The sequence below is a fragment of the Crossiella sp. SN42 genome (assembly GCF_023897065.1).
Taxonomy (GTDB): Bacteria; Actinomycetota; Actinomycetes; order Mycobacteriales; family Pseudonocardiaceae; genus Crossiella.
In genome coordinates, this window is record NZ_JAMHIV010000050.1 from 1 (window position 1) to 52,397 (window position 52,397).

49 protein-coding genes are annotated in these 52,397 nt (G+C 73.0%); 30 read left to right on the top strand and 19 right to left on the bottom strand.

Annotated elements, in window-relative coordinates; translation table 11 throughout:
* The first annotated feature begins 542 nt into the window (after positions 1-542).
* The 5 genes from rpsB (at position 543) to M8C13_RS40460 (ending at position 4,700) form a co-directional block, all read left to right on the top strand.
* Positions 543-1,379 carry a 30S ribosomal protein S2 gene (gene rpsB, locus M8C13_RS40440; protein ID WP_252486123.1) on the top strand — a complete coding sequence of 279 codons (837 nt, stop codon included), beginning with the start codon at positions 543-545 and terminating at the stop codon, positions 1,377-1,379.
* 98 nt (positions 1,380-1,477) lie between these two features.
* Positions 1,478-2,293: a translation elongation factor Ts gene (gene tsf / locus M8C13_RS40445; protein ID WP_252486124.1), complete on the top strand. Its 816-nt coding sequence runs from the start codon at positions 1,478-1,480 to the stop codon at positions 2,291-2,293.
* Between the two features lie 132 nt (positions 2,294-2,425).
* The gene (gene pyrH, locus M8C13_RS40450; protein ID WP_252486169.1) at positions 2,426-3,166 is read left to right on the top strand and encodes a UMP kinase; all 741 of its coding nucleotides are present in this window, start codon (positions 2,426-2,428) and stop codon (positions 3,164-3,166) included.
* Positions 3,167-3,238: 72 nt separating this feature from the next.
* Positions 3,239-3,796 (top strand): ribosome recycling factor, encoded by a 558-nt coding sequence (gene frr / locus M8C13_RS40455; protein ID WP_252486125.1) that lies wholly within the window; start codon positions 3,239-3,241, stop codon positions 3,794-3,796.
* Positions 3,797-3,920: 124 nt separating this feature from the next.
* The gene (locus M8C13_RS40460; protein WP_252486170.1) at positions 3,921-4,700 is read left to right on the top strand and encodes a phosphatidate cytidylyltransferase; all 780 of its coding nucleotides are present in this window, start codon (positions 3,921-3,923) and stop codon (positions 4,698-4,700) included.
* Between the two features lie 22 nt (positions 4,701-4,722).
* Here the strand turns inward: M8C13_RS40460 and M8C13_RS40465 are convergent, their stop codons facing one another.
* Positions 4,723-5,541 (bottom strand): VOC family protein, encoded by an 819-nt coding sequence (locus tag M8C13_RS40465; protein ID WP_252486126.1) that lies wholly within the window; start codon positions 5,539-5,541, stop codon positions 4,723-4,725.
* A gap of 104 nt (positions 5,542-5,645) precedes the next feature.
* On the opposite strand from M8C13_RS40465, the gene M8C13_RS40470 reads away from it, so the two are divergent.
* The 8 genes from M8C13_RS40470 (at position 5,646) to M8C13_RS40505 (ending at position 10,905) form a co-directional block, all read left to right on the top strand.
* Positions 5,646-6,371: a class I SAM-dependent methyltransferase gene (locus M8C13_RS40470; RefSeq protein WP_252486127.1), complete on the top strand. Its 726-nt coding sequence runs from the start codon at positions 5,646-5,648 to the stop codon at positions 6,369-6,371.
* An 18-nt stretch (positions 6,372-6,389) separates the two neighbouring features.
* The gene (locus M8C13_RS40475; RefSeq protein WP_252486128.1) at positions 6,390-7,478 is read left to right on the top strand and encodes a low specificity L-threonine aldolase; all 1,089 of its coding nucleotides are present in this window, start codon (positions 6,390-6,392) and stop codon (positions 7,476-7,478) included.
* 36 nt (positions 7,479-7,514) lie between these two features.
* Positions 7,515-8,621 (top strand): 23S rRNA (adenine(2503)-C(2))-methyltransferase RlmN, encoded by a 1,107-nt coding sequence (rlmN, locus tag M8C13_RS40480; protein ID WP_252486129.1) that lies wholly within the window; start codon positions 7,515-7,517, stop codon positions 8,619-8,621.
* Positions 8,622-8,684: 63 nt separating this feature from the next.
* Positions 8,685-8,930, top strand: coding sequence for a plasmid stabilization protein (locus M8C13_RS40485; protein WP_252486130.1), 246 nt, complete (start codon positions 8,685-8,687; stop codon positions 8,928-8,930).
* On the top strand, positions 8,927-9,358 hold the full coding sequence (locus M8C13_RS40490) for a type II toxin-antitoxin system VapC family toxin (protein WP_252486131.1): 432 nt from the start codon (positions 8,927-8,929) through the stop codon (positions 9,356-9,358). The genes M8C13_RS40485 and M8C13_RS40490 overlap by 4 nt, the downstream gene beginning before the upstream one ends.
* 48 nt (positions 9,359-9,406) lie before the next feature.
* Positions 9,407-9,865, top strand: coding sequence for a hypothetical protein (locus M8C13_RS40495; RefSeq protein ID WP_252486132.1), 459 nt, complete (start codon positions 9,407-9,409; stop codon positions 9,863-9,865).
* Between the two features lie 4 nt (positions 9,866-9,869).
* Positions 9,870-10,427, top strand: coding sequence for a hypothetical protein (locus M8C13_RS40500; protein ID WP_252486133.1), 558 nt, complete (start codon positions 9,870-9,872; stop codon positions 10,425-10,427).
* Position 10,428: 1 nt separating this feature from the next.
* The gene (locus tag M8C13_RS40505) at positions 10,429-10,905 is read left to right on the top strand and encodes a hypothetical protein (RefSeq protein ID WP_252486134.1); all 477 of its coding nucleotides are present in this window, start codon (positions 10,429-10,431) and stop codon (positions 10,903-10,905) included.
* Here M8C13_RS40505 and M8C13_RS40510 read toward each other — a convergent pair.
* From M8C13_RS40510 to M8C13_RS40530, 5 genes are read right to left on the bottom strand one after another with little or no spacing between them, the layout of a single operon-like run.
* Positions 10,886-11,596, bottom strand: a complete 711-nt coding sequence (locus M8C13_RS40510) for a PP2C family serine/threonine-protein phosphatase (protein ID WP_252486135.1) — start codon at positions 11,594-11,596, stop codon at positions 10,886-10,888. The genes M8C13_RS40505 and M8C13_RS40510 overlap by 20 nt on opposite strands.
* The gene (locus M8C13_RS40515; protein WP_252486136.1) at positions 11,593-12,246 is read right to left on the bottom strand and encodes a response regulator transcription factor; all 654 of its coding nucleotides are present in this window, start codon (positions 12,244-12,246) and stop codon (positions 11,593-11,595) included. The genes M8C13_RS40510 and M8C13_RS40515 overlap by 4 nt, the downstream gene beginning before the upstream one ends.
* A gap of 33 nt (positions 12,247-12,279) precedes the next feature.
* Entirely contained in the window at positions 12,280-12,963 is a 684-nt protein-coding gene (locus tag M8C13_RS40520) for a helix-turn-helix transcriptional regulator (RefSeq protein WP_252486137.1), read from the bottom strand.
* A complete protein-coding gene (locus tag M8C13_RS40525) occupies positions 12,960-14,471 on the bottom strand; it encodes a type VII secretion protein EccE (RefSeq protein ID WP_252486138.1) in 1,512 nt (503 codons plus the stop codon). The genes M8C13_RS40520 and M8C13_RS40525 overlap by 4 nt, the downstream gene beginning before the upstream one ends.
* Positions 14,472-14,481: 10 nt before the next feature.
* Complete coding sequence (locus M8C13_RS40530; RefSeq protein ID WP_252486139.1) at positions 14,482-16,149, bottom strand: BTAD domain-containing putative transcriptional regulator; 1,668 nt, start codon at positions 16,147-16,149, stop codon at positions 14,482-14,484.
* Positions 16,150-16,204: 55 nt separating this feature from the next.
* Here M8C13_RS40530 and M8C13_RS40535 point away from each other — a divergent pair, with 55 nt between their 5' ends.
* From M8C13_RS40535 to M8C13_RS40545, 3 genes are read left to right on the top strand one after another with little or no spacing between them, the layout of a single operon-like run.
* The gene (locus tag M8C13_RS40535; protein ID WP_252486140.1) at positions 16,205-16,891 is read left to right on the top strand and encodes a response regulator transcription factor; all 687 of its coding nucleotides are present in this window, start codon (positions 16,205-16,207) and stop codon (positions 16,889-16,891) included.
* On the top strand, positions 16,888-18,147 hold the full coding sequence (locus M8C13_RS40540; RefSeq protein WP_252486141.1) for a sensor histidine kinase KdpD: 1,260 nt from the start codon (positions 16,888-16,890) through the stop codon (positions 18,145-18,147). Before M8C13_RS40535 ends, M8C13_RS40540 begins: the two co-directional genes overlap by 4 nt.
* A gap of 36 nt (positions 18,148-18,183) precedes the next feature.
* Positions 18,184-19,143, top strand: a complete 960-nt coding sequence (locus M8C13_RS40545) for a MoxR family ATPase (RefSeq protein ID WP_252486142.1) — start codon at positions 18,184-18,186, stop codon at positions 19,141-19,143.
* A gap of 158 nt (positions 19,144-19,301) precedes the next feature.
* Here M8C13_RS40545 and M8C13_RS45205 read toward each other — a convergent pair whose 3' ends face one another.
* The gene (locus tag M8C13_RS45205; protein ID WP_305884054.1) at positions 19,302-21,047 is read right to left on the bottom strand and encodes a protein kinase; all 1,746 of its coding nucleotides are present in this window, start codon (positions 21,045-21,047) and stop codon (positions 19,302-19,304) included.
* Between the two features lie 168 nt (positions 21,048-21,215).
* On the opposite strand from M8C13_RS45205, the gene eccD reads away from it, so the two are divergent.
* Positions 21,216-22,589, top strand: coding sequence for a type VII secretion integral membrane protein EccD (gene eccD, locus M8C13_RS40560; RefSeq protein ID WP_252486143.1), 1,374 nt, complete (start codon positions 21,216-21,218; stop codon positions 22,587-22,589).
* 1 nt (position 22,590) lies between these two features.
* The gene (gene eccB, locus M8C13_RS40565) at positions 22,591-24,012 is read left to right on the top strand and encodes a type VII secretion protein EccB (protein WP_252486144.1); all 1,422 of its coding nucleotides are present in this window, start codon (positions 22,591-22,593) and stop codon (positions 24,010-24,012) included.
* 158 nt (positions 24,013-24,170) lie between these two features.
* On the opposite strand, the gene M8C13_RS40570 is transcribed toward eccB, so the two are convergent.
* The 3 genes from M8C13_RS40570 to eccCa are packed head-to-tail and all read right to left on the bottom strand — an operon-like array spanning position 24,171 to position 29,898.
* Entirely contained in the window at positions 24,171-25,607 is a 1,437-nt protein-coding gene (locus tag M8C13_RS40570) for a hypothetical protein (protein WP_252486145.1), read from the bottom strand.
* Positions 25,608-25,617: 10 nt separating this feature from the next.
* The gene (locus M8C13_RS40575; RefSeq protein WP_252486146.1) at positions 25,618-25,923 is read right to left on the bottom strand and encodes a hypothetical protein; all 306 of its coding nucleotides are present in this window, start codon (positions 25,921-25,923) and stop codon (positions 25,618-25,620) included.
* A 21-nt stretch (positions 25,924-25,944) separates the two neighbouring features.
* The gene (gene eccCa, locus M8C13_RS40580) at positions 25,945-29,898 is read right to left on the bottom strand and encodes a type VII secretion protein EccCa (RefSeq protein WP_252486147.1); all 3,954 of its coding nucleotides are present in this window, start codon (positions 29,896-29,898) and stop codon (positions 25,945-25,947) included.
* Positions 29,899-30,056: 158 nt separating this feature from the next.
* Between eccCa and M8C13_RS40585 the strand changes: the two genes are divergently transcribed.
* Entirely contained in the window at positions 30,057-30,362 is a 306-nt protein-coding gene (locus tag M8C13_RS40585) for a WXG100 family type VII secretion target (protein WP_252486148.1), read from the top strand.
* Positions 30,363-30,375: 13 nt separating this feature from the next.
* The gene (locus tag M8C13_RS40590; protein ID WP_252486149.1) at positions 30,376-30,681 is read left to right on the top strand and encodes a WXG100 family type VII secretion target; all 306 of its coding nucleotides are present in this window, start codon (positions 30,376-30,378) and stop codon (positions 30,679-30,681) included.
* Positions 30,682-30,735: 54 nt separating this feature from the next.
* On the opposite strand, the gene mycP is transcribed toward M8C13_RS40590, so the two are convergent.
* Positions 30,736-32,028, bottom strand: a complete 1,293-nt coding sequence (mycP, locus tag M8C13_RS40595) for a type VII secretion-associated serine protease mycosin (protein WP_252486150.1) — start codon at positions 32,026-32,028, stop codon at positions 30,736-30,738.
* A gap of 117 nt (positions 32,029-32,145) precedes the next feature.
* On the opposite strand from mycP, the gene M8C13_RS40600 reads away from it, so the two are divergent.
* Complete coding sequence (locus M8C13_RS40600) at positions 32,146-32,484, top strand: YbaB/EbfC family nucleoid-associated protein (RefSeq protein ID WP_252486151.1); 339 nt, start codon at positions 32,146-32,148, stop codon at positions 32,482-32,484.
* On the opposite strand, the gene M8C13_RS40605 is transcribed toward M8C13_RS40600, so the two are convergent.
* The 5 genes from M8C13_RS40605 to M8C13_RS40625 all read right to left on the bottom strand — a co-directional run bounded on the left by M8C13_RS40605 (position 32,481) and on the right by M8C13_RS40625 (position 38,471).
* Positions 32,481-33,020, bottom strand: a complete 540-nt coding sequence (locus M8C13_RS40605; RefSeq protein WP_252486152.1) for a hypothetical protein — start codon at positions 33,018-33,020, stop codon at positions 32,481-32,483. The genes M8C13_RS40600 and M8C13_RS40605 overlap by 4 nt on opposite strands.
* Before the next feature lie 53 nt (positions 33,021-33,073).
* Complete coding sequence (locus M8C13_RS45685; RefSeq protein WP_252486153.1) at positions 33,074-35,212, bottom strand: transglutaminase domain-containing protein; 2,139 nt, start codon at positions 35,210-35,212, stop codon at positions 33,074-33,076.
* A complete protein-coding gene (locus M8C13_RS40615) occupies positions 35,182-36,315 on the bottom strand; it encodes a DUF58 domain-containing protein (RefSeq protein WP_252486154.1) in 1,134 nt (377 codons plus the stop codon). Before M8C13_RS40615 ends, M8C13_RS45685 begins: the two co-directional genes overlap by 31 nt.
* Positions 36,312-38,168: a fibronectin type III domain-containing protein gene (locus M8C13_RS40620; RefSeq protein WP_252486155.1), complete on the bottom strand. Its 1,857-nt coding sequence runs from the start codon at positions 38,166-38,168 to the stop codon at positions 36,312-36,314. The genes M8C13_RS40615 and M8C13_RS40620 overlap by 4 nt, the downstream gene beginning before the upstream one ends.
* Positions 38,169-38,234: 66 nt before the next feature.
* Positions 38,235-38,471, bottom strand: coding sequence for a DUF2631 domain-containing protein (locus tag M8C13_RS40625; RefSeq protein WP_252486156.1), 237 nt, complete (start codon positions 38,469-38,471; stop codon positions 38,235-38,237).
* Positions 38,472-38,666: 195 nt separating this feature from the next.
* Here M8C13_RS40625 and M8C13_RS40630 point away from each other — a divergent pair, with 195 nt between their 5' ends.
* Genes M8C13_RS40630 through M8C13_RS40645 form a run of 4 tightly spaced genes read left to right on the top strand, consistent with a single transcriptional unit; the run spans position 38,667 to position 42,602 of the window.
* Entirely contained in the window at positions 38,667-39,824 is a 1,158-nt protein-coding gene (locus tag M8C13_RS40630) for an ABC transporter ATP-binding protein (protein WP_252486157.1), read from the top strand.
* Positions 39,821-40,969 carry a PotD/PotF family extracellular solute-binding protein gene (locus tag M8C13_RS40635; RefSeq protein WP_252486158.1) on the top strand — a complete coding sequence of 383 codons (1,149 nt, stop codon included), beginning with the start codon at positions 39,821-39,823 and terminating at the stop codon, positions 40,967-40,969. The genes M8C13_RS40630 and M8C13_RS40635 overlap by 4 nt, the downstream gene beginning before the upstream one ends.
* Positions 40,966-41,802, top strand: coding sequence for an ABC transporter permease (locus M8C13_RS40640; protein ID WP_252486159.1), 837 nt, complete (start codon positions 40,966-40,968; stop codon positions 41,800-41,802). The genes M8C13_RS40635 and M8C13_RS40640 overlap by 4 nt, the downstream gene beginning before the upstream one ends.
* Positions 41,799-42,602: an ABC transporter permease gene (locus tag M8C13_RS40645; protein ID WP_252486160.1), complete on the top strand. Its 804-nt coding sequence runs from the start codon at positions 41,799-41,801 to the stop codon at positions 42,600-42,602. The genes M8C13_RS40640 and M8C13_RS40645 overlap by 4 nt, the downstream gene beginning before the upstream one ends.
* Here the strand turns inward: M8C13_RS40645 and M8C13_RS40650 are convergent.
* Entirely contained in the window at positions 42,599-43,177 is a 579-nt protein-coding gene (locus M8C13_RS40650; protein WP_252486161.1) for a TetR/AcrR family transcriptional regulator, read from the bottom strand. The genes M8C13_RS40645 and M8C13_RS40650 overlap by 4 nt on opposite strands.
* 54 nt (positions 43,178-43,231) lie before the next feature.
* On the opposite strand from M8C13_RS40650, the gene M8C13_RS40655 reads away from it, so the two are divergent.
* Entirely contained in the window at positions 43,232-44,746 is a 1,515-nt protein-coding gene (locus M8C13_RS40655; RefSeq protein ID WP_252486162.1) for an MFS transporter, read from the top strand.
* A gap of 84 nt (positions 44,747-44,830) precedes the next feature.
* Here the strand turns inward: M8C13_RS40655 and M8C13_RS40660 are convergent, their stop codons facing one another.
* Positions 44,831-45,151 (bottom strand): hypothetical protein, encoded by a 321-nt coding sequence (locus M8C13_RS40660; protein ID WP_252486163.1) that lies wholly within the window; start codon positions 45,149-45,151, stop codon positions 44,831-44,833.
* 222 nt (positions 45,152-45,373) lie between these two features.
* Between M8C13_RS40660 and M8C13_RS40665 the strand changes: the two genes are divergently transcribed.
* Complete coding sequence (locus tag M8C13_RS40665; protein ID WP_252486164.1) at positions 45,374-47,788, top strand: immune inhibitor A domain-containing protein; 2,415 nt, start codon at positions 45,374-45,376, stop codon at positions 47,786-47,788.
* Positions 47,789-47,931: 143 nt separating this feature from the next.
* Positions 47,932-48,735 (top strand): SDR family oxidoreductase, encoded by an 804-nt coding sequence (locus M8C13_RS40670; protein ID WP_252486165.1) that lies wholly within the window; start codon positions 47,932-47,934, stop codon positions 48,733-48,735.
* Positions 48,736-48,802: 67 nt separating this feature from the next.
* Here the strand turns inward: M8C13_RS40670 and M8C13_RS40675 are convergent, their stop codons facing one another.
* Positions 48,803-49,069 (bottom strand): GlsB/YeaQ/YmgE family stress response membrane protein, encoded by a 267-nt coding sequence (locus M8C13_RS40675; RefSeq protein WP_252486166.1) that lies wholly within the window; start codon positions 49,067-49,069, stop codon positions 48,803-48,805.
* A 201-nt stretch (positions 49,070-49,270) separates the two neighbouring features.
* On the opposite strand from M8C13_RS40675, the gene dxr reads away from it, so the two are divergent.
* Both dxr and M8C13_RS40685 read left to right on the top strand, forming a co-directional pair.
* Positions 49,271-50,494: a 1-deoxy-D-xylulose-5-phosphate reductoisomerase gene (gene dxr, locus M8C13_RS40680; RefSeq protein ID WP_252486167.1), complete on the top strand. Its 1,224-nt coding sequence runs from the start codon at positions 49,271-49,273 to the stop codon at positions 50,492-50,494.
* Between the two features lie 21 nt (positions 50,495-50,515).
* Entirely contained in the window at positions 50,516-51,799 is a 1,284-nt protein-coding gene (locus M8C13_RS40685) for an RIP metalloprotease (protein ID WP_252486168.1), read from the top strand.
* Positions 51,800-52,397: the final 598 nt, after the last annotated feature.

The following is a 52,397-nucleotide window of genomic DNA, read 5'->3' on the forward strand; positions in this document are numbered from 1 at the left end:
GTGGGGCGGCGCTGCGGACCGCGGTCGGGTCTGCCCCGGCCACCGCGCAACCGGCCAGGGCCGCCGTCAGCAGGGCGAGGGCCATCGCCGCTATGACGGGGTGCACCACGAGGGCCGTCCTGACGGGGGCGGGGGTTGACGTCAGGGCGGGGGTGGTGACTGGCGGGGTGGGGGTGGAGTGGGGCATGGGATTGAGAGTGGTGGGGGGCGGGGTGGTGGGCCAGAGGGTGGCGGTGGGGCTGTGGATAGGTGGGGGATTGTGGATAGGTCGCGATCTTGGACAGGGGGGATTCGGAGTTGGGGTGGGTGTGGGCGTATGCTTTGAGCGCGGCCCGTCTGTGTGCGGGTTGACTTCGCGTGTCAGCGCAGGTCTCACCAGATGAGACGCGTGGCCCGGTGGTCCTGGATCTTCCGCAGGTGGGAAGGCCCGGGTTCGGGCGGCGGCCCTGACACCAGGGCGAGGGACCGCCCGGTTCCTTGCGGCAACCATCCCGCGTGCGGGTTTATCCAGCACGCCTGAGAACACGAGGTGTCATCCGGCTATGGCCGTCGTCACCATGAGGCAGCTGCTCGACAGCGGCGTGCACTTCGGGCACCAGACTCGTCGCTGGAACCCGAAGATGAAGCGCTACATCTTCACCGAGCGCAACGGTATCTACATCATTGACCTTCAGCAGACGCTGACCTACATCGACCGGGCCTACGAGTTCGTCAAGGAGACGGTCGCCCACGGCGGCACCATCCTGTTCGTCGGCACGAAGAAGCAGGCGCAGGAGGCCATCGCCTCCCAGGCCCTGCGGGTCGGCATGCCCTTCGTCAACCAGCGCTGGCTGGGGGGCATGCTCACGAACTTCTCCACCGTGCACAAGCGTCTTCAGCGCCTCAAGGAGCTGGAGTCGATGGAGCAGACCGGTGGCTTCCAGGGTCTCACCAAGAAAGAGATCCTGATGCTCACCCGTGAGAAGGACAAGCTGGAGAAGACCCTCGGCGGTATCCGCGACATGGCCAAGGTGCCGAGCGCGGTGTGGATCGTGGACACCAAGAAGGAGCACATCGCCGTCGGCGAGGCCCGCAAGCTGGGCATCCCGGTCGTGGCGATCCTGGACACGAACTGCGACCCCGACGAGGTCGACTTCCCGATCCCGGGCAACGACGACGCGATCCGGTCGGCCGCGCTGCTGACCAAGGTCGTCGCCGAGGCCGCGGCCGCCGGCCTGATGGCCCGTTCCGGCCAGGGCAAGGCTGCCGAGGGCGAGGACAAGCCCGGCACCGCTGAGGAGCCGCTGGCCGAGTGGGAGCAGGAGCTGCTGGTCAACGCGGGCGCTCCGGCGACCGCGGGCGCTCCCGCCGCCGCCGAGGGCGAAGCCGCCCAGTCCTGATCAACGACCTCCGCCCGGCCCACGCGCCGGGCGGAGGTTCGTCAGGCTCCTCAACCCCACGCTCCCGTTGCGTACCGAAGAAGGACGGACGACGCACGATGTCGAACTACACCGCGGCTGATGTGAAGCGGCTCCGCGAGCTGACCGCCGCCGGCATGATGGACTGCAAGAAGGCGCTCGAAGAGGCCAACGGCGACTTCGACAAGGCGGTCGAGATCCTGCGCATCAAGGGCGCCAAGGATGTCGGCAAGCGCGCCGAGCGCACCACCGCCAACGGCCTGGTCGCCGTTGCCGGCGGGGTCATGGTCGAGCTGAACTGCGAGACCGACTTCGTCGCCAAGAACAGCGACTTCCAGGCGCTGGCCGACAAGATCGTGGCCGTCGCCCAGGAGGGCAAGATCGGCGATGTCGCCGAGCTGAAGGCCGCGAAGCTGGACGAGGGCACCGTCGAGGACGCCGTGCTCGGCCTCTCCGCCCGCATCGGCGAGAAGCTGGAGCTGCGCCGGGTCGTCTCCTTCGACGGCAACGTCGCGGTCTACCTGCACAAGCGCGCCTCCGACCTGCCGCCGGCCGTCGGCGTGCTGGTGGAGTACACCGGCGCCAACGAGGACGCCGCCCGCGGCGCCGCGATGCAGATCGCCGCGATGAAGCCGCGCTACGTCACCCGTGACGAGGTGCCCGCCGAGATCGTCGCCAACGAGCGCCGGATCGCCGAGGAGACCGCGCGTGAGGAGGGCAAGCCCGAGGCTGCCCTTTCCAAGATCGTCGAGGGCCGCCTGAACGGGTTCTTCAAGGACTCCGTGCTGCTGGAGCAGGCCTCCGTGCAGGACTCCAAGAAGACCGTCAAGGCCGTGCTCGAGGCCGAGGGCGTCACCGTGACCGGCTTCGCCCGGTTCGAGGTGGGCCAGGCCTGAGCGGCCTGCCCCGATGAACACCATCTGGTCCGAACGAGGACCATGAGGCTGTGCCCCGCCTTCACCTGTGAGGGCGGGGCACAGTTTCGCAAGCAAGGGCCGCCCATGGCCTGATGAGGAGGACGGTTGACCGTGACCGCGGACGGCGCAGCACACACCGGCTACCGCAGGGTGTTGCTCAAGCTCGGTGGGGAGATGTTCGGCGGCGGCGAGGTCGGCGTCGACCCGGATGTGGTGCAGGCGGTCGCCCGGCAGATCGCCGACGTGGTCGCCACCGGCGCCCAGATCGGCGTGGTCATCGGCGGTGGCAACTTCTTCCGCGGCGCTGAGCTGCAACAACGCGGTATGGACCGTTCTCGGGCCGACTACATGGGCATGCTCGGCACGGTGATGAACTGCCTCGCGCTGCAGGACTTCCTGGAGCGCCAGCACGGCATCGACACCCGGGTGCAGACCGCGATCACCATGGGGCAGGTCGCCGAGGCGTACATCCCGCGGCGGGCGATGCGGCACCTGGAGAAGGGCCGCGTGGTCATCTTCGGCGGCGGTGCCGGCATGCCGTACTTCTCCACCGACACCACCGCGGCCCAGCGCGCGCTGGAGATCGGCTGCGAGGTCGTGCTGATGGCCAAGGCCGTGGACGGCGTCTACACCGCCGACCCGAAGCTGGACCCCGAGGCGCAGCGGTTCGAGCACATCACGCACAGCGAGGTCCTGCGCCGCGGCCTGAAGGTGGCCGACGCGACGGCCTTCAGCCTGTGCATGGACAACAACATGCCGATCATCGTGTTCAACCTGCTGGTCGAGGGCAACATCGCGCGCGCGGTGCGCGGTGAGAAGATCGGCACACTGGTCAGCACCCCTGCCGGCTGAACGCCTCCCCAGCCGTGCTGGGATGGTGGCACAGCTACCAGTGGAGTCGGCCAACGAGACTTAGGAGCAGCCGTGATCGACGAGACCCTCCTCGATGCCGAGGAGAAGATGGAAAAAGCGGTGGCTGTGGCGAAGGAGGACCTGGCCGCGGTGCGGACCGGCAGGGCCACTCCGGCCGCCTTCTCCCGCATCGCTGTCGACTACTACGGCGCCTTCACCCCGATCAACCAGCTGGCCTCGGTGACCGTGCCGGAGGCGCGGATGGCGGTCATCAAGCCCTATGACCTGAGCCAGCTGAACGCGCTGGAGAAGGCGATCCGGGACTCCGACCTCGGCGTGAACCCGACCAACGACGGCACCATCATCCGGGTGATCTTCCCGCAGCTCTCCGAGGAGCGCCGCCGGGAGATGGTGAAGGTCGCCAAGAGCAAGGGTGAGGACGCCAAGGTCTCCATCCGCAACATCCGCCGCAAGTCCAAGGACGAGCTCGACCGCATCAGCAAGGACGGCGAGGCGGGCGAGGACGACGTGGCGCGCGCGGAGAAGGAACTGCAGACACTGACCGACAAGTACGTCGGCCAGGTCGACGTGCTGGTCAAGCACAAAGAGACCGAACTTCTCGAGGTCTGATCGGGTGTCGACCGGCGATCGTGAGGATGCGCCCGGAGCGTCGTCGGACGTTCCGGGCGCTGCTTCGTCAGCTTCTTCCGACGCCGGGCGGCCGTCGAAGGCGGGCCGCAACCTCGGTGCCGCCATCACCGTCGGCGTGCTGCTGGGCGCGGCCATCCTGGTGTCCCTGCTGACGATCAAGGAACTGTTCGTCGGCGTGGTCGCGCTGGCCGTGCTCGGCGCGACCTGGGAGCTGTCCGGGGCGCTGCGCAGGGGCGCGGGCATCGAGGTGGCCCGCTGGCCGGTGCTCATCGGCGGGCAGGCCATGGTGTGGCTGTCCTGGCCGTTCGAGCGCAACGGGCTGCTGTCGGCCTTCGTGGTGACCGTGCTGCTGATCCTGGTGTGGCGCTTCCGCGGCGGCATCAACGGCTACCTGCGAGATGTCGCCGCCTCCGTGTTCACCACCGCCTACGTGCCGATGTTCGCCGCCTTCGCCGCGATGCTGGTGGTGCCGGAGGACGGCGCGGGCCGGGTGCTGTGCTTCCTGATCGGCGTGGTCTGCTCGGACACCGGTGGCTACGCGGCCGGGGTGTTCCTCGGCAAGCACCCGATGGCGCCCTCGATCAGCCCGAAGAAGTCCTGGGAGGGCTTCGCCGGGTCGATGCTGGCCGGGGTGGTCTCCGGCGCGCTCAGCCTGCCGCTGCTGCTGGGCGGCGCCTGGTGGCAGGGCGTGCTCTTCGGCGCGGCCCTGGTGATCACCTCGACCGTGGGTGACCTGATGGAGTCGGTGATCAAGCGCGATCTGGGGCTGAAGGACATGGGCACGCTGCTGCCCGGCCACGGCGGCCTGATGGACCGGATGGACTCCCTGCTGCCCTCGGCCGTCGTGTCCTGGCTGCTGCTGCGCGCCTTCGTGCCCCAGTGACATCAGAGCTCAATCGGCTGCGTCAATCGTCATAGGGATCATCCACCGCGCTGCGCGGTTCGCTGCGCCGCGAGCTGTCGACCAGGGTGAACGTGCCGCCGGTCGGGTCCTCCAGGATGGCCAGCCTGCCGAAGGGCGAGTCGAACGGCTCGTAGCTGATCTTGCCGCCCAGTTCGGCCGCGCGGAGGGCGAGCGCGTCCGTGCCGACGGCCGGGTCAACGCCGAAGTAGACCATCCAGTGCGGCGGCACCTCGTGCGGGAACTGCGCGCCCATCCGCATCCGGCCCACCAGCGGTTCGCCGTTGCGTAACCAGGTGGTGTAGTCGAAGGCGGCGCCGTCGCCGATCTGCTCCTGCCGGAAGTCGAACAGCCCGGCGAAGAAGGCGTCCGCGCGCTGCCCGTCCCTGGTGTTCAGCTCGGCCCAGCTCAGCGCGCCCGGCCTGCCGGTGGCGAAGTGCCAGCCCAGGTCGGTCTCCCAGAACCCGAGCACGCCGCCGGTCGGGTCCTTGGCCACCACCAGGTATCCCATGTCCGGCACCTGCACCGGGCCGGAGAGCACCGCGCCGCCTGCTGCCTCGATGTACTTGGCCGCGACCTCGGAGTTGGTGACGTGCAGGTACAGCGTCCAGCCGAGGAAACGGGCCTGGTCCTGCTGGGCCAGGTAGACCGCGCCGACCGGTTCGCCGTCCAGGCGGGCCATGCTGTAGCCGTTGACCTCGGGCTCGAACTGCCAGCCGAATAGGCCTGAGTAGAAGCGCTTGCAGGTCTCGGGGTCGCTGCTGGCGACATCCACCCAGCACGGGTGGCCGCCGGAGGGATCCAGCGGAGCAGGGGTGTGCATGCGGGTGCTCCTTCATCGGGTGGGGACGGCCGACGGGCGTGAAACTACGCCCGGCCGGCGACAATTCCTGTGATGAATGGGGAGCAGTTGGGAAACTGTTGGGCGTGAGTTCGACCGCGGAGAACGCAGGCGTGGTGCCCAGCCCCAACATCTGGCACTGGCCGGATGTGTACGAGACGGAGAACCGGGCGCAGGACACCGCGGGCGCGATCTGGCGGACCCTGCGGGCGGAATGCGACTGGACCGGGCTGGACGTCGTGGACGTCGGTTGCGGTGACGGCTTCCACCTGCCGGTCTTCGCCTCCTCGGCGCGTTCGGTGCTCGGCGTCGAACCGCACCCGCCGCTGGTCGAAAGGGCGGTCAGCCGGGTGGCCGGACTGGCCAATGTGAACGTCCTGGCGGGCTCGGCGCAGCACATCCCGCTGCCGGATGGCTCGGTCGACCTGGTGCACGCCCGCACCGCCTACTTCTTCGGTCCCGGCTGCGAACCGGGCATCGCCGAGGCCCTGCGGGTGCTGCGGCCCGGCGGCGCGCTGGCCGTGGTGGACCTGGACGGCAGCCGGCCGCCCTATGGCAAGTGGCTGCGGGCTGACGTGCCCGGATACCACCCGCGCCGGATCGAGAAGTTCTTCACCCGGCTGGGGTTCTCACTTCACCGGATCGAGACCCTGTGGCGGTTCACCGACCGGGAAAGCCTGGTGAAGGTGCTCTCGATCGAGTTCTCCGCGAAGGTCGCCGCGCGCGCGATCGCGGACACCGCGGGGCTGACCATCCCGGTCGGTTACCGGCTGCACGTGCTCCGGAAATCCAGCGGCCTGCTGCTGCCCTGAGCCCCTACTGTGCCCGGCATGCCAGCTGACGCCCCGCCGCTCCGGTCGCTGTCCCTGCACGCCCCGCACCGGGGCCTGCCCGAGCTCGTGCTCGGCCGGATGGCGGCCCAGCTCGCGCCGGGTGAGGGGCCCTACGACGCGGTGCCCAGGCTGGAGCGACGGGTCGCCGAGCTGCTGGGCAAGCCGGCCGCGCTGCTGTTCCCGACCGGCACGATGGCCCAGCAGGTCGCGCTGCGCCTGCACGCCGACGCGCGCGGTCGCCGGGGCGTGGCCTTCCACCCGTACTGCCACCTGGACGAGGCCGAGCGGCAGGGCTACACGGTGGTGCACGGGCTGCACGCGGTGCGGGTCGGCGAGCGGGAGCGGCTGCTCACCCTGGCCGAGCTGCGGGAGGTCGAGGAGCCGCCGGCCGCGCTGCTGCTGGAACTGCCGCAGCGCAGCATCGGCGGGCAGCTGCCGGAGTGGGACGAGCTGGTGGCGCAGACCGAGTGGGCGCGGGAGCGGGGCGCGGCCACGCACCTGGACGGCGCGCGGCTGTACCTGGCCCAGCCGTACTACCAGCGGCCGCTGGCCGAGATCGCCGGGCTGTTCGACTCGGTCTACGTCTCGGCGACCAAGGGGCTGGGCGGGGTCGCGGACGCGGTGCTGGCAGGCAGCGAGGAGCTGATCCGGCACGCACGCGTCTGGCGGCACCGGCTCGGTGGCGCGGCCGAGGTGGCCTGGCCCTCGGCGCTGGCCGCGGAGTGGACGATGGACACCCAGCTGCCCAGGGTGCCGGAGTACGTGGCCACCGCGCGGGAGCTGGCCAGCGGGTTGCGCGGGGCCGAGGGGATCGAGGTGCTCTGCGATCCGCCGCAGACCCCGCTGTTCCACCTGCACCTGGCGGCCAGCCCGGAGTCGGTGCTGGTGGCGGCACGGCGGCTGAGTGAGGAGCGCGGGGTCTACCTGCCGCGTTATGCCGGGACGATGCCCTCGCCGCGGATGTCCACGATCGAGATCACCGTGGGCGCGCAGTTCGACGACGTGCCGGTGGCCGAGGCAGTGGCGCTGCTCACCGAGCTGGTGGCGCGGGCGCGGGAGCTCGACCGGGGCTGTGGACAGAGGTAAGGAGCACCCCGACGGACGTGGGACACTGGGTGGGCCATGACTTCGTTGCCCCTCGTGTTCGACGCCCCCAAACGCGGCCTGCCGCCGCGGCACCTCGCCGACCTCTCGGCCGAGCAGCGCCGCGCCGCGGTCACCGAGCTCGGTGAGAAGCCCTTCCGCGCGAACCAGCTGTCCAACCACTACTTCGCCAGGCTCACCGCGGACCCGGCCGAGATGACCGACATCCCGGCGGCCAGCAGGGACCGGCTGGCGGGGGAGCTGATGCCGCCGCTGTTCACCGAGCTGCGGAAGGTCACCTGCGACGAGGGCACCACGCGCAAGACACTGCTGCGCGCGCACGACGGCACACTGATCGAGAGCGTGCTGATGCGCTACCCGGACCGGGCCACGCTGTGCATCTCCAGCCAGGCGGGCTGCGGCATGGCCTGCCCGTTCTGCGCCACCGGCCAGGGCGGGCTGCAGCGCAACCTGTCCACCGCGGAGATCGTGGAACAGGTGCGGCTGGGCGCGGTGGCGATGCGCGACGGCGAGCTGCCGGGCGGGCCGGGGCGGCTGTCCAACATCGTGTTCATGGGCATGGGCGAGCCGCTGGCCAACTACAAGCGGGTGATCGAGGCGGTGCACCGCATCTGTGATCCGGCGCCGGCGGGGCTGGGCATCTCGCAGCGGTCGGTGACGGTGTCCACGGTCGGGCTGGTGCCGGCGATCCGGAAGATGACCGAGGAGAAGCTGTCGGTGCGGCTGGCGGTGTCGCTGCACACGCCGGATGACGAGCTGCGGGACACGCTGGTGCCGGTGAACACCCGGTGGAAGGTCGCCGAGGTGCTGGAGGCCGCGCGGGGTTACGCGGACCGGACCGGGCGGCGGGTGTCCATCGAGTATGCGCTGATCAGGGACATCAACGACCAGGGGTGGCGGGCTGACCTGCTGGGGCGGCTGCTGCGGGACAACCTCGGGCAGTTCGCGCACGTCAACCTGATCCCGTTGAACCCGACGCCGGGTAGCAAGTGGGATGCCTCGCCGAAGCCGGTGGAGCGGGAGTTCGTGCGCCGGGTGGAGGCGCAGGGGGTGCCGTGCACGGTGCGGGACACGCGGGGGCAGGAGATCGCGGCGGCCTGTGGGCAGCTGGCGGCTGAGGGCTGAGTTGCGGGGGTGGGTTGGTTTCGGTGCTAGCATTGACTGCAATGACAGCATCGGAGGTGGATCATGGCGGTCCTGACGATCCGCGACTTCGACGAGAGTCTGAAGGCCAAGTTGAGGATCCGTGCGGCTGAGCACGGCCGATCCATGGAAGCCGAGGTACGCGCGATCCTCGCGGCGGTGTTGACCAAGTCTGAGTCCGGCCCTGGGATGGGGTCGAGGATCAGGCAGCGCTTCAGTGACGTCGACGACGTCGCGTTCGAGGCTCCGCGGCGCGCGGAGCGGGCACGAGCAGCGGAGTTCCCTGAGTGATCGTCCTTGACACCAACGTCGTTTCGGAGCTGATGAGGCGAGCTCCGAACGACGAGGTGGTGCGCTGGGTGGATCGGTACCCGGCCGAGGAAGTCTTCGTCACCGCGGTGACGGCGGCCGAGCTCGCCTACGGGGTCGAGCGCATGCCGGAGGGCCAGCGCAGGACCGCGCTCGCGGTCAAGGTCTCCGAACTGCTGACCGAGGACCTCCAGGGACAGATTCTGCCGTTCGATGATGTGGCGGCGGTGTACTACGGCGAAATCGCGGCAGCACACGAGAAACAGGGTGCCCCGATCAGCATGGCGGACGCGCAGATCGCCGCGATCTGCCGTCGTTTCGCGGCCTGCTTGGCCACTCGCAACACCAAGGATTTCGCGGACACCGGCATCACCGTGCTCAATCCGTGGGGCAATGCCGATGAGGCGTAGCCGGTAGAAAGCGGCCGGCATGTCGTTGTGGTGCAGTACGTTGCCGCTGTGACGCTCAGGAAGGTCGAGGAGGACTGGGCCGGGGACGACCTCGACGATCTGATCGCCTACTTCGGCGCGGATCCGGATGAGTTCCAGGCACACCAGGTGGTGGCGGCGCGCTGCGCCCGGTGCGACGGTCGGGTCTTCGTGCTGGAGACCGCCGAGTCGTCCACCTGTGTGCGGCGCACCTGCGTCGGCTGCGACCTGACCGTGTTCATGCTGGACGCGGCGGAGTACTGGCCGGCCGCCGAGGAAGAGGTCGAGGCCAGGTATTTCGTCGAGTGCTCGTGTGAGGAGGACCGGTTCGAGGTCGCGGTGGGCTTCACCTTTTACGAGGACGCCCCGGACTCGGACATCCGGTGGGTGAGCATCGCGGTCCGGTGCGTTGCCGATGGTTCGCTCGGCTACTGCGCGGGCTGGAAGGTCCGTTACGGGCCTTCGCGCCACCTGGTCGAGGCGGTCTGATCGCGTGCGGGAGTTCCAGGCGTTCGGTTTTGAGCCCGGCTACCGGGTGGAGGTCGATCCCGAGTTCCCGGCTGACGGCAACTGGGGTTGCCCGGTGTTCGGCTACGACTGCGACGGCCGTGTTGCCGAGGAGTTCGTCGCGCGGTGGGGCAGTTCGCTGACGGTGCGGGTCACTTCGGGCGGTGGAGAATGGGTGGGCCGGTTTCCGGCCTCGGGGGTTGGCGGGGTGGACGGGGTGTTCGCCTGCCCGGCGGCCGGGCAGCTGTGCGTTGTGGTGGCCGGGCTGGCGCAGGTGGTCGAGGTCGGCGCGCCGGGGGCCGGGGCGGTGCTGGTGCGGGACCAGGTGGCTCAGGTCGTGCCGGTGCTGGGGATGCCGTTGTTGCTGCTGGTCAGCTGGACCGACCTGGTGGCGATCGGACCGGACGGCGTTGCCTGGGAGTCCGCGCGGCTGGCGCTGGACGGGTTGCGGGTGCTGGAGGCCAGTGCCGAGGGCATCCGGTGTGTGGACGACTTGGCGGAGATCGTCGTGGTGGACCCGGTCACCGGCCGGACGAGGGGTTGAGGTGTACGAGCTGACCGGCGTGGTCGGTCGCGCGGAGCTGCTGCGGGACCGGGTGGCCGGACTGCCGCGGGCGGTGGTGGTCGGGCTGAACCAGGAGCTGGGGCTGGTTCCGATGGGCGCCGAGCTGTTCCGGGAGCTGACCGGAGCGCGGCGGGTGGGCTTCGCCGAGCTGCCCGCGACTTTCGCCGCACTGCTCGCGGAGTGGTCCCGGACCGGGCCGATCGCCTTTGTGGAGGCGGAGTTCTTCGCCGGTGACGGGTACCAGGGCGCCTCGGTGTGGCGGGACGGCTCGCTGGAGTGGGGGCCGGTGGTCGAGGAGACCTGCGGTGCGGCGCGGCCGGACTGGCCGATCAACGCGGCGCTGGCCCGGCTCGGCGCGGTGAGCGATGGCCGGGACCTGTTCAGCTCGGTGGGGCTTGACGCGGAGCGGGAGGTGGCCGACTGGCTGGCGCGGGGCCTCAGGCGCCGGTCGCGGTGATCACGATGGCGGTGGCGTTGTCGTTGCCGCCCGCGGCCTCGGCGGCCGAGAGCAGGTCGCGCACCATCGCCGCGGGGGTGTTCCCGCTGCCCAGGGTGGCCAGGAGTTGTTGGTAGGAAACCTGTTCGGCGATGCCGTCGGTGCACAGCAGGAAGGTGTCGCCCGGCCGAGGGTTGATCTTCATCAGGTCCGGGTCGGGGTGCGCGGGGTGGCCGAGGTAGCGGGTCAGCTGGTAGCGGGCCGAGGCGGCTTGCCGGGAGTCGAACGGGTACCAGCCGTGCACCGCGCCCAGCCAGGCCATGGTGTGGTCGACGGTGAGCAGCTCCAGCAGTCCGGCGCGCAGCCGGTACAGCCGGGAGTCGCCGAGCTGGGCGAGCCAGAACCCCTCCGGCGTCTGAGCCAGCGCGGTGAGCGTGCAGCCGGCCAGGCCGCCGATCTCCCGGCCGAAGTCGGCGATCCGCTGATGCGCCAAGGCCACCGCGGCGCCGAGCGCGGCCGGAGCGGCGCGGCCGTGCTCGACCACCAGGTCCACCGCGGTCTGCGCGGCCATCGTGCTGCCCGGTCCGTCGCCCATGCCGTCGGCGACCACGGCCAGCAGCGGGTCCAGGCTCAGGTGCGCGCGGTCGAAGTTCGACCGGTAGCGGTTGCCGGTCTCGCTGCCCGCGGCGGCGGTGAGGACGAGGGTGGTCACCGGAGGAAGTATCCGGTGCCCTTCACCGTGTGCAGCAGTGGCGGGGGGCCGAGCTTGCGGCGGAGCTGGGCGATCACCACGTCCAGCACGTTGGAGGCGGGGGCGACCAGCTCGTCCCAGGCCGCGGCGATCAGCTCGGCGCGGCTGACCGTGCCGCCACCGGCCAGCAGCAGGCGGTGCAGCACCGCGAACTCCTTGCCGGTCAGCTCCAGCCGGGTGCCGGCGCGGCGGATCTCGTGCCGGGCCGGGTCCAGTTCCAGGTCGCCGTGGCGCAGCGCCGGGGCCGGGGCCAGGCCGGTGCGGCGGCACAGGCTGCGCACCCGGACCACCAGCTCGATCATCGCGAACGGTTTGACCAGGTAGTCATCGCCACTGGCCAGACCGTCGATGCGATCGGCGACGCTGTCCCGGCCGGTCAGGAACAGCACCGGCACCGGCCAGCCTGCCGCGCGCCGGGCCGTGACGTAGCTGAGGGAGTCACCGGCGGGCAGCATGCGGTCGAAGACCGCGCAGTCATAGGCGTTGACGCTGAGCGCTTCGTCGGCCGCCGGCAGGTCGGTGGCGGCGTCGACGGCGAAACCCGCGCCGCGCAAGGAAACCTCGACGGCTACCCGCAGGTTCTCGTCATCCTCGGTGACCAGTACCCGCACAGCGGCAGACAGTAGCCGATCGGCCCGGCGGGTTCAGCCGACCCGGTCCAACAGCCAGCCCCGGTCCGCGGCCTTGGCGCCGGCCTGGAACCGGCTGCGCGCGCCGAGCCGGTTCATGATGTCGGAGACCATCCGCCGGACCGTGCGCACCGAGATCCGCATCCGGGCCGCGGCGGACTCGTCGGTGCAGCCGTCGAAGAGCAGGGTGAGCAGCTCGCGTTCGCGCATGGTCAGCTCGGTGGGCTCCGGCAGTTCCGAGGCGATCAGCGGCACCGCGGCCGGCCACACCCGCTCGAACAGCTCGGTGGTGGTCCGCACCACCCCGGCCAGCCGGAACATCGCCACCCGGCCCGGGTAGCCGTCGGCCTGGTCGGCGGGCAGCACGGCGACCTCGCCGTCGATGACAAAGGCGTCCATCGGCACCTCCGGCAGCGTGCGCACCTCCGCCCCGGCCAGTGCCAGCGCGCTGAGCTGGAGCGAGGCGCCGGGGGTGGTGCGGGTCCGGTCGGGCACCAGCACCCGGTAGCGCACGCCGCGGCGCAGGTTGTCGTGGTCGAGCTTGCGGAAGGTGGCCAGCTGACGCGGGAACGCGGTGTTGCCGCGGCGGGCGATGAGCACCTCGCGGCCCGCGGTGGCGAGCTGGGTGTCCACCCCGGTGGCCACGGGCGCGCGGTCGGCCGGGCGCAGCAGGGAGAGCACGGGAGTCTGGGTGTTCACAGCGGGTTGCCTCCGATCGGCATGGTCGCGGCGAGGGCGCGGGCGTGCTGCCCGTCGAGTCGTTCCAGGCGCACGCCGAAGCGTTCGCCCAGGTAGGTCAGGTCGGTGGCGGCCGCGTCGACCACGGCGCCGGTGGTCGCGGCGATCCGGAGCACCGCGGTGGGCTCCCGGTCCTCGCCGGTGGTGACGGCCACGGTGATCGCCACGCCGGGCGCGGCGGCCAGCAGTCGTTGCAGCAGCGGACCACGGTCCACTGTGGACAGTTGGGCGTACCCGGCGAGCCGGAACCCGGCCTGGGTCACCGCGCCCGCCCGCCAGAACCGCCAGTCCTCGCGGGTCTCGCCGCGGCCGGACCCGGTGTGGGTCAGCGCGGGCAGCACCGCGCGCAGGTCTTCCTCGGCGAGGGCGTCGGCGGGCAGTCCGGCGCGGGTGAGGCGGCGCAGCACCCGGCGCACGGTGTTGGCCAGCGCGGTGGTCAGGTCCTCGTCCCGGAAGACGTCCGGATCGCGCAGCGCCCGCACCGCCAGCCAGGTGCGCGGCGGCCGGTCCCTGGCCGGTCCGGTGTGCAGCACCAGCCGCGCGCCGAACTCGGGCATCGCCGGATCGGGCTCGGGCAGCAGCGCGTCCGCGGCCGCGGCCCGCAGGAACTCGTGGTCGGCCGCGCGCGGGCGCAGCACGACGACCAGCTCGTCCGGGTGGCTGAGCAGTCCGGCCGCGACCCCGCCGATGGTGGCGGTGCGGATGCGGCTGGCCGGGGCGAGCAGGTCGAGCAGGGTGGCCGGGTCGTGTTCGGTGGCGCCGAGGTCGTGGGCGCGGCGGCGGAGCAGGTGGCGGAGGCGGGTGGCCAGCAGCGTGGTCAGCCAGCGGCCGCGGACCCGGATCGCGGTGCAGGCGAGCAGGGCGGCGCCGACGCCGAGCGCGGTGGCCAGCGGCCAGGGACGGCCGATGGCGAGGACGGCGGTGAGGGCGGCGAGCTGCCAGCAGAGGATGCGGAGGGCGGGGATGGCGGCGCGGCGGGGCGCGGGTGCCGGGGGAGTTGAGGGAGCTGGGGGTGGTGGGGCAGGGCGGGTTTGGCTGGGCGCGGGGGTGGCGGCGGCGAGGACGCGCGGGCCGGCCGGAGCGGCGGCCGCGAGGACTCGGGGGCCGGTGGGGGCGGCCGGAGGGGCGGTGGGGAAGGCGCGGGGGCCGGTCGGTGCGCCAGGAGCGGTGGCCGGGAAGGCACGGCCGGTGCCGGCGGCAGGCGCGGTGGCCGGGAAGGCGCCGGGGCCGGTGGCGGTGCCAGGAGCGGTGGTTGGCAAGGCATGTGGCCCGGTGGCGGCGGCGAGGACACGGGGGGCGGCGTGCTGCGGTGGCTGGGCGTGGCCCGGAGCGTGGGCAGGCTGGGCCGGGCTGTGCGGGACCGGGCCGGCCCCCGTGGTGCCCGGGTGGTGTGGCTGGGCCGGCCCAGTGGGCGTGGCCGTGCGGGTGGTCAGGCCCGTGGGCCAGCCGGGAGCGGGTTCCTGCGGCATGGGGTCCTCCTCACGCGACGCGGGTGCTGGACAGGGGGCGGGCGGCGCGGGCGTGGGCGCGGACCAGTGGGTGGGTCTGGAAGCGGTTGGGGGCGGGGGCCTCCAGCAGGTGGTGGTCGGTCAGCTCCTCCAGCAGGCGGCGGGTGTCCGGGTGGGACAGGCCCAGTTGCTGACCCGCCTGCCGGGCGTCGAACTCCGGGGGCAGGGCGGCCAGGGCGTGGAACGCTGAGCGTGCGCCTGCTGACAACCGCCGGTACGAGCCGGTCAGGCCGGGGGCCAGCTGCGCGGAGGCGAGCCAGTCGGCCAGGTCCGCGGCTGTCCACTGTGGACGGATCGCGAGCTGGGTGGCGACCGTGTGCAGGGCGCCGGGGTTGCCGCCGCAGGCGGTCAGCGCGGTGGTCAGCGAGGTGAGCGGCCGGCCCGTGGCGGTGTGGAACAGGGTGGCGGACTCGGTGGGGGACAGCGGGTTCAGCGGGTACCGGGTCTCGCCGGGCAGGCGCCAGTCGCGGGTGCGGGTGGTGACCAGGGTCAGGCTGGCCGAGGCGCCGGGCAGCAGGGGGCGCAGCTGGTCCTCGTCGGCTGCGTCGTCCAGGACCAGCAGCACCCGGCGGCCGGACAGCTCGGAGCGCCACAGTGCCGCGCGTTCGTCCGCATCGGCCGGGATCGCCGTGTGGCCGAGGCCGCGGAGCAGGCGGGCCAGCGCGTCGGCCGGTGTGAGTGGGGGCGCCTCGGCGTGGGCGCGCAGGTCCAGGAAGAACTGGCCGTCGGGGTAGCGGGCGGCCAGGCGGTGGGCGGCGTGCACGGCCAGCGCGGTCTTGCCCGCTCCGGTCATGCCGTCCAGCACGATCGTCTGGCCGGGCGTGGACCCAGCCAGCGCGGTCAGTTCGGCGGTGCGGCCGGTGAAACCCGGGATATCCCTGGGCAGCTCGCGGCGCGGGTGGCTGGTGGCGGGAGTGGCCAGCGCCTGCTGGTGCGCCTCGGCCAGCGCCGGGCCAGGGTCGACGCCCAGCTCCTCGGCCAGCACCCGGCGGGCCTGGTGGTAGGTGGCCAGCGCCTCGGCCCGGCGGCCGGCCGCGTGCAGGGCGCGCACCAGCTGGGTCCAGGCGGCCTCGCGCAGCGGTTCGTCCGCGGTCAGCGCGCGCAGGCCGCTGATCGCCGCCCGCGCCTCGCCCGCGGCCAGCTGCGCCTCGGCCAGCGACTCGCGCAGGTCGCGCCGGATCTCCTCGAGGCGGTCCGCGGCGGACTGGAACTCCGCGCCCGGCAGGTCCTCGAACGGGCGGCCGCGCCAGGCGGAGAGCGCCTCGGTGTACAGGGCGATCGCCCGGTGCGGTGCGCCCTCGGCCAGTGCGGTGCGCGCCGCGGCGGCCAGGTCGGCCACCCGGTCGGCGTCCAGCTCGCCCGGCGCGACCAGCAGCCGGTAGGCGCCGGGGCGGCTCTCGATCGCCGAGGGCAGCAGGCGGCGCAGGCGGCAGATGTAGGTCTTGAGGTTGGCCTCGGCGGAGGCGGGCACGGCCTGTTCATGCCAGGTCGACTCGATCAGTCGATCAACCCGGACCCACGCGTTAGGGTGCAGCAGCAAGGTCGCCAGCACCGTGACGGGCTTCCGCGCACCGAGCTCGAGCACCGCTCCAGCCGGGTCGCGGGCCTCGACCGGACCCAGAATGTGGAAGATCGTCATCCCCCGCCCCCTCTCTCCATCGCACCCACCATCTCTGTGGCCACATGAGGTTTCCATGACACGACCGGGAGTGATCCCCGTCCGCGTTCTGGTGGTCGAGGACGACGACGACCTGCGGTTCGCGGTGGTCGCGGAGCTGCGCTCGGCCGGACTCGCGGTGGAGGAGGCGGCGGACATCGCGGCCGCGGACCGGGCGGTGCGCGCGGGCGAGCACGCCTGCGTGGTCTTCGACCGGATGCTGCCCGACGGCGACGCCATCACCTACGTGCACCGGCGGCGGCAGCAGGGCTGGGCCACCCCGGTGCTGTTCCTGACCTCGCTGGACAAGATCGCCGACCGGGTGGCCGGGTTCGAGCACGGCGGCGATGACTACCTGGCCAAGCCGTTCGCGATGGCCGAGCTGACCGCGCGGGTGTCCGCGCTGTGCCGCCGGGCCGGCAGCGGCAGGCCCTCGGTGCTGCGGCACGCCGACCTGGAGATGGACTGCGCCCGGCGCGAGGTGCGCAGGGCCGGGGTGCTGCTGACCGTCTCGGACAAGGAGTTCGCGGTGCTGGAGCACCTGCTGGCCAGGGCGGGGCAGGTGATCTCGCGCAGTGAGCTGATCGAGCACTGCTGGGACAACAGCGCCGACCCGATGTCCAACGTGGTCGACGCGGTGGTGAAACGGCTGCGCGCCAAGCTGGCCGAGCCCAGGCTGATCCACACCGTGCACGGCCGCGGCTTCCGGTTGGGCGCCGGGTGAGCACCACCTCCGCCGACCGGCTGCGCCGCCTCCGCCGCCTGCTCACCCTGCTGTTCACCGCGCTGAACGCAGCCGGGCTGATCCTGTTCGCCTACCTGGTGATCCGCGAGGACCGGCAGCAGGGCGAGCAGCACATGGACGCCGACCTGCGCCGGGTCAGCGCGGTGGTGTCCAGGCTGATCGACTACGACGGCACCATCAACACCGAGGAGCTCGGGCACGACCAGATCAACAACGCCTGCCCGCAGTTCACCGTGCTGGACCGGGACGAGAATGGTGAGTGGTCGACCAATCACACCAGCGAGAAGCCCTGCGCCCCGCTGCCGATGACCACGCTGACCAGCCTCGCCCAGCAGTCCGTCGACACCCGCAGCATGATCACCGGCTACCAGCGCGGCAGCGGGGGCGAGCTGCTCAGGGTCACCGCCGACTCGCTGCGCAACCGGTCCGGGCAGTACGTCGGCGCGGTGGTCGCCGCGATGGACGCGCGGGAGGCCGAGAGCAGGCACGACCGGCGGGTGCTGATCGTGCTCGGCGTGTCCGTGCTGCTGGTCGGCGCCTGCGCGCTGGCCGGGCACGTGCTCTCCGGCCGGGCCATGCGCCCCGCGGTGGACGCGCTGGCCCAGCAGGAGGCGCTGCTCGGCGACATCGCGCACGACCTGCGCAAACCAGTGGCCGCGCTGCGCGCGCTGGCCGAGACCGGGCTGCGCAACCCGGACCAGCACGCCGAGCTGCTGCCGCGCGCGGTGCGGCTGTCCGCGCGGATGGGCGGCATCATCGACGGCCTGCTCATGCGCGCCCGCTTCGCCGCCGGGGTGCAGGAGCTGGCCAGGCAGCCGATCTGGCTGGACCAGCTGGTCGCCGGCGTGGTCGAGGACACCCCGCCGGAGGGCGCGCGGATCACGCTGACCACCAGTCCCAGCAAGGTCGACGCCGACCCGGTGCTGGTGCAGCGCGCGGTGGCCAACCTGCTCGGCAACGCCCTGCAGCACGGCCACCAGCCCGGCTCGGCCGCGGTGGTGCACGTCAGCGTGGCAGGCAACCGGGTCACCGTGGCCGACCAGGGCCCCGGCATCGACGCCGAACGCGCCGAGCTGGCCCTGGACCGCTTCACCAGCGGCGGCGGGTCCAGCGGGCTCGGCCTGGCCATCGTGCGCTGGGTCGCCCAGGCGCACGGCGGCACGCTGCGGGTGTACAACGCCGAGGCCGGCGGCGCCATCTTCGAGCTGGAACTGCCTGCCGTGTACCGGGACTGAACGACCGGTGTACCCGTGCTGCCTAGGATCGCGGGTATGAGCACCACGCAGGCCGGGCAGGTCTACTCGCTGATCGCGCGCAACGTGCAGTCGGTGGTCCGCGGCAAACCCGAGGTGGTGCGCCTGGCCGTGGCCGCGCTGCTGGCCGAGGGCCACCTGCTCATCGAGGACGTGCCGGGGCTGGGCAAGACCACGCTGGCCCGCTGCATCGCGCGCAGCATCGGCGGCAGCTGGAACCGCATCCAGTTCACCCCCGACCTGCTGCCCGGCGACATCACCGGCGTCACCGTGTACCACCAGAAGGAAGAGGAGTTCACCTTCCATCCCGGCGGCATCTTCGCCAACGTGGTGGTCGCCGACGAGATCAACCGCGGCACGCCCAAGACCCAGTCCGCGCTGCTGGAGGTCATGTCCGAGCGCCGGGTCACCGTGGACGCGGTCGCGCATCCGGTGCCCAGCCCGTTCCTGGTGGTGGCCACCCAGAACCCGATCGAGATGGAGGGCACCTACCGGCTGCCCGAGGCCCAGCTCGACCGGTTCCTGATGCGGTTGTCCGTCGGCTACCCGGACGTGGACGCCGAGGTCCTGGTGATCATGAGCGACTGCGCGGGCGTGTCCCCGGACGACCTGCCCGCCGTGGTCGACATCCCGACCCTGCGCGCCGCGATCACCCAGGTCCGCAAGGCGCACCTGGACCGCGCGGTGGTCGAGTACGCGGCCCGGCTGGCCGCGGCCACCCGTGAGCACACCGCGGTGCGCTTCGGCGCCAGCCCGCGCGGCAGCATCGCGCTGGTGCGCGCGGCGCAGGCGATGGCGGCCACCGAGGGCCGGGAGTTCGTCACCCCGGACGACATCAAGGACGTCGCGGTGCCGGTGCTCGCGCACCGCCTGGTGCTGACCGCCGACGCGGAGCTGAACCAGCGCGGCGCGGCCGAGATCGTGGCCGAGGTGCTGGCCGCGACGCCCGCGCCCGCGCTGAACCAGAGCGCCCGCTAGGGCGTGTCCGCACAGTCCCGCCCGCGATAGCCGCGCCGGTTCGGCCGCTGACGGCACGGCCGGAACGCCCGAATACGTCCGGTATGAGGCCGTCCCGGCCGCACCGCCAGCGACCGAACCGGTCACGACTCTCGCAGACGGGACTGTGCGGACACGCCCTAGTTGCGGCAGTCCGCGCCGTTGATGGACTTGGGCTGGCTCTTGTAGACCACGCCGCCGCCGTTGGTGCCCCGGACGTCGAAGCAGTACTTGCGGTTCGGTTCCACCTCACCCTTCCAGGTGGTGGTCTGCTGCGGCGGGAACGTCTTGTTCTCGGTGGCGTTCTCGACGGCCATGCCCACGGCGAAGTACAGCGACTCGCTGCTGCGCCAGTTCAGCTCGACGATGTTGCCGCGCACGATGGGCTCCTCCAGCACGATCTCCACCGGTTTCGCGGAGGTGGTGGGCGCGCTGGCCGGGGCGGGACCGGGGGGCAGGGCCAGTTCGGCGGGGTCGTCATTGATCAGCAGCACCGCGCCCACGGCGAGCACCGCGGCCAGGCCGACGCCGCCGAGGACCAGGCCGGTGCGGCTGGCCGGGCGGTCGGGGCGGGCCGGGCCGGAGATCACCAGCGGGGCGCCGCGCGGCTGGGGCGGGGCGGATTCCGGTGCGATGTCCGGGATTGCGGTCTCTGGCGCAGCGGCGGGGGCTGGGGGCTCCGGTGCGGATGCGGCGGGGCGGCCCGAGGGCGGAGTGGCGGGGTGGCCGGGCGGAGGTGTGCTGGCGGCCTGGATGAGGTGGCCGGACAGCGGAGTGGCCGGGGTGTGGGCTGCGTGGCCGTGTGGTGGCGTGGGCGGGTTCTGGGGGGCGCGGCCCTGCGGTGTGGGCGGGGCTTGGGTCGCGTGGCTGGGCGGCGGTGTGCTCGGGGCCTGGCCCGGCCGCGGGGTGCGCCGGACCTGGGCGACGCGGCCGACCGCCCCGAAGCCGGGGGCCTGGGCGGGGTGGCCGGGCAGGGGGGCGACGGGCCAGTCGGCCTGCCCGGTGGTCAGCCGGTGCGCCTCGGGTGAGGGGCCCGGCACGTAGCCTGCGAAGTCGTCGAACCCTCGTCCCGGCGCCTCCGTGCCCGCGGTCGGCTCTGGCCCGCCCATCCGGTCCAGCCAGCCCGAGACCACCGCCGCCTCGGCCGGGCGCAGCGCCGGGTCCTTGCTCAGCAGCGCGGAGACCACCGCGGTCAGCGCCTCGGGCACGTCCGGTCTGGTCAGCGGCGGCACCGGGGTGCCGAGCACGCGCAGCATCCGCTCGCCCTCCGGTTCGCCGATCGCGCCGGGGTGCGGGGACTCGCCGGAGAGGGCCAGGTGCAGCAGGGCGCCGAGGCCGTAGAGGTCCGAGCGTTCGTCCACGGTGCCGTCGCGGAGGGTTTCCGGGGCGGTGAAGTCGATGCCGGTGCGGTGGTCGCGGGGGTAGGCGCGGCGCAGGGTGAGGCCGAGGTCGGCGAGCACGGGCTCGCCGGTGGGGCGGAACAGCAGGTTGCCCGGGGTGACGCCGCCGTGCACCAGACCGACCCGGTGCGCGGCGGCCAGCGCGGTGGCCACCGCCCTGCCCAGGGCGAGCGCGTCGGGCACCGAGAGCCTGCCGCAGCTGGCCACGAGCTCGCGCAGGGACTGCGAGCACAGCTCCATCCGCAGCGCGGTGCGGCCGTCCGGGGTGTCCTCGACCGCGTCGGCGACCAGCACCGGCGCCCGGTCCCGCAGCCCGGCCAGCTTGGTCAGCTCCCGGTCCAGCTCGGCGCGGGTGCGTTTGGGCAGCTTGGCCGGGAAGACCTTGAGCGCGAACGCCTCGCCGGTGTCCGCGCGCATCCCGGCGTACACCGTGGCCACCGGTCCCTCGCCGAGCGGGACCAGCTCCTGCGGGCCGTTGCCGGACATCCCGGGCTCCCCTCTGTCTCGCACATCATCCGATGCCACCGGTGATGGCCGCTAGCTGCCGACCCGGTTCCCCGGCCGGGCCTTCGCCCAGATCGTAGGAAGCCGGACCACAGGTGCGCGCCGGGCGGCAGGTTGTTGCCGCTGCGGCCAGTGCGAGGAGGTAGGCCGATGACCACGACCGGGCTGGTGCGAGTGACGGTCGCCGCGCCGCACCGGCGCATCGACATGGCGTTGCCCGAGCAGTCCAGCGTCGCCGAGATCGTGCCGGGGCTGCTCCGGCACGCCGGTGAGCACCTCGCTGACGACGGTGCCGCCGACGGCGGCTGGCTGCTGCGGCGGGGCGACGGGTCGGCGCTGGAACTCGGGCGCACGCTGGGCTCGTACCGGATCAGGGACGGCGAGGTGCTGCACCTGACCTCGCGGCGCACCGAGTGGCCGGAGCTGGAGTACGACGACCTGGTCGACGCGATCGCCGACGGCGCGGGCCGGGCAGGCCGGGCCTGGAGCGCGCGGCACACCCGGCTGGCCGGGCTGGCCGTCGGCGGGCTGGTGCTGCTGCTCGGTGTGGCGGTGGTGCTGCGGGCCGGACCGCCCTGGCCGATGCCCGGACTGTGGTCACTCCTGGTGAGTTTGTTGCTACTCGCGGTGGGTGCTACGTTGGCCAGGACCGCGGGAGACGCGGTGGCCGGCGCGGTCTTCGGGGCGCTGGCGCTGCCGTACTCCTTCCTCGGTGGAGCTCTGCTCCTGGCCGGTAGCCACCCGCTGCTGGACCTGGGCGCACCCCAGATCCAGGCGGGTAGCGCGGCACTGCTGTTCGGGGCGGTGCTCGGCCATCTCGGCACGGCGCACGGGTTGCCGGTCTTCGCCGCGGCGGCGACCAGCGGCCTGCTCGGCGTGCTGGGTGGCGTGCTGGCCGGGCTGGAGACCTTCGACGGGGCCCAGGCGGCCGCGATCGTGGCCGGTGCGGTGCTGGCGTTCTCCCCGCTGCTGGCTCCGCTGGCGATCCGGCTGGCCAGGGTGCCGATGCCGGTGCTGCCCCGCACCACCGCGGATCTTGTTCGGGATGATCCGCAGCCGCCGCGACCGGCGGTGTACCAGGCGGTCGCGCGGGCGCACGGGTTGCTGACCGGCATGCTGGTCGGCGCCGCGCTGGTGGCCGTGGTCTGCCAGGTGCTGCTGGTGCGCAGTGGCCGCACGTCCGCGCTGTGGCTGCTGGTGGTGCTCGCGCTCGGGTTCCTGCTTCGGGCGCGGCTGTATCCCGTGCTGTGGCAACGGGTTCCGTTGCTCGGCGCGGGGGTGTGCGGGGTGGTGTGCCTCGCGCTCGGACCGCTGCTGTCCGGGCGGGTGGCCATCGCCGGTGTGGTGCTGCTCGTGGTCGGCGGGCTGGTCGTGCTGGCCGGGCTGCACCACAGCCGTCGCCAGGCGAGTCCGTACCTCGGGCGCTATGCCGAGCTGTTCGAGGTGGCGGTGGTGCTCGCCGTGGTGCCGGTGGTGTGCGCGGTGCTCGACCTGTACGCCTACCTGCGCGGGCTGGGCGGCTGAGATGGCATCCAGTCGCGACCAACTGCAGGCGCACCAGTTCCTGGCCCAGCGGGCGATCTCCGCGCTGGTCACCAGGGAGACCGATCCGGAACAGCCACCGTTCCGGCGACCGAGCGTGTCCGCGTTCGGCAGCATCGCGCTGGCGGTGATCATCCTGGCCGGGTTCGGCGTGTACGGGCTGATCGTGCCGGGCGGCAAGGACGCCTGGCGCACCGGCGACGCGGTGATCGTGGAGAAGGAGACCGGGGCGCGGCTGGTGTACGTGGACGGCAGGCTGCGGCCGGTCACCAACCACACCTCGGCGCTGCTGGCGCTGGGCAAGCACGCGCCGACCATGGACGTCTCGCAGGCCTCGCTGGCCGGGGTGCCGAGGGCGCCGCGGATCGGGCTGCTGGACGTGCCGGACGGGCTGCCGGCCCGGGAACGGGTGCTCGGCGGCGGCTGGAGCATGTGCTCGCAGCCCGCGGTGGACACCACCGGCGCGGCGGTGCACGAGTCGGTGCTGCTGGTCGGCCAGGCACCCGGCGGCGGTCGCGCGCTCGGTGAGTCCGCGCTGCTGCTGGAACCGCCGGAGCAGGGTGACTGGCAGCTGGTCTGGCGCGGGCACCGGCACCGGATCGCCCAGGCCGACACGGCCGCGGTCCGCCTCGCGCTGCGCACCGGGCCGGTGCTGCGGGCCGGGTCGGCCCTGGTGGACAACCTGCCCGCGGGCGCGGAGATCGGCCCGATCACGTTGCGGGACATCGGCAAGCCCAGCACCGCGGTGCCCGGCAAGCCGGACCTGCGGATCGGCCAGCTGGCGCTGGTGCGCACCTCGGGCGAGGTGACCCAGCGGTACCTGGTGGAGGCCGACCGGCTGCGGCCGATCTCGGAGCTGCAGTACGAGATCCAGCGCGCGCACAAGCCCACCGCCGAGGCCCTCGGCGAGGGCGAGCTGAACGGCGTCGCGTTGAGCCCGCTGGCGGTCAGCGGGGCGAAGCTGGCCGCGGTGGAGCCCGCGCGGGCCGGTCAGGCGCCGGAGCGGCGGCCGGAGTTCGTGGGTCCGGCCGCGGGCGCGCCCACGGTGTGCGCGAGCTTCGAACCGGGCGCGGAGGTGCCCACGGTGACGGTGGACTCCGCGCTGCCGCAACGGGATCCGGCGCTGCGCACGGGCAGGCGCACCGATGCCGGCCTGCCGCTGGCCGACCGGGTGGTGGTGTCGCCGGGGTCGGTGGCGCTGGTGGAGGTGATGCCCAGTCCGCGCGCGCCGGTGGGCACGCTGTCGCTGGTGAGCGACCAGGGCCGCAACCATCCGCTGGCCACGCCGGATGTGCTGGCGATGCTGGGGTACGAGGGGGTCCGGCCGGTGCGGATGCCCGCTGGGCTGGTGGCCCGGATTCCGCTGGGGAGTGGGCTGGATCCGCTGGCGGCGCAACGGCCCTGAGGCGCGGCAACGACAACGGCGGCCCCGGACATCGGGGCCGCCGTTCTTGTGCGCCGGGAAAAGCTGTTGCCCGCTCAGTGAAAGGCCGTTGCCTGCTCCGCGAAAAGCCGTTGCCCCGCCCGGGAAGTCCGGGCGGGGCAACGGTTCCGCTGGTCGCGTCAGCGGGGCCGGCGGCGGCCTCGGGGTGGGTCGGGCTGGGTGGTGGCCGGGGCGGCGTCCAGGCCGGGGTTGACGCGCCACATCTCCTCGTCCAGGAGCTCGACCCTGGACGGTTCCTCAGTGCGCCGGCGACGGGTGGTGGTGGGGACCTGGCCGCCGGTCAGGCCGCCGCTGAGCTTGGCGGGGACGCCGGGCAGGCCGCGCTTGACGCCCTTGCCGGGGGCCGTGGTCTTGCCCTGTGCCGCGCCGCTGCCGGGTTTGACCTGGTTGCCGCCGCCCGCGCCGTGGCCCATCGGCGGCATCATCGGTGGGATGCCGCCCGCGCGGGCCGCGTTCGCCGCGTTGGCCGTGCCGGCGGGGCCGGTGGGGCCGGTCGCGGCGGCTGGGGCTTCCGCGGGCGGGGCGAGGTTGGCCGCGGCGCCCATGGTGCGGGAGGCGGGCTGGTGGCCGAGGGCACCGACGCCGCCGACACCACCGAGGGCGGGGATGGCGGGGACCTTGGGGACGCCCGCGCCACCGCCACCGCCACCGCCGCCCTTGGCGCCTGCCAGGCCACCGACGCCGGGGACCGGGGCGATCGGCGGGAGCGGGGGCAGCGGGGGTGGGATGTTCGCCGCCGGGGGGATGTTCGGCAGCGGGGGCGGGGTCGGGATCTTGGGCGGAGCCGGGGGCGGTGGGGTGTCGCCTGCCAGGCCTGGGCCGGTGCCGGGAGGGCCGCCGGGCGCGCCGCCGGGGGGTTCGGCGCCACCGGGCGGTGCGCCGCCGGGTGCGCCGCCCGGTGCTCCGCCGGGGGCGCCACCGGGAGGTGCGGCGCTGGGGCCGCCTGCCGGTCCGCCGGGAGCGCCGGGTGGGCTGCTGGGACCGCCGGGTGCGCCGCCGGGCTGGGCGCCGGGGGCCGCGGGACTGCCGGGCGCGCCTGCCGGGGAGGCGGGGGTGCCTTGCGGGCCGCGCCAGGGGGCGCCCACGGCGCTGCGGGTCGCTTCGGCGGCCTTGGTGAACAGATCGGCCAGTCCGTTCATCTGGACGCCTGCGTTCTGGCTGGCCTGTTTGCGGAGCTTGGCCTCCATCATCGGGGCCTGCGCGAGCGCCTTCTGGAACCACTCCCAGGTCGCCAGCACCCCGTCGCGCACCTGGGGCAGGGCCACGGCGAGGTCGGCCAGGGTGGCGGCCGGTTCGGTGGCGGTGCGCTTGGCCCAGTCGGTCAGCGAGGTCACGCCCGCCTGGACCTGGTCGCCGAAGAGCGCCCCCGCGGCGTCCGGCCAGTGCGGGCTCAGGTCCTGCCCTCGGCCGTGCAGGTCCGGGCCCGCCTGGTTCAGCTGGGTGTGCAGGTCCATCCACATCTTGCGGGCCTGGGTGATCTGCAGGGTCCGGCCGCCCGCGGCCTCAGCCTGGATCAGCTGGACCATTTCTTCGATCTGCTTCGATTCGTAGTTCATGACCTCCCCCTCAGTTCGGCATCTGCCGGGCGCCGGCCAGGTCGTGGTTGCGGTAGTCCTCGGCCGCGCCGCCGGCCAGTTCCCGGTACGCCGCGTATCCCTGGTCGACCGCGGCGGTGAAGGCGGTCACCTTGTCGACCGCGTCGGCGTGCGCGGTGGTGAACGCCGCGCCCTCGTCCATGCCGCCGCCCCCGTTACCGCCGGTGCTGGCGCTCGCCGCGGCGCGCACCGCGGCGAAGTCCGGCGGGCGCAGCTGGTCGGCGAACTCGCGCATCGCGCTGGTCCGCCCGTTGATCTCGTCCTGTGACTCGGACATGCCGTTCTCCCTCTCGTGTGCCTACGCCTCGCCGGGCGGCAGCCAGGCGAGCTGAACCAGGCGGGCCGAGTCGCGTCGGTCGACCAGCCAGCCGCGGCCCGGCGGCAGCTTCTCCGCCTTCAGCCCGCCCAGCAGCGGTCCCTCCTCCTTGTCCCCGGACAACAGGAGTCCGGGGGAGCCGACGTCGCGGAGCCTGGTGAAGAACTGCTCGAACATCGCCCGCCCGGCCCCGCCGGTGCGCCGCGCCAGCACCACGTGCAGGCCGACGTCACGGCCCTGCGGCAGGTAGTCCAGCAACGGCAGCATCGGGTTGTCGTACTGGCTGGCGACCAGGTCGTAGTCGTCGACCAGCACGAAGATCTCCGGGCCCTTCCACCAGCTCCGGGTGCGCAGCTGCTCCGGCGTGATGTCCTTGCCGGGCAGGCGTTCGGTGAGCGCGGTGGCGGCCTCGGTCATCAGCCTGCCGGTGGTGGCCTTGTCGGTGCCGTAGCCGAGCAGGTAGGGCGCGCCGACCTCGCCGAGCAGGCCGCGGCGGTGGTCGATGAGCACGATCCGCGCCTGGTCCGGGGTCAGCGTCTGCTGGATGCGGCGGGCCAGCACCCGCAGGAATGTGGTCTTGCCGGACTCCGGGCCGCCCAGCAGCAGGTGGTGCGGATCGGCCTGGTAGTCCCAGTGCACCGGCCGCAGGTCGCGTTCGGCGATGCCGGTGACCAGCCGGTTGTCCGCGTCCATCGCGACCAGGTCGGCGTAGGCCAGGGTGCCGGGCAGCATCCGCACCTTGGGCGCGCGCGGCCCAGTCCAGGCGCGGGCGGCGCTGGCGACCAGCTCGGCCACCGCGGCTGGCAGGTCGCGCGGGTCGTTGCCGCCGTCGATGCGGGGCAGCGCGAAGAGCAGCTGGTGCTTGCTGGTGCTGACGCCACGGCCGGGCGCGTGCTCGGGCACCGCGGTCGCGCTGGCCCGGTCCACCATCGAGTCCAGCGGATCGCCAAGGCGCAGCTCGATCCGGCTGCCGAACAGGTCCCGCACGTTGGGGCGCAGGTCGAAGGAGCGGCCGCAGCTGGCCAGCAGGTGCACGCCGTAGGACAGGCCGCGGGCGGCGATGTCGGCGACCTGCTCCTCCAGGTCCTCGAACTCCTTGCGCAGCGTGGCCCAGCCGTCGATGACCAGGAACACGTCGCCGTGCGCCTCCTCGGCGAACCGGCCCTCGGCGCGCAGTCTGCGGAACTCGGCCATGCCGTCGATGTCGTGCTCGGCGAAGAGCCGTTCCCGGTGGGTCAGCGCGGTGACCACCTCGGCCACCGTGCGGCGCACCGCGCCCGGGTTCTGCCGCCCGGCCACCCCGCCCACGTGCGGCAGGCCGCTGAGCGTGCCCAGCGTGCCGCCGCCGAAGTCCAGGCAGTAGAACTGGGTCTCCCGCGGGGTGTGGGTCAGCGCCAGGCTGGTGATCAGGGTGCGCAGCGCGGTGCTGCGGCCGCTGTGCGGGGCGCCGACCACCAGCGCGTGCCCGGCCGCGGCGGAGAGGTCCAGCACCAGCTGGTCCCGGCGCTGCTCCAGCGGCCGGTCCACGATCCCGGCCACCGCGAGCAGCCGTCCGGCCAGCCTCTGGTCGGTGACCGCGAGACCGCGCACCGGGTCCTCGACCGGCCGGCCGAGCAGCTGGTCCAGCGAGGGCGACTCGGCCAGCGGCGGCAGCCACACCTGGTGCGCGGCAACGCCTTTGCCCTCGAACCGCTCGACCAGCACGTCCAGCAGGCTCTCCCCGACCGCCTCGTCGGCGTCCTCGGCCGGGGCGGCCACCGGGGCCTGCGCGGGCGGGGCGACGTAAGCGGTGGAGTAGGCCATCAGAGTGGGCGCGCGGTGCCCGGCCGGGTGCGCGCCCGGTTCGGCGCGGCGGTGCACGCCGGAGACGTAGGCCGAGCGGAACCGCACCATCGGCTCGGTGCCGGACTTGAGGAACCCGTGGCCGGGCGCGCGCGGCAGCGCGAAGGCGTCACCGACCCCGAGCACCACCCGGCTCTCCGCCTCGGAGAAGGTGCGCAGCCCGATCCGGTAGGACAGGTAGGTGTCCAGGCCGCGCAGCCTGCCCTCCTCCAGGCGCTGGCTGGCCAGCAGCAGGTGCACGCCCAGCGCGCGGCCGATCCGGCCGATCTGGACGAACATGTCGATGAAGTCCGGCTTGGCCGAGAGCAGCTCGCTGAACTCGTCGCACACCACGAACAGCGTGGGCACCTCCGGCAGCGGCGCACCGGCCGCGCGGGCCTTCTCGTAGTCGCGCAGCGAGGAGAAGTTGCCGGCCGCGCGCAGCAGCTCCTGGCGGCGGATCAGCTCGCCGTTGATGGCGTCGGTCATCCGGTCCACCAGCGGCAGCTCCTCGGCCAGGTTGGTGATCACCGCGCTGGTGTGCGGCAGCCGGTCCAGCTTGGTGAAGGTGGCCCCGCCCTTGAAGTCGATCAGCGCGAAGTTCAGCGAGCTGGGCGGGTGGGTGACCGCCAGCGCGAGCACCAGGGTGCGCAGCAGCTCGCTCTTGCCCGCGCCGGTCGCGCCCACCAGCAGCCCGTGCGGGCCCATGCCGTCCTGCGCGGACTCCTTGAGGTCGATCTCGATCGGCGTGCCGTCGGCGCGCACCCCGAACCGGATCCGCAGCTTGTCCCGGTTCGGCCGCTGCACCCAGGTGCGGGCCGGGTCGAACAGGTACGGGTCGCCGATGTCGAGCAGCTCGGCCAGGCCGAGGGAGGCGCTCAGCGGCTGCTCGCCGCGGCCGCCGTCCACCCCGCGCAACGGGGCCAGCTGCCGGGCCAGGCCCTCGGCGGCCACCGCGTCCAGGTCGTCGGCGGTGCCCAGCTCGGTCTCGCCGTCGATGGTCTCGCTGCTCAGCGCGCCGTCGGCGGCCACCTCCAGCACCACCGCCGCGCGGTCCAGCGCCCTCGGCGGCGCGGTGGTCAGGTCCAGCACGGTGACGCCCTCGACGCCGCCGCCGGTCATCAGGTGGTCCGAGCCCGCGGTGGAGCCGCCGTCGATGACCACCACCAGGTGCGGCATCCCGGTGGGGTGCCCGGCCTCCGGGTCGAACCGGCGGCGCTGGGCGAGCAGGTCCTCCAACAGCGCCTCCACCCCGGCCACGGTCGGCGCGACCAGCCGGAGCGGGCCCAGCGCGTCGGTCTTCTCCGGGTGCAGCGCGTGCGGCAGCCACTTCACCCACTCCCAGTCCGCGCGCTCGTCCCGGCCGGCGCACACCGCGATCCGCAGGTCCTCCGGCGTCTGCAGCACCGCCAGTGAGGCCACCACGGCCCTGGCCAGCCCGACCGTCCGGTCGCTGTCCCCGCGCAGGTGGATCCGGCCGAACCCGGTGACCGCGATCGCCAGCGGCAGCCCGGGAATCGCGGTGAAGGTGCTGATGAACCGGCGCAAGGCCAAGGCGGACAACGGTTCCAGCTGTTCCAGCGGTTTGGTCTCCGGCGCGATCAGGGTGGTGCACAGGCTCTGCGCGCCGACCCCGATCCGGGCCACCGCGAAGTCCGGGTCGTCCCGCCGCCGCTCCCACAGCCGGGAGCTGGCGGCCACCGACCACAGCGCCTGCGGCTCGGGGTGCAGGTAGGCCAGCGCGTCCCGCTGCCGGTGCGCGGTGCGCCGCACCCGCAGCCGCTGCTGGGACAGTCCGCGCAGGTAGGCCCGCCGGGCCAGGCCCATCTCGCGTTTGCTGGGGCCGCCGCCGGTGATGAAGGTCATCACGATCATGCCGATCGCGGCCACGCCGAACAGGCCCAGGATGACGTAGCGCAGCGTGCCGGCCGCCGATCCGGAGAACATCAGCACCGAGGCGCCGAGCACGGCGATCATCGGCAGCATCATCAGCGCCTGCTGCCACTGCCGCCCGGCAGGCGGCGGGATCTCCGGCGGCGCCTCGATGATCAGCTCGCCGGCGGGCAGTTCCGGCGCGGGCCTGCGCTGCGGCCGCCGGACCACGATGGTCGCCACGACAATCCTCCTTCACCGGACTGGGAAATCAGATCGTCCTGGAATGCGCGGTCGCGGAAATGGCCGTGGCAGGAAGGTGCCGTGACCGCCGTGCCGGGGGGTGCCGCGCTTTAGCGTTCGCCAGGCGAATACACCGCCGCGAAAGAGGGGAGCACGGCATGTCCGGGCAAATTCATGGTGCGATCAGCGGAATCGCGCAGACCGGTAGTACCGCGAACAACATCGCGCAGAGCATCGACGGGCACAAGCAGCGGGCGATGTCCCAGGCGGACGCGCTCAGCGGCGCGTGGGAGGGGCAGGCCAAGGTCAGCTTCGACCAGGCGTTCGCGAACTGGGTGACCGGGGTGCAGCGGGTGGTGGCCTCGCTGACCGAGCTGGGCGAGAACGTCACCTTCGCCTCCCGCACCTATGAGCAGCAGGACCAGGATTCCGCCGGTGGTTTCGCCGGTCTGACCACTCACTGAACAGGAGCCGGAAATGGTCGACATCGTTCGCGGAAACTTCGGGCAGCTTGACGGATTCGCCCAGCAGCTGCTCGCCACCATCAACCAGATCCAGTCCGAGATGGACCAGATGGCGCAGGCGGCGGGTATCACCGGCTCGGACTGGACCGACTCCGGTGGTGGCCAGTTCGGCGATGTGCACCAGGCGTGGAAGCAGGTCAGCGAGCAGCGGCAGCAGCTGGTCGAGCAGATCCGCGCCGGGGTGCAGAACACCAACTCGAACCTGCAGACCGCCCTGCAGCAGTCGATCGCCCGGATCGGCAGCACCTCGATCGGCTGACCCGCAAGCGCAGGCCCCGGTCCGCCAGTTCGGCGACCGGGGCCTTTCGCGTGCTCAGCGTTCCGCGGGTGGCGGCGGCAGCAGGAACACCTGCTCGGGCAGCTCCTCCTCGCGGGCAGGCGCGGCGGGCAGCGGATCGGGCAGGCCGGCCGCCCAGCCCCGCCGCCGCCCGCGTGGCAGCAGCGCCGCGACCAGCACCGCCAGCAGCGCCGCGCCGACCGCGGCCGCGGTCCACACCTTGGCCTGCTCGCCCGCGGCCTGCCACCAGGCCCGCGCGCTGAGCAGGTCCGGATCCGGCGTGGGATGGGTCAGCGGCGGCAGCGGAACCGGGGCGGCCGCGGAGAGCACGTCGGTGACCGCGCGGTAGGGGTTGACCACGCCCGCGCCGTAGCCGGGGCTGTCCTTGCCGCCGCGCGCCGGGGTGGCGGTGGCCAGCAGCCGCCTGGTCACCTCGGCCGCGGACAGCTCCGGCCAGCGTGCCCGCACCAGTGCCGCGGTGCCGGCCACGAACGGCGCGGCGAAGCTGGTGCCGGTGAAGTAGGAGTGCCCGCCGGCGCGGGTGGTGCCCAGCACCTTCGCGCCCGGCGCGACCAGGTCGACGAACTCGCCGAGCTGGGAGGCCGGCAGCCGCGCGCCGTCGATGTCGATCGCGCCCACGCCCAGCACCCCGGGATAGGCCGCCGGGTAGGAGGGCCGTCCGACCAGCTGGCTGTCCTGCTGCTGCTGGTTCCCGGCCGCGGCCACCACCAGCACGTCCTTGCTGACCGCGTGCGCCACCGCGTCCCGGATGAGCCCGTTGTCCACCGGCCCGGACAGCGACAGGTTGAGCACCTTCGCGCCCTGGTCCACCGCCCACCAGATGCCGCGGGCCAGCACCGCGGGGTCGATCGCGGCCGCGCCGCCGCCCTCGGTGAGGTCCCGGTCGCTGACCCGCACCGGCAGGATCTTCGCCCCCGGCGCCACCCCGCGGAACCCGGCCTTGCCCGCCCCGCCCGCGGCGATGATCCCGGCCACCGCGGTGCCGTGGGAGACGCAGTCGAAGTTCCCCGGCAGGTTGCCGATGTAGTAGAAGTCCTTGCCCCGCAACACGTTCGCCGCCAGCTGCGGGTGGTCGGCGTCCACCCCGGAGTCCACCACCGCCACCGTCACCCCCGCGCCGTCGCTGACCGGCCAGGCCCGCTCCGGGGTCAGGACCTGTTGCGCCCAGGGCAGTTCCGGGATCTCGGCGCGCGCGGGGGCCGGGTTGTGGCAGGTGCCCGGTGGCGGCGCGGCGTGCGCGAGCCCGCCGGTGAGGCAGAGCGGCGCGGCCGCCGTGAGGATGGTGGCGAGCTGGCGAAGGCGTCCCATTCTGTGATGGTCCGACCCGGCGCGGCGGTGTGGCCGGTGCTGGCCGCAAGCTGTCAGCCGAGCCCGGATCTTGTTGTGCCGCAGCACACTGGGGCCACCACAGGCGAGGAGGCGACAGTGCGCGACGAGCAGATGCGACAGCTGGTGGACGCGGTGCGCGAGGTGCGGGACGGCATGCGGGAGATCACCGCGACCGCCGACTCACCGGACGGGCTGATCACCGCGACGGTGGGCGCCCGCGGCGAGGTGCTGGAGCTGGAGCTGAACCCGCGGATCTTCCGCGACCCCGACTCCCAGCGGCTGGCCGAGGACATCGTGGAGACCATCCAGCGCGCGGTGGAGGAGGCCCAGCGCCAGGTGTTCGACCTGGTGCGGGACTTCCTGCCGGCCGGGGCCGATCCGGAGACCGCCGACCTGGACTTCGACCCGTTCCTGCACAGCGTGTCCCAGCGTTAGACGGGGGTCAGGCGGAGCACGGCCGTGCCCTCGTGCGCGGCCACCACCTCCACCCGCAGCCCGTTCACCGTGATCCGCGCCCCCGCCTTGGCGACGGCCTGCGCGAACGGCTCCGAGCTCGGCGTGCCGCCCACCGCCGTGCACTGGGTGCCGCCCTCGCAGGCGTACTTCACCCCGCTGCCGGAGGGGAAGGTCAGGTTCAGCGTGACCGTATCCGCCTCGACCGACCCGATCCGCAGGGTGCGCACCTGGAGCTTGGGGTTGAGCCGGATCGAGGCCGGTTTGCTCACCAGCACCTCGCACGCCCCGTCCGTGCAGGCGGTCAGGTTCCGGCCGTCCGCGGCCCCGGTGGGCAGCGGGGGCGGCGGGGGCTCGGGCTGGGTGCTCGGCGGCGGTGACGACGACGGCGGGGGAGCGGAGGTGGTGGAGGCGGGCGACGCCGAGGAGGGGGCCGGGGCGGGCGCGTCCGGGGCGCAGCCCGCCAGCAGCACGGCGACGCCCGCCAGCAGGGGGAGCAGGGTGGTGGTTCGAGTCACCACCCCATGCTGGCCAGGCGGGGCCGCGTGTGGGCCGTGCTGGCCGGAAGCTGTCAGCCGGTCCGCGGGTCCAGCGCCGCGCGCAGCCGGGCGCGCAGGGAACCGTTGCGGGACAAGCTCTTGCGCACCTGCCGCTCGGCGTCCCAGGCCCGTTCGGCGAGCTCGCCGGTGACCTGGGCGCCGGACCACAGCGCGGCGTCCACGGTGCCGGCCAGCAGCCGCACGCTCTCCGCGGTGAACCGGTCCGAGCCCGGCCCGGCCGCCATCGCCAGGTCCCGCACGGTCATCCCCGGCGTCACCGGGATCCCGAAGGCGCGCAACCGGTCCCGCACCTCGGCCACCGCGCCGGCCACCGCGGCCGGGCCGGTGGCCCGCCGTCGTCGCCACCGCCGCAGCAGTCGCAGCAGCGGCACCCCGAGCACCCACAGCACCGGCAGTCCCAGCACCAGTGCGGGCAGCGCCCACAGCAGCCACCACCAGCTGCCCGAGCCCGCCTCGTCCGCCTCGCCCCCGGCCCCGTCGGCGGGCAGCTCCGGATTGCGCAGGGCCTCCGGCGCGGGCAGGTTCTGCCGGGCGCGCGCGGTCAGGTCGGCCAGCCCGCCGGTGACGGTGGAGCGGGCCGCGGTCTCGGTCGGGTCCAGCGGCACCCAGCCGAAGCCGCGCACCGCGACCTCGGGCCAGGCCAGCACGTCCCGGTTGCGCACCACCCAGCGCCCGTCCGCGGCGCTGGTGGCCGGCGCGGCGTAGCCGACCGCCAGCCGGGCCGGGATGCCGCGCAGCCGCGCCAGTGCCACGTAGGCGGCGGCGAACTGCTCGCTGGTGCCCTGCTTGGTGTGCAGCAGGAAGCGTTCCAGCTGCGGCCAGCCGTGCCCGGTGGGCAGCTCGGCCCCGTCGGCCAGCCGGTAGTGGTCGGTGAAGAACCGCTGGAGCTGCAACGCGGTCTGGAAGGTCGCGCGCAGCCCCCTGGTCGCCTGCTCGGCCAGCTCGGCCATCCCCGGTGGCACCTCGCCGACCCCGCCCTGCCAGCCGGGCACATCCGGGTCGATCGGCGCCTCCAGCAGGCCCTCGGCCTTGGGCTCCCACCAGGACAGCCGGTAGTCCACCGCGCCGCCGGGCCCGAACAGCATCCCGTTGGCCGGGCCGATCAGCGGGTCGGTGCCGCTCACCGCGGCGGGCCAGGACTGGCTGGGCAGCCACCGCCCGCTCCCCGGCGGCGTGCTGATCCGCGCCTCCCGGCGTTGTGGGTCAAGCAGTCCCGGCGGCGGGGCCAGCTCGGCGCCCAGCCGCTGGAACTCCCCGCCGGTGCGCCAGTTCACCCCGTCGAACTCGGTGAACACCGCCAGCGGCCAGCGGTCCACTGGCGCCGGGCTGGTGTAGCTGAACACCGCCCGGTCCGGCTCGCGCAGCCGGGCCGCGATCTCGGTGAGCGGGCTGACCGTGGGCGCGGGCGGCAGCGGCGCGGGCCGCTCGTCCTGCAGCGAGTAGGCGGGCCGCCCCAGCGGATCGGCGAGCAGCCCGACGCCGGACCCGGCCAGCGCCGCCGCGGCCACCACGACCAGGGCCACCGGCCGGACCTGCCCGCGCACCAGCGCCAGCGCGCAGGCCGCGGCGTAACCCAGCGCGGCGGCCAGCGCGAACCCACCGGTCGCGGCCGCGTACAGCTGACTGAGGCCGAGCACCACCGCGCTGGGCAGCAGCGCGGGCAGCGGCCCCCGGAACCGGTGCGCCAGCTCGATCCCGAGCACCCCGGCGGCCAGCACCAGCAGCGGCACGAACAGCAGCAGCTCCGGCTCCGGCCGCGCGGGCCAGGTGGACTCCAGGGTCAGCCGCCAGGAGTCGACCAGCCCGGCGCCCAGCGCCCGCACGGTGTCCCCGGTCGGCAGCCCGGCCAGCGTGGTGCCGAACAGGGCCGACTCGACGATGCCGAGCAGCCCGGCCACGCCCAGCAGCAGCGGCCGCCACGGGATCAGCACGGGCGTCCTGGCCACCAGCTCCGCGCCCGCGGCCAGCACCAGCGTCACGGTGAGCACCGAGGGCAGCAGCACGCCGAAGCCGAACACCGGCGCGAACAGCAGCCCGGCCAGGGCGCCGGCCAGCAGCACCCCGGCCAGGGTCAGCCGTTCGCCGGTCCGGTCCCGGGAACCGGCGGCGGGCATGGGTTTCACCGGCGTCCGGCCGGGGTCGCGTTCCACTGGCTCACCGCCTCCGCCGCGTCCGCCGCCCTGATCAACCGGCCGACCGGCCGTCCCGCGCCGACCCCCAGCGCCACCACCGTGGTCGCCGGGTACCGCCCGCGCAGCCTGGCCAGCACCGCCTCGTCCAGCGATCCGCCGGTCACCACCACCAGCGCCCCGTCCCCGCCGCGCGCCCTGGCCAGCGCGCCCGGCGCGAGCGCGGTCTCCTGGTCCTGGCCCAGCTCGCACAGCTCGTCCAGCAGCCGCCGCGCCGCGGTGGCACCGTCCGAAGTGGACAGATCGAGCCCGCCGGAGGTGACCAGCCTGCACCGCTGCCCGCCGAGCGCGGCGGCGTGCAGCACCGAGGCCGCCACCTCCACCGCCTCCTCGAAAGCCGCCGGGGTGAGCGAGCGCGACCTGGTGTCCAGCAACAGGGTCAGCCGCGGCTGGTCCGGGTCGGCGTACTGGCGGACCATCAGCTGCCCGGTGCGCGCCGCGGCCTTCCAGTGCAGGTGCCGCACCTCATCGCCGGGCTGGTACTCGCGCACCTCGCGCAGGTCCAGCGAGCCGTGCAGGTCCTCGGCCACCCGGCCCTCGTGGTGGTGCCGGGGCGTGCCCCTGGCCGGCAGCCGCAGCGGGTGGCGGCGCGGGTGCACCCACACCGTGGCCGACTCGCCCGCGGTCAGCCTGCCGCGGGCCAGGCCGAGCGGGTCGGTGCGCTCCAGCACCAGCGGGCCCACCGGCAGCCGCCCGCGCCGCTGGGTGGGCAGCTCGTAGTGGTAGCTGGCCTCGGTGCCCGGCGGCAGCGCGTTGACCCGCACGTCGTGCACCCCCTCGCCGAGCCGGTCGCCCGCGGTGAACGCGGGCTGGTGCCGCTGGCCCTGGTTGCGCACCAGCAGCCGGGCCAGCGCCGGCCGGCCGCGCTCGACCCGGTCCGGGTACACCTCCCTGGTCACCACCACGCTGGGCCGCCGCGCGGTCAGCGCCACCGCCGCGACCAGCGCGCCGGCGCACAGCCCGCCGAGCGCCCGCAGCAGCGGGTGCCCGGCGAGCACGCCCGCGGTCAGCAGCAGCACCGCGAGCACCAGCACCACCACGCCACGCCGGGTCAACCGGCTCACTGGCTGACCCAGTTGATCGTGTTGGACTTCACGCCGTCCGCGACCACCCACACCTGCCTGCCGACCTGGCAGTAGTGGAATGCCTCGAAGGTCTTCGTGCCGTTCGCGTCGGTGCGCACGGTCCGGCCCTCGTTCGAGTACCGCGGGTTGCTGGAGTAGGGGATGACCTTGACGTTGGTGTTCGGCGCGAACCCGCGCAGCGTCACCCGCATCCGCGCGCTGTGCGGCAGGTAGGTGCAGTCGTTCTCGTACAGCTCGGGGGTGCCCCGGCTCAGCTGGATGCTGCGTTGCGGCTTCGGCGCGACCGGACTGGCCGTGGCCTGCCCGCCCGGCCCGCGCCCGGCCCGGTTCTCCGCGACCACGGTCACCGTGTACGCGGTCCCGTTGACCAGGCCGGTCAGCACGGTCGAGCGGGTCCCGCCGCCGACCCGCTTGGTGGAGCCGCCCGCGCTGGAGGTCCAGGACACGATGTAGGCCGACACCGGGGCCCCGTTCGCCGCGGCCGCGCCCCAGTCCACGGTGAGCTGCCGGTCGCCGGAGCTGGCCCGCACGTTGGTCGGCGCCCCCGGTGGACTGGCCGGGGCGACCGGCGGTTTCGCGCTGGTCGGCCGGACCGGCCGGACGGTGCTGGAGCGGGGCGGGGGCGGCAGCTTCGGCGGCGGCTGGATCCGCGGCCCGGTGGTCGGTCCGGCGCCGGTGGTCGGGCCGGGCCCGCCGGTCAGGGTCGGTTCCACCGGCGGCGGCTGCGGCTGGTTGCTGCTGGTGATCTTGTCGCCGCTGATCGGCACCGGGGTGACCCGGCCGTCGTGGTCCACCGTGACCACGTGCCCGCCGTCCGCGCTGTCCACGTAGACCCTGGCGTCCTCGCCGCGACTGACCCTGGTCCCGCCCGGCGGCATCGTGGTCTCCCGCAGCGGCTTGCCCGCGCGGTCGAAGGTGAGCACCGCGTTGGTGGCCTTGTTCACCACCACCACGGTCTGCCCGGAGGACTCGACGTCGGTGTAGTCACCCGGCGGCAGGCTGACCACCGCGGGCTTGGCCGGTGGCCCGGTCCGGTTCGGGCCGCCGATGTCCACCAGCAGCATCCGCTTGGCCGCGCCGTCCAGCACCGCGATCCGGCCGTCCACGTCGGTGCTGGCCAGCCGGACGGTCGGCGGCAGGTCCGCGCCCACCGGCAGGCCCTCGCCCAGCCCGGCCTCGCCGATGGGGTGCACGGTGTCGGTGGCGGTGTTGACGAAGACCGGCCGGTCGGCGACCACGGTCAGCGCGCCGGTCTGCCCCTTCGGCGTGTTCGCCGGGCAGTCCAGCCGCAGCGCGCCCTTGACCAGCTTGCAGACCGCGCCGTTGTCCGGCCGGTGCAGCCAGACCGTGCCGTCCGCGGTGGCCACCGGGTCGCCGAGCTTGCCGTCAGCGGAGACGGTGGCGGTCTCCCCGCCCAGCCAGACGATCTTCCCGGACTCCCGGTAGATGACGTACGGGCCGCCGGGGACCTCCAGCGTCACCGGTGGCTCCGCCGAGGGCGCGGGTGTGCTCCGCTCCACCCGCAGCGTCGACTTGCCGAACTCGATGATCCGGCTGCGCCCGATGACGTAGCCCCCGGTGCTGCCCTGCACCACCGGACTGCCCGCCTCGGCCTCCGGCACCTCGGCCCTGGCGTCGATCGCCCCGGTCGCGCCGTCCAGGTGGAACACGCCACCCAGCACCGCGTTGTAGACCCAGTGCCCGCTCTGCTGGAAGTCCGCCCCGCCCTGTGGCTTGGCCGCGCCGGTCAGTGCCAGCGCCACCGCACCCACCACGGTCAACGCGGTGAGTGCCATGGGCGCGCGCCCCCGGCGGATGCCCCTCGGCTTCATGGCCGCGACCTTAGGGCACGGGCCTATACGGAGGGTTCACGTCCGGTACATCGGGCGAGAGCCGGGTCAGCTGCGCCAGGAGGTGCGGTCCTTGATCTGCCAGCGGATCAGCGCGCCGGCCATGATCGCGGCGGTGAGCACCAGGTAGACGTCCTCGTTCCAGCCGGTGTGGTTGCCGATCAGCATGCCCAGCATGGCGACCACGGAGAACCAGCCCATGATCTTGGTCGCGCGCGGGAAGTGCCCGTGCCAGCCCCAATCGGCCGAGGGCTCGTCGTGCTCCGAGGCTGGTGCGCTAGCCACGATCTTTCCCTCCACTGAAACATGGTCGACCCTGACAAGCAGGTCTCCACTAAGTAGTTCGTCTACATGCCCATCGTCGCACACCGAGCCCCGCTGGATTACGCTGACCCACCGCGCGCCCGTAACCGCCGCCGGGCTCGCCGTCCCCCATCCCCAGCCCCAGCCGGGGCACCGCCGTGCCTGGAGGTCCTCGGATTGACCGCTGAGTTCCATCCCGTCGAAGCGCGCACCCCGGACACCTACGCCCCGGTCGCGGTCGGCATCTACGGCGTCACCCGCCGCTTCGCCGACCAGGTCGCCGTCGACGGCGTGGACCTGCGGGTGCACGAGGGCGAGTTCTTCTCCGTGCTCGGGCCCTCCGGCTGCGGCAAGACCACGCTGCTGCGGATGATCGCCGGGTTCGCCGACCCGGACTCCGGGCGGATCGAGCTGGACGGCGCGGAGATGGTCGGCGTGCCGCCCTACCGGCGCGATGTGAACACCGTCTTCCAGTCCTACGCGCTGTTCCCGCACCTGTCCGTGTGGGACAACGTGGCCTACGGGCTGCGCCGCAAGAAGCTGCGCGGCGCGGAGCTGAAGAAGCGGGTGGGCGAGCACCTGGAGCTGGTCCAGCTCGCCGGGTTCGCCAAGCGGCGGCCCGCGCAGCTCTCCGGCGGGCAGCAGCAGCGGGTGGCCATCGCCCGCGCGCTGGCCGCCCAGCCCCGGTTGCTGCTGCTGGACGAGCCGCTGGGCGCGCTGGACGCGCAGCTGCGCAAGCAGATGCAGATCGAGCTGATGCGGATCCAGCGCGAGGTGGGCACCACCTTCCTCTATGTCACCCACGACCAGGAGGAGGCGCTGGTCCTCTCGCACCGGATCGCGGTGCTCAACGCCGGCCGGGTGGAACAGGTCGGCTACCCCGAGGACGTCTACGAGCGGCCCGCGACCCGGTTCGTGGCCGGGTTCATCGGCACCTCCAACATCCTCGACGGCACGGTGACCGGCTCCGAGGGCCACTGGCTGGAGCTGGCCGCGCCCGGCGTGCGCAGGCTGCGCGCCCGCCCGCCGGGCCGTCCGATCGGGCACGGCGGCAGCCTCGCGGTCACCGTGCGGCCGGAGAAGCTGCACCTCTACGACCTCGACGGCGCCGAGCAGCCGCCGGAGGGCTGGTGCGTGCTCGACGGCACGGTGCACGACGTGGTCTACACCGGGATGTCCACCCAGTACGTCATCGACGTGCCCGGCGGCGGCCAGCTGGCCGCGTTCGTGCAGAACACCCGCCGGATCTCCGACGCGGGCACCCCCGGTCAGCCGGTGCGCCTGGCCTGGGATCCGGAGTACACCGTCGTCCTGGCCGAACAGGGGAAGAGATGACCGAGCAGGTGCGGATCGCCCGGTTGTGGGACACCAGCGGCCCCCGGGTCAGCCGCCGGAGCATGCTGCGCTCGATGGCCTTCTTCGCGGCGGCCGCGCAGGGCCTCGGCGCCTGCGGCATCGGCCCCGCGCCGGCGCCGAGCAGTTCCGAGACCACCAAGGTCAAGGCCACCAACGCCAAGGACGAGAAGCAGCTCAACTTCTACAACTGGACCGACTACATCGCGCCGGACACCCTCAGCGGGTTCGAGGCCGACTCCGGCATCACGGTCACCTACGACAACTTCAGCTCCAACGACGAGATGGAAGCCAAGATCGCCTCCGGCGGCGCGGGCTACGACCTGGTGGTGCCCAGCGACAACTTCCTGCGCCGGTTCCGCCGCGCCGGGCTGCTCCAGCCGCTGGACCACGAGCTGATCCCGAACCTGCGCAACCTGGACAAGCGGTTCACCGAGGCCGACTACGACCCGGGCAACCGCTACTCCGTGCCCTGGGCCTGGGGCACCACCGGCCTGGCCTACTCCAAGAAGACGCTGGGCACCTTCACCGGCTTCAGCGCCTTCGACCACCCCGCGGTCAAGGGCCGCAGCTCGATCCTGGACGAGGCCCGCGACGGCATGTCGCTGGGCCTGCTGGCGCTGGGCCACGACCCGAACACCACCGACCCGGCCAAGATCGAGGAGGCGGTGCGCTACCTGCTCGGGCTGAAGAAGAAGATCGGCCAGATCACCTCCGACGTGATCGAGCCGCTCACCTCCGGCCAGGTGGTGCTGGCCCAGGTCTACTCCGGCGACGCCTTCCAGGCCCGCGACGACAACGAGGACGTGGCCTACGCCATCCCCACCGAGGGCGGACTGTCCTATGTGGACCTGTTGTGCGTGCCCAAGAACGCCCCGCACGCGGCCAACGCGCACCGCTTCATCGACTACATCCTGCGCGCCGACGTGGGCGCGAAGCTGGCCAACGCGGTCCGCTACGGCAGCCCGAACACCGCGGCCAAACCGATGATCGACAAGGAGCTGCTGGAGGACCCGCTGGTCTACCCCTCGGAGGAGGCGCTGGCCAAGCTGCCCTTCACCAAGGACCTGGACCGGGAGGTCGAGGCCCGCTACGCGGACGCGTGGACCAAGGTGAAGACGGGTTGACCGGTCAACTCAAACGGCACGCCCTGCTCACCCCGGCCGGGCTGTGGCTGGCCATCTTCCTGCTCGCCCCGCTGGCCCTGGTGGTGCAGTACAGCTTCGCCACCCGCGACACCGGCGTCACGCACGTGGTGCTGCCCTGGACCAGCCAGGCCTACCGCAGCGCGCTGGACCCGGCCTTCCTGCCCATCTTCGGCCGCACCCTGTTCTACGCGCTGGCCACCACCGCGGTCTGCCTGCTGCTGGGCTTCCCGCTGGCCTGGTTCATCGCCCGGCACGGCGGCCGCTGGCGGACCGCGCTGCTGGCCGCGGTGCTGGTGCCGTTCTGGTCCTCCTACCTGGCCCGGATCTACGCCTGGAAGGCGCTGCTGGACGACGACGGCCTGGTCAACCAGGCGCTCGGCCTGGTGGGACTGGCGGTCGACGGCGGCTTCCTGCGCACCGACGGGGCGGTCGTGCTCGGCCTGAGCTACGGGTTCCTGCCGTTCATGGTGCTGCCGCTCTACGTGGCCTGCGAGCGCTTCGACCACCGGCTGGCCGAGGCCTCCTACGACCTCGGGCACGGCCGGGTGTCCACCTTCCTGCACGTGGTGCTGCCCGGCGTGGCCCCCGGCGTGCTGGCCGGTTCGCTGCTGGTGCTGGTGCCCGCGGCCGGTGACTTCGTGACCCCGAAACTGCTCGGCGGGGTGGAGCAGTCCACCTTCGGCAGCGTGATCGACGACCAGTTCCGCAGCGGCAACAACTGGCCGCTCGGCTCGGCGATGGCGGTGCTGCTGCTGGTCCTGGTCGTACTGGTGCTCGTGCTGCGCGGCCGCCGGGGGGAGGACGTGCTGTGAGACGCCCCTGGCGGCTGGGCCTGGCCGTGGCGCTGGTCTTCGCCTTCCTGTACCTGCCGATCGGCTGGCTGGCGCTGGCCTCGTTCAACGACTCCGCGCGGGTCAGCCGGATCACCGGGTTCAGCACCCGCTGGTACGCCGCGCTGGCCGAAGACGAGCGGGTGCTCAGCGCGCTCGGCCTGACCCTGCGGCTGGCGCTGGCCAGCGCGGCGGTGTGCGTGCTGCTGGGCACACTGGCCGCCTTCGGGCTGCGCAAGGCCTTCCGCGGCCGCGCGGTGTGGACGGTGCTGCTCAGCCTGCCGCTGGTGGTGCCCGAGGTGGTGATGGGGGTGAGCCTGCTGGCCTTCTGCGTCAAGCTGGCCGGCCTCCCGCTCGGCTTCGGCGCGCTGCTGGCCGCGCACGTGGCCTTCTCGCTCAGCTTCGTGGTCGTGGTGGTCCGGGCCCGGCTGGCCGGGATGGACCCGCGGCTGGAGGAGGCCGCGGCCGACCTGGGCGCGGACCCGTTCACCGCCTTCCGCACGGTGACCTGGCCGCTGGTCGCCCCCGCGGTGGCGGCGGGCGCGGCCTTCGCCTTCCTGTTGTCCTTCGACGACGTGGTGATCTCCAGCTACCTCGGCGACGCCGGTTCCACCACGCTGCCGGTCTTCGTCTACGGCCAGGCCAGCAAGCGCGGCATCTCCCCGGAGATCGTGGCCCTGTCCACCGCGATGGTCGCCCTGAGCGCGGTGCTGCTGCTCGCGGGCGTGGCGGTCGCGTCCTGGCGGGCGCGCAGGGCGGGCGGCCGGATCACCCTGGTCTAGTCAGCCTCCAGCACATCGGCCAGCTGCCGCAGGCCGGCGGCCATGTCCTTGGCCGTGGGGGCCTTGTCCGGGTCGACCATGGTCTGCATGGACAGCCCGGTGGCCATGGCCAGCAGCAGCGCGCCCAGCGTGCCCGCCTGCTTCTCGCCGACCTGCTCGGCGGGCACGCCCAGCAGCTCCGCGGTCAGCTCGCGGCGCTGGAAGGCGTGCAGCTCGCGCAGCACCTCCAGCACCTCGGGCTGCTGAGCGCCGACCAGGAACGCCTCCAGGCTGGCCCGCCACATCGCCGGCGCGTCCTTGGTGGAGACCGAGACCTGGTGCCAGGCCGTCTCCAGCCGGTCCCGCGCCGGGGCGGCGTCGTCGATCGGCAGGGCCTTGCTGACCGCCTCGGTGGACTCGGTCAGCGCCTCGATCATGGCCTGGGTCAGCAGCGCCTCCTTGGACCCGAAGTGGTAGCCGATGCTGGCGAGGTTGGTCCCGGAGGCGGCGACGATGTCCCGCGCCGTGGTGCGCGCGTACCCGCGCTCCAGCAGGCAGCGCTTGGCCCCGGCCAACAGATCTTCACGGTGTCCCACGCTGCCATCCTAGGATCTATACAGATGTATTAGACGTACGTATGATTAACCGCTATGACCGTAATGACCGACCGCGCGGGGGTGCGGCAGTGGCTGGGCCTGGCAGTGCTGGTGCTGCCCGCCCTGCTGGTGGCGATGGACCTGTCGATCCTGCTGTTCGCGGTGCCGTTCCTCTCCGCCGAACTTCAGCCAACCGGGGGACAACTGCTGTGGATCATGGATGTGTACGGGTTCCTGCTGGCCGGGCTGCTGGTCACGATGGGCACCCTGGGTGACCGGATCGGGCGGCGGAAGCTGCTGGTGGCCGGTGGCGTGCTCTTCGGCCTGGCCTCGGTGCTGGCCGCCAACGCCACCAGCCCGGAGTTGCTGATCGCGGCGCGGGTGCTGCTCGGCGTCGGCGGCGCCACGCTGGCCCCGTCCACGCTGGCGCTGATCCGCGCGATGTTCCAGAACGCCACCCAGCGGGCCACCGCGATCTCGGTGTGGACCGCGGCCTTCGCCGGGGGAGCGGTGCTCGGGCCGGTGCTCGGCGGGCTGCTGCTGGAGAACTTCCACTGGGGCACCGCGTTCCTGGTCAACGTGCCCGCGATGCTGCTGCTGGTGGTGCTCGCCCCGGTCCTGCTGCCCGAGTCCCGCGATCCGCGGCCCGGCCGGTTCGACCTGTTCAGCGCGCTGCTCTCGCTGCTGGCCATGCTGCCGGTGATCTACGGGGTGAAGCGGCTGGCCACCGACGGCCTCGGCTGGGAACCCCTGGCCGCGATCGTGGCCGGACTGGCTTTCGGACTCTGGTTCATCGGCCGCCAGCAGCGCCCCGACCCGATGCTGGAGCTGAGCCTGTTCCGCACCCCCGGCTTCGCGGTGGCCATCCTCGCCGCCACCCTGACCCTGTTCGCCATCGGCGGCATCACCCTGTTCACCGCCCAGTACCTGCAGACCGTGCTCGGCTACCGGCCGTTCGTGGCCGCGCTCTGGGGCCTGCCGGTCTTCCTCGGCATGGCCGTGGGCACCGGCCTCGGCCCGGCGCTGGCCCGGCGGTTCCGGCCCGGCCTGGTGATCGCGGCCGGACTGCTGGTCGGCGCGGCCGGACTGCTGCTGCTGACCACCGCGGGCGTGGACCGCGGCGGGCTGACCTGGGTGGTCACCGGGATGACCGTGATGGCCGTTGGCCTGGGCCTGGTCACCGCGCTGGCCAACGACCTGGTGCTGGCCGCGGCCCCACCCGAGCGCGCCGGTGCGGCCTCCGCGCTGTCGGAGACCGGCACCGAGCTCGGCGGCGCGCTGGGCATGGCGATCCTGGGCAGCGTCGGGATCGGGCTGGTCTACCGCACCGAGGTCACCGCCGCGCTGCCCCCCGGCCTGCCCGCCGAGGCGGCCGCGGCCGCCAAGGACACCCCGGCCGGCGCGCTGGCGGTGGCCGCCGAACTGCCCGGACCGGCCGGGGCCGCGCTGACCGAGGCGGCCAAGCAGGCCTTTGTCAGCGGCATGCACGTCACCGTGCTGGTCGCGGCCGGGGTGCTGGTCCTGGCCGCGGTGCTCGCCGCTGCCCTGGTCCGGGTGAACCGTCCGTAGTGTCGGTAAAACTGGGAATCGCGCTGAACAGGCTCGCCGGACACCCATGCAAAACTGGCAATCCGAGCATGGGTCCAGACCTGTTCAGCGCGCCAGCCGGAGCTTCGCGGTGATCCCCACGACGTCGTCGGCCTTGCTCCGCAGGGCGCTGGCGACATAGCGGGCGCGCTCGGCCGGGGAGTGCAGCCAGCCCGGCGAGGACGTGCTGTTCAGCACCACCTCGGCGACCGCCGGATCCACCTGGTCGAGCAGCCCCGCAGTGGCTCTGAGCAGGCCCGGTAGCTCCGTAAGGATGCTCACCACCTCCGCCACCGAGGGGTCCCGGCTACCCCCTTCGGCCAACTCCTGGTGGACCTGCCCGAGCAGGTCACGGGCCTGGCGCACGCGCTGCGCGGTGGCGGTCATCCGGCGGCTCCACTTCCGGCGGCGCGAGCCGCCTGCGAGATCGGTTTCAAGTCAACCAGCCGATCGGATTGACCGCCGCCGCCAGTCAGGCCACCGCTTCATCACGATGCGTGATGGCCATTTCACCTGGCCGGGATCGCTCGTATGGTTCCTTCCGTTCAACATGCTGTCGGAGCGTCACTGCACACCTGATCAGCTCCGACGCCTGTCACGGGAGGGCACGTGCACAGAAGAATGACCGTTGGGCTGGCCGTGGTGGCCATGCTCGGCGCCACCGCGCCCTGGGTCGCCACCGCGGCCCCGGCCGCGGACACCAAGACCAAGGCCGTGACCGAGGTGGAGGCAGACCACGAGCTGCCCAACCCGCTGGAGGAGAAGCGCCGCGCGCTGCGCACCGAGGCGATCTCCCAGGTGATCAGCGGCGAGACCAAGACCGAGAAGCGTGGCTCGTCCACCGTCGCCAAGATCGGCGCCGCCCCCCAGCAGCAGGAGGGCGCGGCCCGCGAGCGCGGCGCGAAGGCCGCCGAGGTGCCCCGCGTCGACCAGTACGTCGAGCTGGCCAGGGAGAAGACCGACAAGATCTTCGTCATCCTGACCGAGTTCGGCAACGAGCGGCACCCGCAGTACCCGGACCAGGACACGCACGCGGCGACCCCCGGCCCGACCCGCTTCGACGGCCCGCTGCACAACGAGATCCCCGCCCCCAACCGCGGCGTGGACAACTCGACCATCTGGCAGCCGGACTACTCCAAGGCCCACTTCGAGAAGATGTACTTCGGCACCGGCGAGAACGTCGAGTCGCTGAAGACCTTCTACGAGCGCCAGTCCTCCGGCCGGTACTCCGTCGACGGCCTGGTCACCGACTGGGTGAAGGTCAAGTACAACGAGGCCCGCTACGGCCGCTCCAACGGCTACCCGTGCCCCAGCAGCACCTGCAACAACACCTGGGAGCTGGTCAAGGACGGCGTCAACCAGTGGGTCGCCGACCGCAAGGCCGCCGGTGAGAGCACCGAGCAGATCAAGGCCAAGCTCGCCGAGTACGACACCTGGGACCGCTACGACTACGACGCCGACGGCGACTTCAACGAGTCCGACGGCTACCTGGACCACTTCCAGATCGTGCACTCCGGCGGCGACCAGGCCGACGGCGACCCGACCCAGGGCGAGGACGCGATCTGGTCCCACCGCTGGTACGCCTACAACACCAGCTCCGGCCAGACCGGCCCCGGCTTCAACAAGCGCGGCGGCGCCCAGGTCGGCGACACCGGCATCTGGGTCGGCGACTACACCATCCAGCCGGAGAACGGCGGGCTCGGCGTGTTCGCGCACGAGTACGGCCACGACCTCGGCCTGCCGGACCACTACGACACCGCCGGACCGGGCGGGGCGCAGGAGAACGGCGTCAACTGGTGGTCGCTGATGGGCCAGAGCCGGGTCTCGCCGGTCAACGAGGGCATCGGCACCCGCGCGGCTGACCTGTCCGCCTGGGACAAGCTGCAGCTGGGCTGGCTGGACTACGAGACCGTGGTGGCGGGCCAGGACAAGCAGCTCGAGCTCGGCCCGCACGAGTACAACACCGACAAGGCGCAGGGCGTCGTGGTGGTGCTGCCGGACAAGCAGAAGACCACCCAGCTGGGCGCGCCCTTCGCCGGCGCCAACCAGTGGTGGAGCGGCCAGGGCGACGAGCTGGACCACACCTTCACCAGGGAGATCGACCTCACCGGCAAGACCGCGGCATCGCTGAGCCTGAAGTCGCGGTACGACATCGAGATCGACTTCGACTACATCTACGCCCAGTACTCCACCGACAACGGGGCGAACTGGACCACGCTGGACGGCACCCTCGACGGCAAGCCCTTCCCGAAGGACGCCGCTGACAAGCCGTCGATCACCGGCACCAGCGACGGCAAGTGGGTCGACACCCAGATCCCGCTGACCCCGCTGGCCGGCAAGAAGGCGCTGTTCCGCTTCCGCTACCTGACCGACGGCGGCGTGGCCCCGATCGGCTTCTTCGCCGACGACCTCAAGATCGTCGCCGACGGCCAGACGGTGTTCACCGACGGCGCGGAGAGCGGCGACAACGGGTGGACGCTCAAGGGCTTCCGCACCACCACCGGCACGGAGACCAAGTCCTACGACCACTTCTACGTGGCCACCAACCGGACCTACGCCTCCTTCGACAAGTACATGAAGACCGGCCCGTACAACTACGGCTGGCCCGCCCGCCCGCGCTGGTCGGAGCGGTTCCCGTACCAGGACGGGCTGCTGGTCTCCTACTGGGACACCTCGCAGGTGGACAACAACACCAGCGCGCACCCCGGTGAGGGCCTGATCCTGCCGATCGACGCCAACCCCGACCCGATCTACAACCTCGAGGGTCAGGCCTGGCGTCCGCGCATCGCGGGCTACGACGCGCCGTTCTCGCTGCAGAAGTCGGACTCCTTCACGCTGCACGTCAACGGCAAGCCGAGCTACGTGCGCGGCCAGCCGGCCAAGCCGCTGTTCGACGACACCAAGCCCTACTGGTCGGCCAGCCAGCCGACCGCCGGTGTCAAGGTGGCCAACGCCGGCGTCGGCATCCGGGTGCTCGAGCAGGACGGCACCTCGATGAAGATCCGCGTGTACAGCACCAAGTGAGCTGAGCTCATCCCGGCGGCGCCGGGCGGCCTCGTGCCGTCCGGCGCCGCTGTGTTCGCCCGGCGAAGGGGTTCCTGACCTTCGGCCCATGTCTTCACTCGGTGATCGTGGTATTGCTCTCGGCCATGACAAGGGTGGCGGTGGTGACCGGCGCGGCGTCCGGCATCGGACGGGCGATCGCGACGGCACTGGTCCTGCGCGGCGACACGGTCGTGGTGACGGACCTCAACGGGGACAAGGCCAAAGAGGTCGCGGACAAGCTGGCCGGGCACGGGCCGGGACAGGCGAGCGCGGCACAGCTGGACGTGACCGACGCCGAGGCGGTCGGCACGGTGGTCCGAGCCGCGCACGCCGAGCACGGCAAGCTCGACCTGATGGTCAACAACGCCGGGGTGATCGTGGCCGGCGCGGTGGAGGACCTCGGTCTTGCGCACTGGAACCTGGCGCTGGAGGTCAACCTGCGCGGGGTCATCCACGGCGTGCACGCGGCCTACCCGATCATGCTCCAGCAGGGCAGCGGCCACATCGTGAACATGGCCTCGGTGGCTGGCCTGGCCCCGTTCCCGCTGATCGCGCCGTACGCGGCCACCAAGCACGCGGTGGTCGGGCTGAGCAAGACCCTGCGCGCCGAGGCCGCCACCCGAGGGGTGAAGGTCACCGTGGTCTGCCCCGGCATGACCAACACCGGCTTCGTCCCCAACCCCGGCCTGCCGCCGGTGCCCAGCGCGCAGCGGATCACCGCGATGGAGGGCAAGGGACCGGCCTTCCAGCCCGAGCAGCTGGCCAGGGCGGTGCTGCACGGCATCGACCGGAACAAGGCGGTGGTGGTCGCGCCGGCCAGCGCCCGGCTGGTCAGCGGCCTCTACCGGCACTTCCCCCGGCTGGCCGACCGGGCCGGGCAGTGGCTGGCCAAGGCCGCCGCGGACCGGGGAGTGATCAAGTCCTGACCTGCCCTGAACCCGCGAAAGCCCGGGACCACGACGGTGTCCCGGGCTTTCGCGCGTGGTACTGCGGTCAGGCCGCCGTTCGCCTCCCGACCACGAGCCGGTAGATCGCGAGCACGATCACCGAGCCCAGGATCGCCAGCAACCACGTCCGAAGGTCGAAGAACGAACCGGTGTCCGTGTTGAAGATCAGCCGCCCGACAAAGCCGCCGATGACTCCACCGACGATGCCGATCAGCATCGTCACCAGGATTCCGCCGGGGTCGTTGCCGGGCATGATGGCTTTGGCCAGCGCACCAGCGATGAGACCGACCACGATCCACCCGAGGATACCCACGAGACTCTCCTTCCAGCCGATCGCGCCGAAGCCCGGCGCGACTCGCGTTGCGCACTGACAGAGTTACCCGGCGCTTCGGTCTTCACACCCTGTTGTCGATCACACTTCCGAGCACCGATGGCCGAGGATGGCTGCATGCTCCTGCCGCGCGCGGCGGGGCGCACTTCCGGAACAGGGAGAATGACCGTGATGGAGTACCGAATGCCCACTTCCGAGTCACAGCGTTCCGTCATTCTGCTCGGCTCGACCGGGTCGATCGGCACCCAGACGCTGGACGTCCTGCGCGCCCATCCGGACCGTTTCCGGGTCGCCGGGCTCGGCGCGGGCGGCAGCGACGCCGCCACGGTGGCCGCCCAGGCGCTGGAGTTCGAGGTGCCGGTGGTGGCGCTGGCCCGCGCGACCGCGGTGGAGGACCTGCAGCTGGCGCTCTACGCCGAGGCGCAGAAGCGCGGCTTCGAGCGGGGCGAGCTGCGGCTGCCCCGGATCCTGGCCGGTCCGCAGTCCATGGTCGAGCTGATCAAGGGCAGCCCGGCCGACGTGGTGCTCAACGCGATGCCCGGCTCGCAGGGCCTGGCCCCGACGCTGGCCGCGCTGGAAAGCGGCGCGGTGCTCGCGCTGGCCAACAAGGAGTCGCTGGTCGCGGGCGGCCCGCTGGTCACCAAGGCGGCCAAGCCGGGCCAGATCGTGCCGGTGGACTCCGAGCACTCCGCGCTGGCCCAGTGCCTGCGCGGCGGGCGCGCCGAGGAGGTCGCCAAGCTGGTGCTCACCGCCTCCGGCGGGCCCTTCCGCGGCCGCACCAGGGAGCAGATGGCCCAGGTCACGCTGGAACAGGCGATGGCGCACCCGAACTGGTCGATGGGCCCGGTGATCACCATCAACTCGGCCACCATGGTCAACAAGGGCCTGGAGCTGATCGAGGCCCAGCTGCTCTACGGCGTGCCGTACGAGCAGATCGACGTGGTGGTGCACCCGCAGTCCATCGTGCACTCCATGGTCACCTTCATCGACGGCTCCACCCTGGCCCAGGCCAGCCCGCCGGACATGCGGCTGCCCATCGCGCTCTCCCTCGGCTGGCCGGACCGGCTGCTCGACGCGGCCGCCGCCTGCGACTTCAGCCAGGCCCAGTCCTGGACCTTCGAGCCGGTGGACGACGCCGCCTTCCCCGCGGTCGCGCTGGCCAGGGCAGTGGGCACGGCCGGTGGCTGCATGCCCGCGCTGTACAACGCGGCCAACGAGGAGGCGGTCGCCGCCTTCCGCGACGGCGCCCTCGGTTTCCTGGACATCGTGGACACGGTCGCCCGGGTTGTGGATGAAGGCAACCAGTGGTCCGCCGAACCGTCTACCGTGGAGGAAGTGCTGGCAGCCGAGGAGTGGGCCCGGACCCGGGCCAAGGAGCTCCTCGGCCTGCCGCGCGCAGCCGAGTAAGCAGAACGAGGAGCCACCTAGATGATGTTCGTGCTGGGCGTCCTGATCCTGGTGTTCGGGATCCTGTTCTCCATCGCCTGGCACGAGCTGGGCCACCTCAGCACGGCCAAGCTGTTCGGCGTCAAGGTCACCCAGTACATGGTGGGCTTCGGCCGCACGCTCTGGTCCAAGCGGATCGGCGAGACCGAGTACGGCATCAAGGCGCTGCCCTTCGGCGGCTACATCCGCATGATCGGGATGTTGCCGCCGGTGGGCGGCGGCAACCTGGGCCGCAACCGCAGCACCGGCATGTTCTCCTCGATGGTCGACGACGCGCGCAGCGCCTCCGCCGAGGAGGTCCGGCCCGAGGACGCGGACCGCCAGTTCTACCAGCGGCGACCGTGGAAGCGGATCATCGTCATGTTCGCCGGGCCGTTCATGAACCTGATCCTGGCGGTGGTGCTGTTCTCCATCTCGCTGATGGGCTTCGGCCGGGAGATGCCGACCACCACGGTGGCCAGCGTGAGCAAGTGCGCGCTGCCGGCCAGCCAGCAGAACGCCAAGGAGTGCCCGGCGGACGCCCCGGCCGCGCCGGCCGCCGCGGCCGGGTTCAAGGCAGGCGACAAGCTGGTCAGCTTCAACGGCAAGCCCGCGGAGAGCTGGGACGCGGTGCGCGCGGAGATCAGGGCCGCGGCCGGCAAGGAGGTCCCCGTGGTGGTGGACCGCGGCGGCCAGCAGGTCACGCTGACCCCGAAGCTGATCGCCACCGAGATGCCGGACCTGGACGACCCGAAGAAGGTGAGCACGGTCGGCTTCCTCGGCCTGTCACCCACCTCCGAGGTGCAGACCCTGGGCGTCACCGGCGTGGCGCACGAGATCGGCGGCCTGCTCGGCAAGGCGGCCACCGCCATCGTGCAGCTGCCCGAGCGGGTGCCCGCCCTGGTCAGCGCCGTCTTCGGCGGCGAGCGCGAGCGCAACTCCCCGGTCGGCATCGTGGGCGTGGCCCGCATCGGCGGCGAGATCGCGGCCCTGGACATCCCCGGCTCGGTGCGCATCGCCGCGATGATCAACATCCTGGCCGCGCTGAACCTGTCCCTGTTCCTGTTCAACATGCTGCCGATGCTGCCCCTGGACGGCGGCCACATCGCCGGCGCCCTGTACGAGTCCATCCGCCGCGGCTTCGCCAAACTCCGCCGCCGCCCCGACCCAGGCCCCTTCGACGTAGCCAAGCTCATGCCCCTGGCCTACGCCATCTCCCTGGTGATCATCGCCTACGGCGCCCTGGTCCTGGTAGCCGACGTCATCAACCCCGTCCGCCTGGGCTAACCACCCCCGCCCAGCCGCTCCCACCCCAGCCACGGCGACCTCGCTGTGGCCGGGGGCGGGCCGCGCCAACACCCGGCCCAGGCGGGCGTCGGCCCAGACCACCCCCATCGGCCTCGCCCTCCCGACAACGCCGCACCGCCCGCCGCCGCCCGCCCGCCGGGCCGCCGCCTGCCCGCCGCAGCCTCCCATCCGCCGGGCCGCCGCCCGCCGGGCCGCCGGCTGCCCGGCTGCCCGGCTGCCCGGCTGCCCGACTGCCCGACTGTCGCAGCCTCTCGCCCGGCCGCCGCGGCTTGCCGCCGCCCGCTGCTGCGGCTTCACCAAGCTCCGCCGCCCGCTGCCGCCGCCGCCCGGCCGCCGCGGCTCGCTGCCGCGGTTTCGCCAAGCTCCGCCCGCCGCCCGGCCGCCGCGGCTCGCTGCCGCGGTTTCGCCAAGCTCCGCCCGCCGCCCGGCCGCCGCGGCTCGCTACCGCCGCTTCGCCAAGCCCCGCCGCTGCCTGCCCACTGCCGCCGCTTGTGCCGCCGTCCGCCCCTCGGTCTCGCGCCGCACCCCGCCCCCGTTCCGCAAGACCCCCGCCACGGCCGCGACCCCGCCGCCGAGC

Bases quoted from the DNA above. Each gene is read 5' to 3' on its own strand.
- rpsB (WP_252486123.1), top strand. From the start codon at position 543: ATGGCCGTCGTCACCATGAGGCAGCTGCTCGACAGCGGCGTGCACTTC.
- tsf (WP_252486124.1), top strand. From the start codon at position 1,478: ATGTCGAACTACACCGCGGCTGATGTGAAGCGGCTCCGCGAGCTGACC.
- M8C13_RS40465 (WP_252486126.1), bottom strand. From the start codon at position 5,541: ATGCACACCCCTGCTCCGCTGGATCCCTCCGGCGGCCACCCGTGCTGG.
- M8C13_RS40475 (WP_252486128.1), top strand. From the start codon at position 6,390: ATGCCAGCTGACGCCCCGCCGCTCCGGTCGCTGTCCCTGCACGCCCCG.
- rlmN (WP_252486129.1), top strand. From the start codon at position 7,515: ATGACTTCGTTGCCCCTCGTGTTCGACGCCCCCAAACGCGGCCTGCCG.
- M8C13_RS40485 (WP_252486130.1), top strand. From the start codon at position 8,685: ATGGCGGTCCTGACGATCCGCGACTTCGACGAGAGTCTGAAGGCCAAG.
- M8C13_RS40525 (WP_252486138.1), bottom strand. From the start codon at position 14,471: ATGCCGCAGGAACCCGCTCCCGGCTGGCCCACGGGCCTGACCACCCGC.
- M8C13_RS40530 (WP_252486139.1), bottom strand. From the start codon at position 16,149: ATGACGATCTTCCACATTCTGGGTCCGGTCGAGGCCCGCGACCCGGCT.
- M8C13_RS40535 (WP_252486140.1), top strand. From the start codon at position 16,205: ATGACACGACCGGGAGTGATCCCCGTCCGCGTTCTGGTGGTCGAGGAC.
- M8C13_RS40545 (WP_252486142.1), top strand. From the start codon at position 18,184: ATGAGCACCACGCAGGCCGGGCAGGTCTACTCGCTGATCGCGCGCAAC.
- M8C13_RS45205 (WP_305884054.1), bottom strand. From the start codon at position 21,047: ATGTCCGGCAACGGCCCGCAGGAGCTGGTCCCGCTCGGCGAGGGACCG.
- eccD (WP_252486143.1), top strand. From the start codon at position 21,216: ATGACCACGACCGGGCTGGTGCGAGTGACGGTCGCCGCGCCGCACCGG.
- eccB (WP_252486144.1), top strand. From the start codon at position 22,591: ATGGCATCCAGTCGCGACCAACTGCAGGCGCACCAGTTCCTGGCCCAG.
- M8C13_RS40570 (WP_252486145.1), bottom strand. From the start codon at position 25,607: ATGAACTACGAATCGAAGCAGATCGAAGAAATGGTCCAGCTGATCCAG.
- M8C13_RS40575 (WP_252486146.1), bottom strand. From the start codon at position 25,923: ATGTCCGAGTCACAGGACGAGATCAACGGGCGGACCAGCGCGATGCGC.
- M8C13_RS40585 (WP_252486148.1), top strand. From the start codon at position 30,057: ATGTCCGGGCAAATTCATGGTGCGATCAGCGGAATCGCGCAGACCGGT.
- M8C13_RS40590 (WP_252486149.1), top strand. From the start codon at position 30,376: ATGGTCGACATCGTTCGCGGAAACTTCGGGCAGCTTGACGGATTCGCC.
- mycP (WP_252486150.1), bottom strand. From the start codon at position 32,028: ATGGGACGCCTTCGCCAGCTCGCCACCATCCTCACGGCGGCCGCGCCG.
- M8C13_RS40620 (WP_252486155.1), bottom strand. From the start codon at position 38,168: ATGAAGCCGAGGGGCATCCGCCGGGGGCGCGCGCCCATGGCACTCACC.
- M8C13_RS40635 (WP_252486158.1), top strand. From the start codon at position 39,821: ATGACCGAGCAGGTGCGGATCGCCCGGTTGTGGGACACCAGCGGCCCC.
- M8C13_RS40655 (WP_252486162.1), top strand. From the start codon at position 43,232: ATGACCGTAATGACCGACCGCGCGGGGGTGCGGCAGTGGCTGGGCCTG.
- M8C13_RS40660 (WP_252486163.1), bottom strand. From the start codon at position 45,151: ATGACCGCCACCGCGCAGCGCGTGCGCCAGGCCCGTGACCTGCTCGGG.
- dxr (WP_252486167.1), top strand. From the start codon at position 49,271: ATGCCCACTTCCGAGTCACAGCGTTCCGTCATTCTGCTCGGCTCGACC.
- M8C13_RS40685 (WP_252486168.1), top strand. From the start codon at position 50,516: ATGATGTTCGTGCTGGGCGTCCTGATCCTGGTGTTCGGGATCCTGTTC.